42 protein-coding genes and 1 tRNA gene are annotated in these 41,693 nt (G+C 29.2%); 24 read left to right on the top strand and 19 right to left on the bottom strand.

Annotated elements, in window-relative coordinates; genetic code table 11:
• Nucleotides 1-132 precede the first annotated feature (132 nt).
• From ACTF56_RS10870 to nadC, 3 genes are read right to left on the bottom strand one after another with little or no spacing between them, the layout of a single operon-like run.
• Nucleotides 133-693 (bottom strand): chalcone isomerase family protein, encoded by a 561-nt coding sequence (locus ACTF56_RS10870; protein ID WP_438966934.1) that lies wholly within the window; start codon nt 691-693, stop codon nt 133-135.
• 21 nt (nt 694-714) lie between these two features.
• Nucleotides 715-1,644, bottom strand: a complete 930-nt coding sequence (locus ACTF56_RS10865) for a YihY/virulence factor BrkB family protein (protein WP_438966933.1) — start codon at nt 1,642-1,644, stop codon at nt 715-717.
• Nucleotides 1,645-1,648: 4 nt separating this feature from the next.
• Nucleotides 1,649-2,506 (bottom strand): carboxylating nicotinate-nucleotide diphosphorylase, encoded by an 858-nt coding sequence (gene nadC, locus ACTF56_RS10860; protein ID WP_438966932.1) that lies wholly within the window; start codon nt 2,504-2,506, stop codon nt 1,649-1,651.
• A 170-nt stretch (nt 2,507-2,676) separates the two neighbouring features.
• Between nadC and ACTF56_RS10855 the strand changes: the two genes are divergently transcribed.
• The 7 genes from ACTF56_RS10855 to ACTF56_RS10825 all read left to right on the top strand — a co-directional run bounded on the left by ACTF56_RS10855 (nt 2,677) and on the right by ACTF56_RS10825 (nt 9,566).
• Nucleotides 2,677-3,246, top strand: coding sequence for a pentapeptide repeat-containing protein (locus ACTF56_RS10855; protein ID WP_438966931.1), 570 nt, complete (start codon nt 2,677-2,679; stop codon nt 3,244-3,246).
• A gap of 36 nt (nt 3,247-3,282) precedes the next feature.
• Complete coding sequence (locus ACTF56_RS10850) at nt 3,283-3,861, top strand: anthranilate synthase component II (protein ID WP_438966930.1); 579 nt, start codon at nt 3,283-3,285, stop codon at nt 3,859-3,861.
• Nucleotides 3,862-3,956: 95 nt separating this feature from the next.
• Nucleotides 3,957-4,517: an NfeD family protein gene (locus ACTF56_RS10845; protein ID WP_438966929.1), complete on the top strand. Its 561-nt coding sequence runs from the start codon at nt 3,957-3,959 to the stop codon at nt 4,515-4,517.
• Nucleotides 4,518-4,530: 13 nt separating this feature from the next.
• Complete coding sequence (locus ACTF56_RS10840) at nt 4,531-6,060, top strand: flotillin family protein (protein WP_438966928.1); 1,530 nt, start codon at nt 4,531-4,533, stop codon at nt 6,058-6,060.
• Between the two features lie 136 nt (nt 6,061-6,196).
• Nucleotides 6,197-7,960, top strand: coding sequence for an APC family permease (locus ACTF56_RS10835; protein WP_438966927.1), 1,764 nt, complete (start codon nt 6,197-6,199; stop codon nt 7,958-7,960).
• Nucleotides 7,961-8,086: 126 nt separating this feature from the next.
• Nucleotides 8,087-8,578: a CIA30 family protein gene (locus tag ACTF56_RS10830; RefSeq protein WP_438966926.1), complete on the top strand. Its 492-nt coding sequence runs from the start codon at nt 8,087-8,089 to the stop codon at nt 8,576-8,578.
• A gap of 40 nt (nt 8,579-8,618) precedes the next feature.
• The gene (locus tag ACTF56_RS10825; RefSeq protein WP_438966925.1) at nt 8,619-9,566 is read left to right on the top strand and encodes a tRNA dihydrouridine synthase; all 948 of its coding nucleotides are present in this window, start codon (nt 8,619-8,621) and stop codon (nt 9,564-9,566) included.
• A gap of 54 nt (nt 9,567-9,620) precedes the next feature.
• Here ACTF56_RS10825 and yaaA read toward each other — a convergent pair whose 3' ends face one another.
• Nucleotides 9,621-10,379 carry a peroxide stress protein YaaA gene (yaaA, locus tag ACTF56_RS10820; protein ID WP_438966924.1) on the bottom strand — a complete coding sequence of 253 codons (759 nt, stop codon included), beginning with the start codon at nt 10,377-10,379 and terminating at the stop codon, nt 9,621-9,623.
• Between the two features lie 358 nt (nt 10,380-10,737).
• Between yaaA and ACTF56_RS10815 the strand changes: the two genes are divergently transcribed.
• Complete coding sequence (locus ACTF56_RS10815) at nt 10,738-11,916, top strand: LETM1-related biofilm-associated protein (RefSeq protein ID WP_438966923.1); 1,179 nt, start codon at nt 10,738-10,740, stop codon at nt 11,914-11,916.
• Between the two features lie 200 nt (nt 11,917-12,116).
• Here ACTF56_RS10815 and can read toward each other — a convergent pair whose 3' ends face one another.
• The 4 genes from can to ACTF56_RS10795 all read right to left on the bottom strand — a co-directional run bounded on the left by can (nt 12,117) and on the right by ACTF56_RS10795 (nt 15,259).
• Complete coding sequence (can, locus tag ACTF56_RS10810) at nt 12,117-12,752, bottom strand: carbonate dehydratase (protein WP_438966922.1); 636 nt, start codon at nt 12,750-12,752, stop codon at nt 12,117-12,119.
• 14 nt (nt 12,753-12,766) lie between these two features.
• Nucleotides 12,767-14,344, bottom strand: a complete 1,578-nt coding sequence (locus ACTF56_RS10805; protein ID WP_438966921.1) for a SulP family inorganic anion transporter — start codon at nt 14,342-14,344, stop codon at nt 12,767-12,769.
• A gap of 59 nt (nt 14,345-14,403) precedes the next feature.
• Nucleotides 14,404-14,652, bottom strand: a complete 249-nt coding sequence (locus tag ACTF56_RS10800) for a hypothetical protein (RefSeq protein WP_438966920.1) — start codon at nt 14,650-14,652, stop codon at nt 14,404-14,406.
• 127 nt (nt 14,653-14,779) lie between these two features.
• Nucleotides 14,780-15,259 carry a Dps family protein gene (locus ACTF56_RS10795; protein WP_438966919.1) on the bottom strand — a complete coding sequence of 160 codons (480 nt, stop codon included), beginning with the start codon at nt 15,257-15,259 and terminating at the stop codon, nt 14,780-14,782.
• Nucleotides 15,260-15,362: 103 nt separating this feature from the next.
• On the opposite strand from ACTF56_RS10795, the gene ACTF56_RS10790 reads away from it, so the two are divergent.
• The gene (locus tag ACTF56_RS10790; RefSeq protein ID WP_438966918.1) at nt 15,363-16,304 is read left to right on the top strand and encodes a LysR substrate-binding domain-containing protein; all 942 of its coding nucleotides are present in this window, start codon (nt 15,363-15,365) and stop codon (nt 16,302-16,304) included.
• Nucleotides 16,305-16,337: 33 nt separating this feature from the next.
• On the opposite strand, the gene ACTF56_RS10785 is transcribed toward ACTF56_RS10790, so the two are convergent.
• The 4 genes from ACTF56_RS10785 to ACTF56_RS10770 form a co-directional block, all read right to left on the bottom strand.
• The gene (locus tag ACTF56_RS10785; RefSeq protein WP_438966917.1) at nt 16,338-16,532 is read right to left on the bottom strand and encodes a hypothetical protein; all 195 of its coding nucleotides are present in this window, start codon (nt 16,530-16,532) and stop codon (nt 16,338-16,340) included.
• A gap of 123 nt (nt 16,533-16,655) precedes the next feature.
• Nucleotides 16,656-17,327 (bottom strand): tRNA (5-methylaminomethyl-2-thiouridine)(34)-methyltransferase MnmD, encoded by a 672-nt coding sequence (gene mnmD / locus ACTF56_RS10780; RefSeq protein ID WP_438966916.1) that lies wholly within the window; start codon nt 17,325-17,327, stop codon nt 16,656-16,658.
• Nucleotides 17,328-17,332: 5 nt separating this feature from the next.
• Complete coding sequence (locus ACTF56_RS10775; protein ID WP_438966915.1) at nt 17,333-17,770, bottom strand: hypothetical protein; 438 nt, start codon at nt 17,768-17,770, stop codon at nt 17,333-17,335.
• Nucleotides 17,771-17,782: 12 nt separating this feature from the next.
• Entirely contained in the window at nt 17,783-18,241 is a 459-nt protein-coding gene (locus ACTF56_RS10770; protein ID WP_438966914.1) for a DUF4920 domain-containing protein, read from the bottom strand.
• Nucleotides 18,242-18,412: 171 nt separating this feature from the next.
• Here ACTF56_RS10770 and ACTF56_RS10765 point away from each other — a divergent pair, with 171 nt between their 5' ends.
• On the top strand, nt 18,413-19,480 hold the full coding sequence (locus ACTF56_RS10765) for a branched-chain amino acid aminotransferase (RefSeq protein ID WP_438966913.1): 1,068 nt from the start codon (nt 18,413-18,415) through the stop codon (nt 19,478-19,480).
• A 109-nt stretch (nt 19,481-19,589) separates the two neighbouring features.
• Here the strand turns inward: ACTF56_RS10765 and ACTF56_RS10760 are convergent, their stop codons facing one another.
• Nucleotides 19,590-19,973, bottom strand: a complete 384-nt coding sequence (locus tag ACTF56_RS10760) for a hypothetical protein (protein ID WP_438966912.1) — start codon at nt 19,971-19,973, stop codon at nt 19,590-19,592.
• 324 nt (nt 19,974-20,297) lie between these two features.
• Here ACTF56_RS10760 and ACTF56_RS10755 point away from each other — a divergent pair, with 324 nt between their 5' ends.
• Complete coding sequence (locus tag ACTF56_RS10755) at nt 20,298-21,389, top strand: GyrI-like domain-containing protein (protein WP_438966911.1); 1,092 nt, start codon at nt 20,298-20,300, stop codon at nt 21,387-21,389.
• A 1-nt stretch (nt 21,390) separates the two neighbouring features.
• Here the strand turns inward: ACTF56_RS10755 and ACTF56_RS10750 are convergent, their stop codons facing one another.
• Genes ACTF56_RS10750 through ACTF56_RS10740 form a run of 3 tightly spaced genes read right to left on the bottom strand, consistent with a single transcriptional unit; the run spans nt 21,391 to nt 23,386 of the window.
• A complete protein-coding gene (locus ACTF56_RS10750; RefSeq protein WP_438966910.1) occupies nt 21,391-22,107 on the bottom strand; it encodes a tRNA threonylcarbamoyladenosine dehydratase in 717 nt (238 codons plus the stop codon).
• A 30-nt stretch (nt 22,108-22,137) separates the two neighbouring features.
• Complete coding sequence (locus tag ACTF56_RS10745) at nt 22,138-22,800, bottom strand: TatD family hydrolase (protein ID WP_438966909.1); 663 nt, start codon at nt 22,798-22,800, stop codon at nt 22,138-22,140.
• Entirely contained in the window at nt 22,793-23,386 is a 594-nt protein-coding gene (locus ACTF56_RS10740) for a DUF1684 domain-containing protein (RefSeq protein ID WP_438966908.1), read from the bottom strand. Before ACTF56_RS10740 ends, ACTF56_RS10745 begins: the two co-directional genes overlap by 8 nt.
• A 78-nt stretch (nt 23,387-23,464) precedes the next feature.
• Between ACTF56_RS10740 and ACTF56_RS10735 the strand changes: the two genes are divergently transcribed.
• From ACTF56_RS10735 to ACTF56_RS10720, 4 genes are all read left to right on the top strand, one after another.
• On the top strand, nt 23,465-24,685 hold the full coding sequence (locus ACTF56_RS10735; protein ID WP_438966935.1) for an MFS transporter: 1,221 nt from the start codon (nt 23,465-23,467) through the stop codon (nt 24,683-24,685).
• A 133-nt stretch (nt 24,686-24,818) separates the two neighbouring features.
• Nucleotides 24,819-25,568, top strand: coding sequence for a hypothetical protein (locus ACTF56_RS10730; RefSeq protein WP_438966907.1), 750 nt, complete (start codon nt 24,819-24,821; stop codon nt 25,566-25,568).
• 183 nt (nt 25,569-25,751) lie between these two features.
• Entirely contained in the window at nt 25,752-26,108 is a 357-nt protein-coding gene (locus ACTF56_RS10725) for a BlaI/MecI/CopY family transcriptional regulator (RefSeq protein WP_438966906.1), read from the top strand.
• Between the two features lie 4 nt (nt 26,109-26,112).
• Entirely contained in the window at nt 26,113-28,176 is a 2,064-nt protein-coding gene (locus ACTF56_RS10720) for a M56 family metallopeptidase (RefSeq protein WP_438966905.1), read from the top strand.
• A 315-nt stretch (nt 28,177-28,491) separates the two neighbouring features.
• Here the strand turns inward: ACTF56_RS10720 and ACTF56_RS10715 are convergent, their stop codons facing one another.
• Nucleotides 28,492-29,004, bottom strand: coding sequence for an adenine phosphoribosyltransferase (locus ACTF56_RS10715; RefSeq protein WP_438966904.1), 513 nt, complete (start codon nt 29,002-29,004; stop codon nt 28,492-28,494).
• Between the two features lie 67 nt (nt 29,005-29,071).
• On the opposite strand from ACTF56_RS10715, the gene ACTF56_RS10710 reads away from it, so the two are divergent.
• Nucleotides 29,072-29,145: transfer RNA gene (locus ACTF56_RS10710), tRNA-Arg, on the top strand.
• Nucleotides 29,146-29,429: 284 nt separating this feature from the next.
• Entirely contained in the window at nt 29,430-30,419 is a 990-nt protein-coding gene (gene lpxD / locus ACTF56_RS10705; protein WP_438966903.1) for a UDP-3-O-(3-hydroxymyristoyl)glucosamine N-acyltransferase, read from the top strand.
• A gap of 29 nt (nt 30,420-30,448) precedes the next feature.
• On the opposite strand, the gene ACTF56_RS10700 is transcribed toward lpxD, so the two are convergent.
• Nucleotides 30,449-30,967 carry an NUDIX hydrolase gene (locus ACTF56_RS10700; RefSeq protein ID WP_438966902.1) on the bottom strand — a complete coding sequence of 173 codons (519 nt, stop codon included), beginning with the start codon at nt 30,965-30,967 and terminating at the stop codon, nt 30,449-30,451.
• Between the two features lie 106 nt (nt 30,968-31,073).
• The gene (locus ACTF56_RS10695) at nt 31,074-33,644 is read right to left on the bottom strand and encodes a DUF7619 domain-containing protein (protein ID WP_438966901.1); all 2,571 of its coding nucleotides are present in this window, start codon (nt 33,642-33,644) and stop codon (nt 31,074-31,076) included.
• Between the two features lie 121 nt (nt 33,645-33,765).
• Here ACTF56_RS10695 and ACTF56_RS10690 point away from each other — a divergent pair, with 121 nt between their 5' ends.
• From ACTF56_RS10690 to ACTF56_RS10660, 7 genes are all read left to right on the top strand, one after another.
• Entirely contained in the window at nt 33,766-34,524 is a 759-nt protein-coding gene (locus ACTF56_RS10690) for a Rossmann-like and DUF2520 domain-containing protein (protein WP_438966900.1), read from the top strand.
• Complete coding sequence (locus tag ACTF56_RS10685) at nt 34,508-35,035, top strand: KdsC family phosphatase (RefSeq protein WP_438966899.1); 528 nt, start codon at nt 34,508-34,510, stop codon at nt 35,033-35,035. The genes ACTF56_RS10690 and ACTF56_RS10685 overlap by 17 nt, the downstream gene beginning before the upstream one ends.
• 103 nt (nt 35,036-35,138) lie before the next feature.
• A complete protein-coding gene (locus ACTF56_RS10680; protein WP_438966898.1) occupies nt 35,139-36,071 on the top strand; it encodes a geranylgeranylglycerol-phosphate geranylgeranyltransferase in 933 nt (310 codons plus the stop codon).
• Nucleotides 36,064-36,645: a Maf family nucleotide pyrophosphatase gene (locus ACTF56_RS10675; protein ID WP_438966897.1), complete on the top strand. Its 582-nt coding sequence runs from the start codon at nt 36,064-36,066 to the stop codon at nt 36,643-36,645. The genes ACTF56_RS10680 and ACTF56_RS10675 overlap by 8 nt, the downstream gene beginning before the upstream one ends.
• Nucleotides 36,638-37,174: a mechanosensitive ion channel domain-containing protein gene (locus ACTF56_RS10670; RefSeq protein ID WP_438966896.1), complete on the top strand. Its 537-nt coding sequence runs from the start codon at nt 36,638-36,640 to the stop codon at nt 37,172-37,174. The genes ACTF56_RS10675 and ACTF56_RS10670 overlap by 8 nt, the downstream gene beginning before the upstream one ends.
• Nucleotides 37,175-37,197: 23 nt before the next feature.
• On the top strand, nt 37,198-39,645 hold the full coding sequence (locus ACTF56_RS10665) for a PIG-L family deacetylase (protein WP_438966895.1): 2,448 nt from the start codon (nt 37,198-37,200) through the stop codon (nt 39,643-39,645).
• Nucleotides 39,646-39,841: 196 nt separating this feature from the next.
• Nucleotides 39,842-41,566 carry a sodium:solute symporter gene (locus ACTF56_RS10660; RefSeq protein ID WP_438966894.1) on the top strand — a complete coding sequence of 575 codons (1,725 nt, stop codon included), beginning with the start codon at nt 39,842-39,844 and terminating at the stop codon, nt 41,564-41,566.
• Nucleotides 41,567-41,693 lie beyond the last annotated feature (127 nt).

Below are 41,693 nucleotides of genomic sequence, written 5' to 3'. Positions count from 1 at the left end.
CTCGGAATTTTTGAAATTTTCTTTTTTGTTGACATATTATTTAATATTTAGTCAACTTTTTTCAGGACAAGACAAAACAAAAAAAACACCTCCAAATTGGAAGTGCTTTTCTTAATTTATTTGTTTAGAAAATTATTTTCCTAACATTCCGTCTTTTAAATCGTCATCCGCTGGTTTTTTACCTAACCAGATTCCGAATAAAGCTTTTTTGAAATCGTGACCGTCAACAGAACCTTTTTTAACTCCGTTTTTGTAAACAGTTACTTCAGAGCCGTTGTACATGATGATAAATTTGTCGCCTTTCACAATTTTATCTGTAAAAAAACCTTTGAATTTATCAATTTTTGCTTTTAATGGTGCTGTGTTTTTGTTGGTAGAGTTTTCAAAACCTTCGTTAACAGCGCTGATCATTTTTTCTGAAGAAATCATGCCTGAAACAATGTTTAACTGAATTGCTGCTGCATCTTTACTATCAATAATGCTTTGAGCATCAGTTGATTTTTTGGTTACATAAAGTGAACCTACATATAAATCAATCCACATTTTTTCTCTAATTCCTGCACCGTTCAAAGTTAAATCTTTTCCTTCTAAAGATAGTTTTTCATCTACTTTAACTCCTGAAACTGTTTTTTGAGCATTCAATGAAAATGTTGCGAATACTACTAAAAATAATGCTAAAATCTGCTTTTTCATATTTATTGGTTTTAAAATTTGTTAAATATATAAATTTTTTCTTTTCAATTTATTAATTGCTGCATTTAATTCGAATCCTAATAACAGCACCATGCAATTAATCCATATGTAGAACATTAGAACAAGAAGTGTGCCAATTGAACCGTATAACTCATTATAACGAGCAAACTTTTCTACATAAACTCCAAATACATAAGAAGATAAAATGATTAAAATTGTTGTAAAAACGGCTCCATAACTTATGAACGATATTTTTCTTGTTTCTTTGGTTCCATACTTATACAGGAAAGAAGTTGTAATTAAAATCATTAAAATAACAAAAATATATCTTCCCCAAACAATAAGTGAAATGCTGTCGGAAAAATAATCTTGAATTTTAATTTTCTGGATAAATACTTCAAAAACAATTATGGCCGCAACCGTTATCAGTAAAATCATTGAAAGAATTAGTGATAATGCAACTGCAATTAGATATTGCCTGAAATAACCTCGAGTCAAGGTAATGTGCTCACTCATTTCAAAACCACCTAAAATCGCATTGACTCCATTAGCCATTAAAAAAATAGAAAGAAAAAAACCTGTAGAAAGCAATCCTTGATAACTGGTATTTAAAATATCTCTTATAATGACTTCTATTGCTTCAAAAGTATTTGGAGGCACATTATGACTTATAAAAAGAATAAAATCTTCTTGAAAATTATCAATTGGAATGTAAGGAATTAAATTCAAAATAAATAAAGCAAATGGAAATAATGCCATAAAAAAACTAAAAGCAATGGCACTTGCTCTGTAAGAAAAAGCTCCTTTAAAAATGCCTAAAATATAAATTTCTAAAATATCGTAAAGCGACAATCCTTCTACTAAAGACTTTATTTGAATCTTTTTAGTAAAACGAACCAATTGCTTTACAATAGGAATTTTTTCGAGCTTTTTTTCAATTATTTCTGACATAAAATTATAAAGCTTTTAAACTTAAATCCATATTATAAACCGAATGTGTTAATGCTCCTGAAGATATATAATTTACACCACACAAAGCATAATCGCGTATGGTTTTTTCATTGATATTTCCCGAAGATTCTGTTAAACATTTATCTCCAATAAACGCAACGGCTTTTTTTGTGGTTTCAAAATCAAAGTTATCTAATAAAATACGATAAACACCACCAGCATTGACAATTTGTTCAACTTCGTTCATATTTCTGGCTTCCACAATTATCTTTAAATCTTTATTGTTATCTTTTAAATAGTGCTTTGTTTTTTCAATCGCTTGTGCAATTCCACCTGCAAAATCTATATGATTGTCCTTCAACATAATCATGTCATATAATGCAAACCTGTGATTTTCGCCACCACCAATTTTTACAGCCCATTTTTCTATAGCACGAATTCCTGGTGTAGTTTTTCTTGTATCTAAAATTTTAGTTTTTGCATCACCAATTAAATCTACAAATAATCTGGTTTTTGTTGCAATGGCACTCATTCTTTGCATTGAATTTAACACCAAACGTTCTGCTTTTAAAATAGATTGTGATCTTCCTGAAACATGAAAAACAATATCGCCATACTTTACTTGTTCTCCATCATTGATAAAAATTTCCACTTTCATATCTGAATCTACATAATTAAAAATCATTTTTGCAAATGCTACACCTGCAATAATACCTTCGTCTTTAACCAAGAGTTTGGCTTTTCCATGCGCATCTTTTGGAATACAAGCTAAGGAACTATGATCACCATCACCCACATCTTCTCTAATGGCATTTGAAATAATTATATCTAATTCGGTATTAAATTGCGTTTCTGAAATCATAACATGTATTTGTTTTGCTAAAGTAAGTATTAGTTGATTTATAAAAAAATATCTTTTTGGATTTTTAGATTTTAGATATTCGTACATTTGATGCTCAGACTATATATTGATTTTTTATATTGTCATTGCATTTGAATTTGAAATTAGTAATTTTATCAAAAAATAAATAAATGAGTGATTACATAGTTTCAGAAAAATTTGAAGGTAAAATCTTTGAAGAAACAGATATAAAATATAAAGAATTTGAAGAATGTACTTTTATCAATTGTGATTTTAGAACTTGTACTTTTCAAAATGAAACTTTTGTAGATTGTAATTTCATAGAATGTAATTTTCAAAGTACCAAAATCAATTATGTATCATTACGTGATGTTATGTTTACAAAATGTAATTTTACCAGTGTAAATTTTGCCATGACGGATCAAGTCTTATATCATTTTAATTTTCAAGATTGTACTTTAGATTACGCCCAATTTTATAAATTAAAACTCAAAAAAATGCGTTTTGACAATTGTAGTATGGTTGCGGTTGATTTTATGGAAAGTGATTTAACCGAAAGTGTATTTAATAATTGTGATTTACGAAGAACAGTCTTTATTAATACCATTGCCAATAAAGCTGATTTTTCTACAAGTTATAATTACACCATAAATCCAGAAATTAATAAACTAAAAAAAGCACAATTTTCGATGGATGGATTAAAAGGTTTATTAGAAAAATATGATTTAGTAATTCGATAAGTGAAAATAGAATAAAGAGAAAAGAAAAAAGACTAAATGCTTAACCTAAAACCTAAAATAGTAGTAATTGACAACTACGATAGTTTTACCTATAATCTTGTGCATTATTTAGAAGATTTAAATTGCGATGTTACAGTTTACAGAAATGATGAATTTGACTTAGAAGAAATAGAACCTTTTGATAAAATAGTGCTGTCTCCTGGACCAGGTATTCCTGAAAAAGCTGGATTGCTAAAAGAAGTCATAAAAAAATACGCTTCAACCAAACCTATTTTAGGAATTTGCTTGGGACAACAAGCCATTGGTGAAGTTTTTGGTGCTGAATTAATAAATTTAGAAAAAGTATATCACGGAGTTGCTACAAAGATTATTATTACCGAAAACGATACTTTGTTTAATGATTTGCCGTTAGAAATTGAAGTCGGTCGTTACCATTCGTGGGTAATTGATAAAAGTACGATTCCTAAAGAACTAAAAGTAACTTCCGTTGATGAAAACGGTGAAATAATGTCCATTAAACATATTTCATTGGATATAAAGGCGGTACAATTTCATCCTGAAAGTATTTTAACTCCTTTTGGAAAAAAAATGTTAGAAAATTGGTTGACTTATTAATTTTTTTTTATTGAAGTTGCTAATGCTATTGTTTTTTCCTCTTTTGTAACTTTTTGTAAAACTTATCGTATAATCACCACAACCAAACTTTAACTATGAACTTTTTAGAAAACTATGAACCCTTGCTAAAAGCTTTCTGGTACATTGCGTTGCCAGTAAGCTTATTTTTTGGACTACAAACCATTATGACTTTTGTTGGTTTAAGTAGCGGAGAAACCGATATGGATTCTGATGGTGGAGATGGTGGCGATATGCCTTTTGAAATCTTTACATTGAGAAATTTAATTAATTTCCTTTTAGGATTTAGTTGGACTGGGATTTCTTTTTATGATTCTATAGCCAACAAAAATGTGTTAATTGTCATTGCTGTTTTGGTCGGATTGTTTTTTGTAGCATTATTCTTTTTCATCATTAAGCAAGTTTTAAAATTATCAGAAGATAATAGCTTTAAAATTGAAAATACAATAAACAAAACTGCAGAAGTATATCTAACCATACCAGAAGCTAAATCAGGAAAAGGAAAAGTACAAATTAGTGTCAATGGAGCTTTTCATGAACTGGATGCTATAACACTTTCTGATGAAAAAATTCCATCCAATGCTCCTGTAAAAGTTGTTGGAATTGAAAATAATCTATTAATTGTTGAAAAAATCTAAACCAAAATAAACTATGACTCAAATTATTATTATTGTTGTTGCCGTATTTGTTGTATTTGTTACCTTTTTAACCCTTATTTCGCGTTACAAAAGATGTCCTTCGGATAAAATTTTAGTAATTTATGGACGTACTGGTGGAACTTCAGCCAAATGTGTTCATGGTGGTGGTGCTTTTATTTGGCCTGTTATTCAAGATTATCAATATTTAGATTTAAAACCAATTTCCATTGAAGCCAACTTAACAAATGCACTTTCTCGTCAGAATATTCGTGTCGATGTGCCTTGTCGTTTTACCATTGCAATTTCAACCGAAAGCGATAGCATGAATACAGCTGCTGAACGTTTATTAGGACTTTCACCAGATCAAATTCAAGAATTGGCTAAAGATATTTTATTTGGTCAATTGCGTTTGGTTATTGCAACCATGACCATCGAAGAAATCAATTCTGACAGAGATAAGTTTTTAGATAATATTTCGAAAAACGTTGATTCTGAATTAAAGAAAATTGGTTTAAAATTAATCAACGTTAACGTTACCGATATTAAAGATGAATCGGGTTATATAGAAGCTTTAGGAAAAGAAGCTGCTGCAAAAGCCATCAACGAAGCTAAAATTTCGGTTGCTGAACAAGAAAAAATTGGAGAAACTGGTAAAGCAATGGCTGATCGTGAAAAAGATGTTCAAATTGCCGAAACACATAGAGATAGAGATGTTAAAATTGCGATTACTAATAAAGATAGAGAAGTAAGTATTGCTGCTGCTTTTAAAGATGAAAGTATTGGTAAGGCGGAAGCTCAAAGAGATACTCGTGTAAAAACATCTGAAGCCAATGCTATAGCAATTCAAGGAGAAAATGAAGCAAAAATTGCCATTGCAAAATCGGAAGCTACTCGTCGTGAACGTGAAGCAGAAGCTTTAAGAATAGCATTAGCTTCTGAAAAAGTGCAAAGTGCCAAAGCTTTAGAAGAATCTTATGTGGCGGAACAAAAAGCAGAAGAAGCTCGTGCCGAAAGAGAACGCTCTACTCAAAATGCCAACGTAGTTATTCCTGCTGAAATTGCCAAACAAAAAGCAATTATTGATGCACAAGCTGAGGCTGAAAAAACTAGAGTTCAAGCAAAAGGGGAAGCGGATGCAATCTTTGCAAAAATGGAAGCTGAAGCAAAAGGTTTGTATGAAATCTTAACCAAACAAGCTGAAGGATATCGTGATGTAGTAAGTGCTGCTGGTGGCGATCCAACAAAAGCATTCCAATTATTGTTGATTGAAAAATTACCTGAATTAGTTAAAACGCAAGTGGAAGCTGTTAAAAACATAAAAATTGACAAAATCACCGTTTGGGATTCAGGAAATAATGCTGACGGAAATGGTTCAACAGCTAACTTTGTTTCAGGAATGATGAAAACAGTTCCACCATTAAATGATTTATTTAATATGGCTGGTTTAAATTTACCAACTTATCTAAAAGGTGATGATAAAGCTGCCGAAAATAAAATAACCAGTAGTCCTGATGATGGTATTTCTTCAGAAGAAGTAAAATAATTTCAAATAAAGTACAATTTTATAAAATCCCAAATTCCTTAATTATTGGTTTTTGGGATTTTTTTCGGACTAAAAATGTATCTCAATTGGTGAATTTGCTTATAAATCAGTAAATTTGAGAATAAATAAACTTTAAATGACCAAAATACACAAAAAATTAAACCAATTAGCCTCAACAGCTATTTGTGGTAATGATATCAGTTCTTCCGTATTATATGTTTCTGCTTTAGCTATTGGTTTTGCTGGACAATACGCTTGGATTACGCTATTAATTGTATCACTTGTATTGTTCTTATTTAGAAAAATTTATGGCGAAGTTGTAGGCGCTCTTCCTTTGAATGGTGGTGCTTACAATGCGCTTTTAAATACAACAAGTAAAGGAACAGCTTCTTTAGCTGCAACTTTAACTTTGTTATCCTACATGGCAACTGCCGTAATTTCTGCCAATGAAGGAATCCATTATTTGCATCATTTAATACCAATTTTACCAATCATTCCAATCACTATTGTTTTACTATGTATTTTTGCTTTATTAGCTATAATTGGAATTACTGAATCTGCCAAAGTTGCTATCGGAATTTTTATTTTTCATCTAACATCATTAGCTATTTTAAGTGGATTTGTAATCTATTATTTAATTCAAAATGGTGTAGGTACTTTTTTTGAAAATTGGCATTTTCCCACTACTGGTGGAAGTATTACTAATGCAATTTTTCTAGGTTTTGCAGCTTCTATGTTGGGTGTTTCAGGATTTGAAAGTTCTGCCAACTTTGTAGAAGAACAAGAAAAAGGCGTTTTTCCTAAAACACTAAGAAATATGTGGTCTATAGTAAGCATTATTAACCCTTTAATGGCTGTTTTTGCTTTGGCTATTTTTAGTATTCCTTTATTGCAAAGTAAAGAGTATCAAAATACATTATTAATTCAAATGGGCGATCAGGTTGGCGGACATTGGATTGCTTCTTTAATTGCAATTGACGCCTTTTTAGTTCTTAGTGGTGCCGTTTTAACAAGTTTTGTTGGAGTTACTGGTTTATTAGAACGTATGACTTTAGATAGAATTCTACCTCCTTTTTTCTTGAAGAAAAACAATCGGGGAAGTTCTTACCGAATCGTCATCTTATTTTTACTACTTTCTATATCTGTTTTATTGATCACAAATGGTGATGTTCGTTTGTTAGCAGGAGTTTATACCATTTCTTTCTTGTCGGTAATGGCTTTATTTGCGATTGGAAACATTCTTTTAAAAATCAAACGAAACTCATTACCAAGACCCGAAAAAGCCAGTTGGTTTTCAGTAATTTTTGCTATTATAGCAGTATTAATAGCACTTTGGGGAAACATTGTAATGCCACCAAAAGATAATTTACCAAGTAATTTATTAGTCTTTTCAATCTATTTTGTTCCTACTATTTTGTTCATTGCGATAATGTTAAATAGAACAGTTTTATTGAAAGTTGTATTAAAAATTTTAGATGCCTTTTTTGATCCTATTCGTAAATTTTCGGTAACCACAGATAGAGCAATTAACCGAGTTTTACATAAAATAAACCAACAAGAATTTGTGTTTTTTACCAAAGGAGATAATATTGCAACACTAAATAAAGTGATGCTGTACATCGAAAGAAATGAACATACCCGAAAAATTAAAATTGTAACTGTCTTAGAGCAAGGAAAAACTGGACCACCAAACTTAGCACAAGAAATAGATTTTCTTGACAGAGAATACCCCGAAATTGATATTGAACTAATTGTTTTAGAAGGAAAATTTACACCTGCATTAATTCAAGAATTATCAGCAAAATGGAATATTCCAATCAATTTTATGTTTATTGGTTCGCCTACTGATAAATTTCCTTATAAAATAGAAGAATTAGGTGGTGTTCGATTGATAATTTAGCAATTAAATTCCTTAAACGCAATATAAAAGCCTGTTAAAGTATCTATTTAACAGGTTTTATTGTCATATCTTTAAATCAAATTATAGATGAACATGAAAATAATTACACTATTACTTATCACAATTATGAACACAACAATGATTTACGATTTCAACAAAGAATCTTCAAAAACAGACTGGATTATTGTGGATGATGGTGTAATGGGTGGCTTATCGCAAGGGAAATTTACTTTTGATACAGAAGGAAATGGTGTTTTTAGTGGAAACGTTTCTTTAGAAAACAATGGTGGATTTTCTTCTGTTAGACATGAAACTGAAAAAATTAAAACTACAAAAGACAGCAAAGTATTTATTCGATTAAAAGGAGATGGAAAAGACTACCAATTCAGGATTAAAGATAAAAGCAATTCTTATTATTCATACATCACAACTTTTAAAACCAGTGGAAATTGGGAAACAATAGAAATCAAGTTAAGCGATTTATATCCTTCATTTAGAGGTCGAAAACTTAATTTACCTAATTTCAACAGCGATTCTTTTGAAGAAATTGTATTTTTAGTTGGCAACAAAAAAAATGAATCTTTTCAATTGGTTTTAGATAAAATTGAGTTGGAATAAAACTAACTCTTTTCTTTATCTTTGCGATACAATTTTAAACATGAGTCCTACCCTACTTTCATCACCTTTGCAAGGTTTTACCGATTTCCGATTTAGAAATGCGTTTCACAAATACTTTGGTGGTATTGATACTTTTTATGCTCCTTACATTCGTTTGGATGGAAAACTGGTGATTAAAAATTCATACCAACGCGATTTACAATTGGAAAACAACAATACTTTAGAGTTGATTCCACAAGTGATGACGAATAATGCAGATGAATTTTTGTTTGTGGTGAAATACATTCAAGAATTGGGTTACAAAGAACTGAATTGGAATTTAGGTTGTCCATATCCTATGGTGACCAAAAAAGGAATGGGTTCTGGTTTAATTTGTGAACCGACAAAGATTGACCATATTTTAAATCGTGTACACAATGAAACGGATGTAATTGTTTCCATGAAAATGCGAATGGGTTACGAACATCCAGAAGAAATTTTAGATGTTTTTCCGATTTTAGATCAATATCCTTTGAAGAATATTGCTATTCATGCTCGAATTGGCAAGCAATTGTATAAAGGTGGTGTCAATTTAGAAGCTTTTCAACGGTGTACCGAAAACACCAAACACAAATTGTATTATAACGGAGACATTACTTCTGTGGCTAAGTATAAAGAAATGCAAGAGCGTTTTCCAAGTATTGATCACTTTATGATTGGTCGAGGTTTAATTGCTGATCCTTTTTTACCAAGCATGATTAAAAACAACACGACAGAATACCCAAAAGACAGATGGAAAATTTTCAACGAATTCCACGATACGATTTACCAAGAATACGATGCAGCGCTTTCTGGACCAACTCCTATAAAAATGAAAATGTTAGGTTTTTGGGAGTACTTTTCTACTTCGTTTTCCAACCCACAAAAGACTTTTAAAAAAATTAAAAAAGCCCAAAGTCCAAAAGCTTACCAAGAAGCTGTGAAAGAGATTTTTAATGGTGAGAAGTAGTTTGAAAAACTATTAAATTTTATTAATATAACTATTGATACTATTAAAAAATAATTATCTAGTAAAAACCAAAGTATTTCCTTTACTCAAATTCGCATCAAAAGCGTAGCCTTCATAATTGAACCCTTTTAAATCTTCAATGGTTTCTGCATTGTTGTCAATGATGTAACGAACCATTAAACCTCTTGCTTTTTTGGCAAAGAAACTAATCATTTTTAGTTTTCCGTCTTTATAATCTTTGAATTCTGGAGTGATTACAGGCACTTTCAAGGTTTTGGTATCAACTGCACTGAAATATTCGTTACTCGCTAAATTCAAGAATAATTCGTCTTTCTTTAGTTCGTCGTTTAAGGTTTTAGTTATGGTTTTTTTCCAAAATTCATATAAGTTCTTTTTGGTCCCAATTGCTATAGAAGTTCCCATTTCCAATCGATAAGCTTGCATCAAATCCAAAGGTTTCAACAAACCATATAAACCTGAAAGAATTCGCAATTTATCTTGTAAATCATCCAATTTTTCTGTTGGAATTGTATAAGCATCCAAACCTGTGTACACATCACCATCAAAAGCAAAAATAGCTGGTCGCGCATTTTCTGGTGTAAAAGGAGTTTCCCAAATTTGATTGCGTTCCCAATTCAAATCGGCCAATTTTTCAGAAATTGACATTAAATCCATTAATTGTTTTGGCTTTTGTTTTTTTAGTGTTTTTTGAATGGTATTGGCTTGTTTTAGAAACTGTGCTTCAGTATACTTTTTAGTTGGCAATTCACTTTCAAAATTTAAAGACTTGGCTGGAGATATAACAATTTTCATAGATTAATTTTATTGAATTCAAATTTACAAATTCATTTCATAAAATCATATACGATAAAATGGATTGTTGCGATTTTGGTATAAGGGAAATTTATTGTTTTTGTAGCACAAAGTTGCACTGTGTTACTCGAAGTTTTTTTAAACCACATAGAAAAAAATAGTTTGATTAGCGTTAAAAGTCGCTTTGCTCAACAAAGGCAAGATAGAGCTTTATGAACTTTGTAAAAAACTTTAAGTAATTTGCGTTTAAAAATCTTTATGGCTATGTGGTTTAAAAAAGAAAAAACATTTATTTCTTAACAAACTAAATGCCTTAATGGTTAGGTAATTTTCATACCTTTGCATTTTATAAAATACCATGGTTAACCCATCAGCAAACGGTTGGATAAATAAATTTTTCTCTGAAAATAAATCGAATTATAAAGAGTATAATAACGATTTATTGGCTTTTTACCATGATGTTAGAAGTTCAGGTTTTATTTATGGTCATGTGATTCACATTAATTTAGTAAATCCTACCGATACATCGCAACTTTCGAGTGATGAGATTTCTAAAATTGCTTTACTAAATTCGCTGTTTTCTATTTACAAAATTGTTTCTAATTCAGAAAATGAAGTTGTATTTATTGAAAAAGCCATTTCTTTTTATACGTTTTTGCATCAAAAAGGAACAGGTTTATTTTCTAAATCAAAACCTAATTTAGAAGAATGTATTGCCAATCGAATTCAGACCAATGAAAATATTTTTGCTAAGAATTTTTCTCACATAATTACCAATGCGTTATTGTTTATGGATATTTTGGCTTTTAAGAAGTATCTTGAAATTGAAGAAAATCCAGTAAATTATTTAAAAAGAATTGAAGAATCTACAATTGTTTTAGTTTCCAATGCATTGTCAATAAAAGAAAATCCTTCAAAATATGATGATTTACTGATTAAATTATTTGAAAATTCACTTCGTTACACAAAATTTTACAGAAAAGAATTGGCACATTCCGATTTTGAACAGTTTGAAAAATTTGATTCTATTTTAGAGAAATTGTATTTATTGGATTTGGCTACAATGGCCATGTGGAGCGATGATGAATTATCTTCTATTGAAAAAGATTATCTTCAAACACTTTGTATTGAATTAGATATTGAAAATACAGAATATGAAATTAGTTTAATAAATATTGATTCTTACATCAAAAAATACAAAAACGAAATTCCGTATTTTAATTATTCAAATCCAATGAAACATTTTTATGAGCAATCCAACAAAAATGTTACTAAACTCATCACCAGAAATGGCAAACGATTAACCAAAGAACTTAGAGAAAGTAAAGAACTAGTGCAACTTTTAGCTAAATCTACCATTTCAGATTTAGATAAAGACGAAAAAAAGAAAGTAAAAAAACAGCTTTTAGATATTTGCAAAACAATACCTTCATTGACTATTTTTTTACTTCCTGGTGGTGGACTATTGTTACCTATTTTGATAAAATACATTCCACAGTTATTGCCTTCTGCTTTTAATGAGAATTTAGAAGATTAGTTGATGGTTAATGGTTAATGGTTAATGGTTGATGGTTGATGGTTGATGGTTAATGGTTAATGGTTAATGGTTGATGGTTGATGGTTGATGGTTGATGGTTAATGGTTGATGGTTAATGGTTAATGGTTAATGGTTGATAGTTAAATATACAAAACTTCATAACCTCATAACCTTTTAATCTTACAAACTTTTACAAAAAATTAGAATTTCAATTGATACACGTTATCTAAATCTTTGTCTGAACTGAAGTTTACATCTAAATCGGTTACGTAACCCGAATTTAGACCATAAACCCAACCGTGAATACTTAATTTTTGTCCGTTTTTCCATGCAGATTGAACAATTGAAGTCTTTGCTAAATCATATACTTGTTCTTTTACATTTAATTCAACAAATTTATTAAAACGTTCTTTTTCATCAGTAATGGCATCTAATTCTTTATGATGAAAACGATAGACATCTTTAATATGTCTAATCCAATTATCAATTACTCCAATGGAATCATTACCCATTGCTGCTTTAACTCCACCACAACCATAATGACCGCAAACAATAACATGTTTTACTTTTAAAGCATTCACTGCATAATCTAAAACACTCAACATGTTCATGTCTGAATGTACGACCATATTAGCAATATTTCTGTGGACAAAAACTTCACCTGGTTCAGCTCCAATGATTTCATTAGCTGGTACTCGACTATCAGAACATCCAATCCACAACAATGGTGGTTGTTGACCTTCTGCTAAATTGTTGAAAAATTCTGGGCTATCTTTAAGTTTATCTTCTACCCACTTTTTATTGTTTTCTAATATTTTTTTATAAAATTCGCTCATTATTTCTGTATAAATTAATTAATTTGTTTTTTTAGTTTAAAAAACTCTATGTAACTAGTAGGATTATCCACTATGCCACGTTCTGATTTTAAATGTACAAATATGTTTTTGTTTTTAGATTGAATTACAAAGTCTTCTAGTATTTCAACAATATCATAATCTAAATAGGTTGTTTTTGTTATGTCTAATTCTAATCGAGAATTTTCAGGTAAATTGAATAATTCTTTTTGAATGGCCGCTTTATTTAAAAATGAAATTTCTTCTGCAAAAGTCATTTGTATAACGTTAGAATCATCAAATTCCTTTTTATTTAAAAATACTGAATTTTGATAATTTTTAATCAATATAACAGCAAAACCAATAACTAAACCTATAAATATTCCATATAATAAATTAGTAACTACTATAACAATAACTGTAACTATAAAAGGTAAAAATTGTGTCCAACCCAATGAAAACATTTTTTTAAATAATGAGGGTTTTGCTAATTTAAATCCAACAATAATTAATATTGAAGCTAAAACTGATTTTGGAATGTGATTTAAAATTGTAGGAATCGTTAAAACGGAAACTAACAATAAAATTCCGTGTAAAATAGCTGACATTTTTGTTTTACCATTTGACTGAACATTAGCTGAACTTCGAACAATAACTTGAGTAATAGGCAAACCACCAATAAATCCTGAAGCTATGTTTCCAAAACCTTGGGCAAATAATTCTCTATTGGTTGGTGTAATATTTTTCTCTGGATCTAATTTATCAGTAGCTTCTACACTTAATAATGTTTCTAAACTAGCAACTAAAGCCAATGTAAAAGCTATTGTTAAAATTTCGATTGAAAAAATTTTACTAAAATCTGGAAAGCTTAAAAAACTTCCGTAATCACTAATATTTTTGGGAACAGGTACTTGAACCAAATGCTTACCATCTATAAGTAAATCAGGAATATTACTAAAAATAATTTGCAAAATAGTACCCACAAAAACAGCAATTAATGATCCTTGAATAATTTTGAAAAATGAATGTTTTTTGGTTAAAACAATATCCCAAAAAAGAATAATAAACAAACCTATGACACCGATAATTAATGCTCCAAGTGTGATGTTTTCAAAAATATGACCTATAGCAGAAAAAGTATTTTCACCAGATGGCTCTAGGAAACTATCAGCTCCTTCTGCTTCATTATCATAACCAAAAAAGTGTGGAATTTGCTTTAAAATAATTATTATTCCAATTCCAGTTAACATTCCTTTTATAACACTGTTTGGAAAATAATAACCAATTACACCCATTTTTAACACTCCAAAAAGTATTTGAATAATTCCTGCTAAAACGACAGCTGACAAAAATAACTCAAAACTACCTAAAGATGAAATAGCACTTGCTACAATTGCAGCTAAACCGGCAGCAGGCCCACTAACACCAATTTTTGATTTACTTATAAAACCTACAATTATACCACCAATAATGCCCGAAATAAGTCCAGATAATGGAGGTGCATCACTAGCTAAAGCAATTCCTAAACAAAGTGGAAGTGCTACGAAAAACACAACAATACTCGCTGGAATATCATTCTTTAAATATTTATACATATATGATTTTTAGAATTTAATATAATTTTCTACCCTAATAAAAAGGAGTATCACTAAAATTAAATTAACTCTGGTGGTTGAAGAAAAACATTGGGTTTAATGGAATTTACTTTTCTTTCATTTAAAGTAGAAAAGTGTATTTTTTGCAAACCCTCAACATCAATAGAAATGGGAATTGAGTATATAAATGTAATTGATTTTATTTCATCAAAAGCGATATCATTTTCTTCCTCACTCAAATTGAAAAAGCAAGAAACATCATTATCATTATCTGCAGCAAACACAATAGCTGGTGTTGCTAAAAACAAAACAAAAATTATTAATACTAATCTGCATAAGAATATCATATAACAAATATAAAATATTTTTATGGTTTTTAAAAATGTATGCTCTTAAATAAAACAAAAAAAGCCACTTAATGTGGCTCGTTTATTTTTAAATTTTTTCTTCCATCCATGCCTTTAACATCCAGATGGTTTTTTCTTGCTCTACAATAAAATCACCCATCATAGAACTTGTTCCTTCATCATTTATATTTCCAGATTTTTTTAGAATAATTCTTTCAATTTTTAATAATTCAACTAATGAACTTAAAGCCAATTGAACTGCTTCAGTATCTTTTGAAATATTTTTTCCAACTTTCAATTTACTGTTTTCTATATAATCTGAAAAAGTATGTAAAGGTGTTCCTCCTAATGTTAAAACTCTTTCGGCAACTAAATCAATTTTTAGTTGAGAATCATTGTATAACTCTTCAAACTTAACATGTAAATCAAAAAAACGTTTTCCACGAATATTCCAATGTAAACCTCGTAAATTTTGATAATACAACTGAAAATTAGATAATAATATATTTAATTCTTTTGATAATTCTTCTGTTTCTTTAACTGGTAATCCTAAACTATTTACTTTCATAATTTCTTATTTTTATTTATAATTCAAATTTATTGAAATTTTAACACTATAAGATATAGTTATAATTGATAGTTTTTATATTTTTATCGAAAATAACTATACAATGACAATTACTCAACTATATTATGTTTTAGCAGTGGCAGAACATAAAAACTTTACGCTTGCCGCAGAAAAATGTTTTGTTACACAACCAACCTTAAGTATGCAAATTCAAAAATTAGAAGAAGAATTAAAAATTCAAATTTTTGATAGAAGTAAAAAACCTATTCAATTGACGGAAATAGGAGAAAAAATAGTCAACCAAGCTAAAAATATTGTTAATGAAGCAGGAAGAATTACAGATATTGTAGAACAACAAAAAGGATATATTGGCGGTGAATTTAGAGTTGGAATTATTCCTACTGTAATGCCAACTTTATTGCCTATGTTTTTAGGTAATTTTATTAAAAAATATCCAAAAGTTAATTTAATTATTGAAGAACAAACTACCGAGGAAATTATTAAAAAACTAAAAAACGGCCATTTAGATTGTGCCATTGCTTCAACACCTTTAGAAGAAGAAAACATAAAAGAAATAGTTTTATACTACGAACCTTTTGTTGCTTATATCCCTGATAATTACGATGTTGCCGATAAAAAAGAAATTGAAATTGGAGATTTAGATATAGAGAACATCTTATTGTTACAAGATGGACATTGTTTTAGAGACGGGATTTTAAATTTGTGTAAAAACAATCAGTATCTTAATGAAAATCATTTTCAAATTGAAAGTGGAAGTTTTGAAACCTTAATTAAACTAGCTGATGAAGGTTTAGGTACAACACTATTACCCTATCTTCATACTTTAGATTTAAATGAAAAAAACAAATCTAAATTAAGACATTTTAAAGATCCTAAACCAGCACGTGAAGTGAGTCTGATTTATCCAAAAAATGAATTAAAAATACACATCATTGATGCTCTGAGAACCACAATATTAGGAGTGATTAGAGGTGCAATAGCCTTTAGTGATGTAGAAATCATTAGTCCGAAAAAGAAAATATAAAAAAAAGGTACACTAAAAATGTACCTTTTTATTTTATTCAAGTAACAATAAACATTGTCTTAATTCTGGTTTTTCTTCTGTAAATTTTAAAACCCAATTGGTTAGCTGTTCTATTTCATAGGGTAAAAGAATTTTTAAGGCTTTTTCAAACTCTTTGCAAAATAATAAAGGATCAAAACTTACTCGTTCAAGTATTGATTTTGTATAGGAAAACATTCTTGAAGGCATACTACATAAATTTAGGTTAATAATGCATTTTGAACGCTTTTGTAAATTTATAGAAATTCATTTTAACTATAACGTTGTAACTTGTGAAATTATTGTTATATTTTTCTTAAAAAAGGTAATGTTTTAAAAATCAGCACCTTTTACAGCTCTCAACATTTCTCTTTTACCAGGTGCTCCAGGTAATTTTTCGACCTGAAAACCAGCTTTTAACATGGCTTTTTTTATGGAAGTTCTGCAAGCATAAGTGACCAAAATACCATTTGATTTTAAAGCTTTATACATTTTTTCAAATATTCCGTCATTCCACAATTCGGGTTGCACAGTAAAACCAAAAGCATCAAAATAAATAAGATTATATTGATTTGAATCAGAAATTTCTTCAATTTTTTGGTTTCTTTTAGTCAGTTTAAAATGAGTTGTAATTTCGTTTTCAATTTCCCAATTTGAAAGATGCATTTCTTTAAAAACAGATTCAAATGCTTCCGCTTCTAGTTCTGAAACATAATTAAGTTGATTTATAATTTCTGTTTCCACTGGAAAAGCTTCTACTCCAACATAATCAATAGTTTGAAAACTTTTTTGAGCTTCCAAAAAAGTGATAAAAGCATTTAAACCTGTTCCAAATCCAATTTCTAAAATGGAAACGGACTTATCATTTAGTAATGAAAGTCCGTTTTTTATAAACACATGTCTTGCTTCTTGAATAGCACCAAATTTAGAATGATAAGTTTCATTCAGCTCGGGCAAAAATATAGAAGTTGAACCGTCTTGTGTAAGTATGATTTCTCTTTTCAAGATAATTATTTAATGTATAATTTTTTAATTTTTGGAATTGGTCCACCACATTTTACTTCATGACATTGAATGCATGCATCGATTCCTTTATTAAAATGCTCTTTTGCGTTTTTTGGATCTTTGTAAATCTGTTCTTGAGCTTCAATAAATAACTTGGATTGTTCTTTAAAAAAAGCATCATTTTCAGATTCATCGGTCATGACTGATTCATGAATTTTTAAAAAATGCTGTGGAAATTGTCCAATAGTATCACCCTTTTTTATGCGTTCTTTTAAGCGTTGATTATCCACATACATTTGTTCCATTAAAGCAGCCATTTCTGACATTTCGTACATTTCAAATCCTTCTTCATTAGAAGATGTTTTCGAAGAAACAGCATCATTATCTTCTTTTTTACATGAAAATAAAAAAAGCGTACATAGTATATAAATATATTTTTTCATTTACTATAGAAATTATTTAGCCATTAAAACTCCATCAGCCATGAATGAATAAGTTACTTTTGGACTACTAATACTGTCTATGGCAGCTTGTGACTTCCCGGCGTCTTTGGCAAGATGCTTTAATTGAGCTACACTTTCAACACTTACATAAGCTTTACCTTTAACTATTGTTTCTTTGTCTTGACCATTTTTTGGAACAAAAAAAGCATAATCTTTAAATTTCACTACAGCTTCACTTTCGTCATCTAAATCCATTGTCATCCAACATCCTTTTGATTGACAAACTTCTTTAGTTTTGGACTTAAATGTAACATTTAAAGTATCACCATCTTTTAAATCTTTAAATTTAGCAATCATCTCTTCTTTTGAAATAGCTCCATCAGCTGAAATTGATTCTCCAAATGTTGCATATTCTTTTTTACAACTTACTAAAACTGTTAGAATTGCAGCAACCAAAATAATTTTTTTCATCTTAAATTGTTTTAAATATTTACACAAAAATAAACTCTTTTACCAAGAACACGAATTTTTGTTAATAATATTATGATGTTTTTTTAAAATAATGCTAAATAAAACCCTTACTTATTTTTAAATTTGCAGAAAATGAAGCGATTTTCTTTTTTTTATTAAAAATTTTTCAAAATGACATCAAATACTATGAATGAGATTGAAATTATAAAAGCACCTACTTCAAAAATTGAATCTGTTGACTTTCAAAATTTAACTTTTGGAAACGTATTTACAGATCATATGTTAGTTTGTGATTATAAAAATGGACAATGGGAAAAACCTATTATAAAACCTTATGCCCCTTTTATGATGGAACCATCAGCCAAAGTTTTTCATTACGGTCAAGCCATTTTTGAAGGAATGAAAGCTTACAAAGATGTCAATGATGCTATTTGGTTGTTTAGACCAGATCAAAATTTTGAACGTTTTAATAAAAGTGCTAAAAGAATGGCTATGCCTGAAGTTCCTGAAGATGTTTTTATGAATGGGTTGAAAGAATTAATCCATTTAGATAAAGATTGGGTTCAAAAAGGATTAGGAAACTCGTTATACTTAAGACCCTTTATGATTGCAACTGGTGCTGGAGTAATTGCTGCTCCATCGCAAGAATATCGTTTTATGATTATTCTTTCTCCTGCAAAGTCTTATTATTCTGGTGAAGTTAAAGTTATAATTGCCGAACATTACAGTAGAGCTGCAAACGGAGGAATTGGCGCTGCAAAGGCTGCAGGAAATTATTCTGCTCAATTTTATCCGACTAAATTAGCTAATGAAAAAGGATATCAACAAATCATTTGGACCGATGATGCCACGCATACCAAATTAGAAGAAGCTGGTACGATGAATGTTTTCTTCAGAATTAACGACACCTTGTTTACAGCTCCAACTAGTGAGAGAATTTTGGATGGAGTTACACGTAAAAGTGTGATTGATATTGCTAAAAGAGACGATTTAAATATCGAAGTTCGTTCCGTATTGGTAGAAGAATTAGTAGAGGCTGCAAAAAATGGTTCTTTAAAAGAAATTTTTGGTGCTGGAACTGCCGCTGTTATTAGTCCAATTTCGGGATTTTCATATAAAGAAGAATACTTTGAATTGCCTAAATTAGAAAATTCATACGCTTTAAAAATAAAACAAACTCTAACCAACATTCAAAACAAATTGGAAGAAGATACTTTCGGTTGGACAGTTCAAGTATAGTGTTCCTATTCACAATAAAAAAAGCGATTTTGAGATGAAAATCGCTTTTTTTAATTACAAGTTAATACTATTTAATGAAATATGTGATTTTCAAACTTTAATCTGAATACTATTTCAAAATGGCTTCAAAGTTGGGTTTAAAATAATTTGGTCCTTTCATAACTTTACCATCTTCTCTGTAAATTGGTTTTCCATCGTGATCTAATTTACTCATATTGCTTCTTTGAATTTCTTCAAAAACTTCTTCAATTTTATGTTGTAAACCATGTTCTAAAATAGTTCCGCACAAGATATATAACATATCGCCTAATGCATCTGCTGTTTCAGTTAAATCATTGTTTTGAACTGCTTCAAGGTATTCTTCATTTTCTTCTTTCATTAAGTTAAAACGAAGTAAATTTTTATTTTCACCTAAATCACTTTTCATTTCATTGGCAACTCCTAATCCAAATGCGTTATGAAATTCTGCTACAGCTTCTAATTGTCTTTTCATTTAGTTTTTTTTATAATTTTATTAGTTTTAACGCTGCAAAATATGTTTTTTCAGGAGTTAAAGTACTATTTTTGTATAAAAATTATCAGTATGTTTTCAACAGGTCAAATTTACTTTGCAGTTTTATTTGTTATCGCTTTTGTAATTGCTTCTATCTATGTTTATCGAAAAGATTTAGCACTTCACAAGATACACTATAAAGGTTCGAGTAAATGGATATTTTTAACTTTCATATTATTTATAGGATTATTATTCGTTATAAAGATATTTTTAAAAAAAAATTAATACATTTGAAATATAATTAACTATTTAATCGTTTTTTTAATGAAAATACTGAAGTATATCATTTTATTACTTCTTCTTGTCGCTATTGCTGGATTTGTGTTTATCGCAACTCAACCAAGTGATTATTCCATTAAAAAAACAAAAGAAATAGCCATTTCTAAAGATGTTGTTTTCAATTTTGTATCCGATTTCACCAATTGGAATCTTTGGAATCCTTTTTATACCCAAACCTCTGTTGAAACGATTTCAGATAATTCAAAAATTTACATGCTTTCCAACAGCAATCAATCAGTTGTTTATGAAACTTTAAACAGTTTTTCGACGGATTCTATTCAACAAAAATTCAAACTCAATAATGAAACACAAAATTTGGTTTGGAAATTTCAATCTACTACAAAAGGAACTTTAATTACCTACGAGGCCAAAGGACACTTGACTTTAAAAGAAAAAATATTTTCATTTTTATATGGTGGTGCGCAAAATTACTTAGGAGAAGAATTTGAAAAATCTTTAGTGAATATAGAACGTTATTTGGTGAAAGAATTAAATACATACAAAATCACAATAAACGGTATTGTAACACAACCCGAAAGTTTGTTTATCGCAAAAACAGATAGTTCTTCAATTAAAGACTTTACTTTAAATTATAAAAACCATTTTCCAAGTATTTTAAGTTTTGCCAAAGAAAACAATTTAACTTATCAAGAATATCCATTTATTTTATTTGACAAATGGGATTCCATCAACAATACAACAAAATATAAAGCTGGATTGTTTGTTCAAGAAGAAATAATTACTAGTGAAGGTAGCGATATTTCAGGTGGCATTTTACCAGAATATAAAGCCGTAAAAGTGACCTTAATTGGAAATCATTTGCACAACAAAAAGGCTTGGGATGAAGCATTCAGATATATGTCAAAAAACAAATTAACAGAAGATTTAACTGGGAATTATTTAGAAATATATAAAGTATATGACGCTACTGAAAAGCAACCATCAAAATGGGTTACAGAAATATATATTCCTATAAAACTAGCAGCTAAACGGAGAGTTACCAACCCTAGTGCTAGCGCTACAGAAACTATAAATCAACCTTCAGAATCAAATACTACTACAACTAATGGAGATTAATTTATTTTTTCAATAAATATCTTATTACTGTTTCGGCAGCTTGCAATCCAAACTGAGCTGGCATCCAACTATTTGTACCGTAAAAAGACTTTTTAAAGTTAGTTCCGTCTGTTGTTTTTATACTCGTATGGTCAGGAGTTTCTGTTGAGAATACTGCTTTTACACCTTTATTTATATTAGCAATTTTTAATCTTTTTCGTACATTTTTAGCAAGTGGACACACTTTTGTTTTGCTAATATCACTAACCTTTACTTTGCTTGAATCGTACTTTCCACCAGCACCTAAGCAGCTAATCACCTTTACTTTTTTACGTTTAGCAGCAATAATTAAGTTTAATTTTGGAGTTATACTATCAATACAATCCAAAACATAATCGTACTCACTAGTAACAATTTCTAAAGCCCTTTCAGGAGCCAAAAACTCTTGAACCTTTGTTAATTTTAATTCAGGATTAATATCCAACAACCTAGCAGCTACAATTTCAACTTTTGGCTGACCTACTGTAGAGTGCAAAGCAGGTAATTGTCGGTTAATATTTGTAATATCTATGGTATCACCGTCAACTATAGTCATTTTACCAATTCCTGCTCTTACTAAAAATTCAGCCGCAAAACTTCCAACACCTCCAAGTCCAACTACTAATATATTTGCATTTTTTAATCGGTTAATTCCCTCTTCTTTAAAAAGTAATGCTGCTCTTTCTTGCCACTGTGCCATTTTTATTTCTTAATTTAAAAGTTTATAAATTTAAAAGAGTTTGTGTTGAAAAAAAGCTTTATTAAAATTTACTTTAACAACTTCTTCTAAAACTTCAATTTTTATATTTTTAATGTTAGATGCTTTTTGATATACATCAACAATAGTTTCTTCAATCGTATCAGTTTCTAAAAAAAAGCTATCGTTGGGTACATATTCAAAAACAGATGTCAATTCTGGATTTCTTAGTAAATATTTTCCAAAAGACAAATAAAAACCTTTGTCCAATAGCGATTTTGCCACGTATATATTTTTCGAAAATCCGTGGATAATCATTGGGTTTTCAATGTTCATTTCTTTTTTGATCGCTATTACTTCATCAAAAGAAGCAACACAGTGCAAAATTATAGGTTTTTTTGAAACTTGAACTAATTCTATTTGCTGTTGAAATACTTTTAATTGATTTTGGAAAGGAATTTCAATTCGTTTATCTAGTCCACACTCGCCCAAGGCTAAACATTCATTCAAATTTAATTGCTCTTTAATGAAATTTAAATCAGATTGCAACCGTTCATGATCAATATACCATGGGTGGATCCCAATGGAATAATTAGGAACTGCATCATCAAATTCCCAAGGATATTGATTCACAACTTCCAAAAAATATTCATTATTAGAAAAATTATGGGTATGTAAATTGATAAATTTAGTCATGAAATTTTTTTACACCTGCTTTAATTTCAATATCCAAATGATTTTCTGAAGGAACAATTGGACACGAATAGTTATCATTATAAACACAATAAGGATTGTATGCCTTATTAAAATCAATAGTAATCAATTTTGATTTTGGCATTTTCATATCAATATATCTTCCACCTAAATAGCTTTCATCACCACAAGTCAAATCCGTAAAAGGCAAAAATAAATAATCTTTAAATCCTGGTTTTTTAATTAAATCTAAATTCTGATACACACTCAAAACCAAATCTTTACCTTCTATAACAAAAGTTAATTCTCCATATTTTTTGTAAATAGGTTCCCTATCTGTTGTTGTTTTCATTTTAAAAGATTGCTCCTTTTTTGATTTTTTAAATTTAGCTTTTACAATATATTTTTCGTCAATATCAAAAAAATCTAAACCTTCAAAAACCTTTCTATCTTCTTCTTTCAATGGACTTGACAAAGAATCTGCAAACTGTTTATTTAATTTGTTTTGAAAGTCTTTACTGCTCTCAACATCATTATCTTGTGCAAAAGATGAAATACTTAAAAAGACCAAAAACAGTAATTTTTTCATTTTATTTTTTTACAAAAATAAGATATTTAATTCTCTTTATAAAAAATGACTTTGTACTTTTGTACCATAAACTACAACATGCTTAAAAAAGCTTTCGAAAAATATATTGACAATTTTAGAGGTTTTTCCAGAGAGATTTGGATACTGACATTGGTAACCTTCATCAATCGTGCAGGCACAATGGTTTTGCCTTTTTTATCTAAATATTTAAAGGAAGATTTACACTTTTCTTACCAACAAGTAGGTTGGATTATGGTTAGTTTTGGTTGTGGATCAATGCTTGGTTCTTGGCTTGGTGGAAAATTATCTGACAAAATTGGATTCTATAAGGTGATGATTTTTAGTTTATTTACGAGTGGATTGTTGTTTTTTGCCATTCAGTACGTTAAAACTTATGAAGGTTTATTGTTGGCAATGTTTGTCATCATGACGGTTTCAGATATGTTTAGACCAGCCATGTTTGTTTCTTTAGGTGCCTATGCAAAGCCCGAAAACAGAACCAGATCTTTAACATTAGTAAGACTAGCTATTAATTTAGGATTTGCTGCTGGACCAGCCCTTGGTGGTTATATCATCATGAAATTAGGCTATCAAGTGCTTTTTTGGATTGACGGTGCCACTTGTATTATTGCCATTTTAATTTTTTGGCTAAAGGTTAAAGAAAAAAAGAAATCGGTTTATGACAATCAAAACACCATTGAAACTTACAACCAATCGGTTTTTAAAGATGCTCCTTTTTGGATATTTTTAATCACTTGTCTTATCTCAGGAATTTTATTTTTTCAGTTGTTTACAACATTGCCCTTATACCATGCCGTTCAATTTAATTTAACCGAATTTCAATCGGGAATGCTTTTATTTCTAAACGGAATTGTCATATTTTTTATTGAAATGCCCTTGGTAACTTACATAGAAAAACACAAACTCAATAAATTAAGAATCATAAATTATGGCGTTTTAATTATGGGATTATGTTTTTATATGCTTTTAATCAACTCTTGGGCGGGAATTTTAGTTGTGATGATGCTATGCATGACTTTTGGTGAAATGTTTGTATTTCCGTTTGCCAATTCATTTGCTATGAGTCGTGCTCCAAAAGGCCATGAAGGACGATATATGGCAATTTTTACCATGAGTTACAGTTTAGCTCATATTTTAAGTGCCAAAACCGGTATGGATATTATAGCCGTTTTTGGCTATCAATACAATTGGTTTTTTATGGGAACTTTAGGAATGATAGCTGTTTTACTAGGATATTGGGTCTACAAATTGGTAGAAAAAGAAAAGAAATTAATTTAAATTTTTGTTAATCTGTTACAGCATTTATGTACATTTTTATAATTTCGAAGTCTAACTTAAAAGTACTTGTATTATGTCAAACAATAAGAAATTTTATTTATTAGCCGCATTTTTTATTAGTTTTTCCTTAATAATGAAGGCACAAGATAAAAAACGAAACGGTTTAGAAGAATTAGAAGTTAATTCCAAAATAGAAAAAACTTTTAATAAAAATTCTACAGATTACGAATTAAAACAAATAAGTGACTACTTTTTAGCTGAATTTAATGCCAAAGTTGAGTTTACAGACATCAAACGCAACGAAAACGACGAAATCATTGCTATTACTACCAAAACTGCTTCCAATAATTTTTCGAGCAGTTCTACTCTAATGACTCCTCAAGGAATTGGTGATATGAAAGTAATTTATGATGTTAACTCTAAAAACATTTCTACTTCAAGTGCCAATATGTCAACAAGCTTGAGTTTTAATGGCTTTGGAGAAAGTTTTCAAAATAAATTTCCTTTGAATGAATTTAAAAATTTAGAAGATATAAATCCTGAAGATTTTTTACAGCGCTTTCAATTGGATTCATTAGATGGAAACAGTTTTAGTTTTAATTTCAACGATGAAATATTTAAAGATTTAAGAGAAAAATTTAATAATGGTGAAGGATTAGATTTTATGCAACTGGACGGAAAAAGTTTTGATTTCGATCAACTTTTAAATCAAAATGAAATTAAAAACGGTATTTTATCTTTAGAAGATTTCATGAAACAAAAAATGAATCCAGAAGCAAAAAATGAAGATTTAGCCACCAAAAAAGAAGTTGAAGCCTTAAAAAAAGAATTAGAAGCAACCAAAGCAGAACTTGAAAAACTAAAAGAAAAGAAGAAAAAATAACTCTTCTTCTCTACTGCCAAAATAAAGTCTAGATTAATTTCTAGACTTTTTTTATTTAAAAAATTGATTTTCAATGATTTAAAAAAATTAACTATAAAAAATAGTTAAATAACTATAAAAATAGTTTGTAAACTATAAAAATAGTTGTAAGTTTGTTTTGTCATTAATTAAAATCAAAAAATCATGCAAAAGTTAACCAATAAAGAAGAGGAAATAATGAACATTTTATGGAGACTTAAAAAAGCTTTCGTAAAAGATGTTATGGCAGAAATTATAGAAGACAAACCGCATTACAATACCTTATCAACGATTATTAGAAATTTAGAAGAAAAAGGTTATGTGTCTTATAATGCTTATGGAAACACGCATCAATACTATCCAATTGTGAGTTTGGAAGAGTATAGAAAAAAATTCATGAAAGTAGCCATTGAAAATTATTTTGACAATTCTTATAAAAATTTAGTTTCCTTTTTTGCTGAAGAACAAAAAATTTCAGCAGATGAATTACGTGAGATATTAGCATTAATCGAAAAAAAATAGGCTTATGGAGGCATTTTTTATTTACTTTTTAAAAGCAAATGGATTATTAATTACTTTCTATTTGGCTTATTATTTTTTATTAAGAAAAGAAACTTTTTTTAATAAAAACAGATGGTTTTTACTTTCAGGATTGCTAATTTCTATCCTATTACCTTTAATTACTTACACTAAAATAGTTTGGATAACACCAAATCCTATACAAATTTTGGAACCGAATTTTACAGAAACACTTCCCAATATAATTTTAGCACCTGTTGAAGAACCTTTAAATTGGAATTTAATTTTAATGTATGTTTATTTTGCCGTATCAGGTGTTTTACTATTAAAAATTGGAGTTGAAATTGCATCCTTTTTCAAAATAATTCGATTGGGTTTTAAAGAAAAAGGTAAAAAATCAATTATAGTGAATCATCCAAAAGCTGAAAATCCATTTTCTTTTTTCAATTATATTGTAGTAAATCGCAACTACTTTAATGATGAAGAACTAGATCATATCATTACTCATGAAAACATTCACGTGACCGAAAATCATTCTGTTGATGTATTAATTTCCAAACTATTTTGTGCACTATTTTGGATCAATCCGATGGTTTGGTTTTACAGAAAACAAATGCTTCAAAACCTAGAATTTATTGCTGATAATAAAGCTGTTACATTAGCTGAGAACAAAATAAACTATCAAAAAACCTTATTAAAAGTGGTGTCTAATCAACATCAATTAACAATTACTAATCAATTTTATCAATCCTTAATCAAAAAACGAATCGTTATGTTAAACACCAATCCATCCCATCAAAAAAAATCGTGGAAGTATGCATTAATTCTTCCTATTTTAAGTGCATTTATGTTGCTTTTTCAAGTGGAAACTGTGGCACAAGTTAAAGAGAAAAAAGTAAATAACAGTGAAATTAAAATTGACACCATTAAATGGAGTAAAAATTTTAAAAATGAATATTATTCTCCAATGAATAATAATTCTGTTTATGCTGTTTCTTCAAATTTCTCTTCTAGAGTAACAAAAAACACAACAGATGAAGAGTTAAAAGAATTAGAAAAAACGTTTTCAAATGAAAAAAGAAAATTAATTATTTCTGATGTGAAAAGAAATAAGAATAAAGAAATTATTGAAATAAAATTAGTTTTTGATTCTGGAAAAACATACGATCAAATTCTAGAAAGAAAATCATTAGAACCTATAAATGATATCAAAATCTATGTCAATTCAGACAAAAATGATTCTATCTCATTCGGATTAATTGAAGTTGACAATGAAGCTGTTTATCCAGTTGAAGTATTGGATGAAAATGTGTTTCAAATTGATAAAATTAATAAGGAAGAAAACAATACTACTTGGACCATTGATAACATGACCAAAAACGGTAAAGAAGTTATTTTAATTATTAATGGAAAAATAAATAGAAAGAATAAAAAAGTAAAAATTCCTATGGATGAAGAATTAGGTGACATGAGAAAAATTTCACATGAAGAATTTGAAATTAAATACAAAGAAAAAGCTGATTCTAATAAATATTATTATGAAGTTGAAACTGTAAAAGAAAAAATAGTAATGGTAAGCTGGGATGAGGCAAAAAAAATATCTGAAAGTGAAAAAAAAGAGAAAAATTGTCTTTATATCATTAACGGTAAAGAATACATGCAAAACGAAATTCCAAAAGGAACAACTGTTGAAGTTGATGGTTCAATAACTGAATTATCTAAAGAAGAAGGTATTAAAAAATACGGTCAAAAAGCAAAAGATGGTGTTCTAATTTTTGAAGGAAAATCTACAATCATAAATAAGGGCGAAGGAAAATCAGAAAAAAAAATAATAAAAATTTCTGGAGGATCTTGGAAAGACGTTGAAAATGAATTAAATAAAAACGAACAAAATAAAAAAGAACAACTCATTGAAGAACGAAGAAAAATAATTGAAGAAAAGACAAAAGCAAATGAAATAAGAAAAAATGAAAGAGAACAACTTATTGAAGAACGAAGAAAATTAATTGAGGAAAAGAAAAAAGCAATTGAGATAAAAAGAAAGGAACTTGAAGAAAAAAGGAATAATTAGTTCTAAAGCATAAAATTAAAAACCACAAATCTTAACAAATTAGTAAAGATTTGTGGTTTGGTTTTTACCTATATTTGCCAAAAAAATAAAATGTACAAATTACTAGCTAAGCTTAATAAATTGGTGTTACCAAGTCTCACAAAAAGTGGTTTAGATATTACTAAGGCCAAAAAATGGCATAAAATCCTGCTAGCCTATCGCTATTTTGTAACAATTAAAAGTTTGAAATAAGATTTTCGGATAATGGATTTTTTAAAATAAAGTATAATCAAAATATCTGAATATCTGAATATCTGAATATCTGAATATCTAAAACTAATACTTCAAAGCAGCAAAAATTTCATATTCAGAAATCTTTTCTCTTCCATTTAGGAAAGCTAGTTCCATTAAAAAATTACATTGTACAATTTCACCTTCTAGTTGTTCTACCAATTCACAAACCGCTTTAATAGTTCCACCGGTTGCCAAAACATCATTGTGAATTAAAATTTGTTCCCCTTTTTTGATTACATCTTTATGCATTTCTAATACATCAGAGCCGTATTCTAACTCGTAAGAAGCCGAAATAGTATCAAAAGGCAACTTATTAGGTTTACGAACAGGAATAAATCCTACGCCTAATTTTTGAGCCAAAAGTATTCCGAAGAAAAAACCTCTACTTTCAACTCCAACCACTTTGTCTATCTTTTTTCCTTGTAAGGAATTGATTAACAAATTCAAACATTCTTCAGTAGCTTCGGCATTTTGCAATAAAGGAGTAATATCTTTAAAAGAAATTCCCTTTTTTGGAAAATCATTAATGGTTCTTATATAATTTTCTAAAATCATTTTATATATTTTTAATAAATGTGTTTGCAAGTTACACAATAATCTTTATATTTGCACCCACAAAAAAGGCCTCGTGGCGCAACTGAATAGCGCATCTCATTACGGCTGAGAAGGTTACTGGTTTGAATCCAGTCGAGGTCACGAATAAATAGTATAAAAAAGAAATATCGCCAAGTTCACTTGAGCGATATTTCTTTTTTATACTATTTTCAAAGCGGAGCTTTGTTGGATATTGCGAAGCAAAATCCATTCATACTCAACAAAACAAATGCACATTACTGATTTTTTTTTATACTATTTTCAAAGCAGAGCTTTGTTGGATGTTGCACAGAAAATCCATTCGTAATATTTTAAACGATAAAATATCATTTACAAATTAATTTTTATTTCATTACATTTGGGCAACTAACTAACCAAAAAACTTAATGAAAAATATCTCAATTGTTAAAATCAACGAGGTTTTAAATGGCATAATTGTAGGGAATTCAGAACTAAATTTGAATGCTCCTGAACAAATTGAAATGGCCAAAAAAGGAGAAATCACTTTTATTGGACACAAAAAATACGAAAAACTTTGGTCAACTTCAAATGCATGTGTAGCTGTTGTAAATGAAGATATTTCTATTGAACCTGGTGCAAACAAAGCGTTTATTAAAGTTAAAAATGCTGATTTAGCCATGTCACAAGTTTTGGAACTTTTTGCACCTGCTCCACCATTATTTCACCAAGAAATTCATCCAACTGCCACAATTGATATTTCGGCAAAAATTGGAAAAGGAACAAAAATTGGTGCCAATTGTTATGTTGGACCAAATGCTAAAATTGGAGAAAATGTAATTTTGTATCCAAATGTTACGGTTTTAGATGAATGTACTATTGGAAATAATACCACAATTTGGTCAGGTTCAGTTGTTAGAGAACGTTGTCATATTGGAACAAATTGTATTTTGCATCCAAATGCAACTATCGGTGCTGATGGTTTTGGGTTTAGACCATGTCCAGAAAGAGGTTTAGCTAAAATTCCTCAAATTGGAAATGTAATCATTGGAAATCATGTAGAAATTGGGGCTAATTCATGTGTTGATAGAGGAAAATTCAGTTCTACAATTATTGGAGATGGTTGCAAAATTGATAATTTGGTTCAAATTGGACATAATTCTAAAATGGGTAAATTTTGTATTATGGCTGGAAATAGTGGATTAGCTGGTTCTGTGACTTTAGGAAATGGTGTAATCATTGGAGGAAGTGCTTCTTTAAAAGATCATATTACAGTTGGTGACGGTGCAATTATTGGAGCTGGTTCTGGCGTAACTGCTGATGTTCCTGCAAAAGTAACCATGTTAGGTTATCCTGCTGTGGAAGCTAGAACTGCTTTGAAACAATGGGCAATATTAAAACGAATGGCAACGAGTTAATTATGAATTTTAAGTTATGAATTCGTAATTCATAATTTATTATTCTCTTCAATAACTTTTCGAATAGAAACAAATCCAATTTTATCCAATTGGATTTTTTCTTTTGTAACCCAAATCAATTCGTTGATTTCATCTTCAGCAGTGATGCTAATTTGATTGGAATTGACTTCATATTCATAAAAAATATCCATAGTTCTATAAGGAACATTTTTATAAAAGTAATTGTTTGGTGCAGTTGTGATGTATTTTAAATTTTTAGGTAATAAATCAATTCCTAATTCTTCTTTTAATTCTCTGCAAGCGGCTTCTTCTGCATTTTCATAAGGGTCGATAAATCCACCTGGTAAATCCCATTTTCCTTCATCAGGCTCTACGTTTCTTACTGTAAAAAGTATTTTATCATCATATTTAATAATTATGGCGACAGCAGCTGCAATGTTATGATACAAGACAAAATCACACGAATTACAGTGAAATTTAAAATCATTTTTAAAAGAAAAATCTTCTGATTTGCAATTGGGGCAGAAATTGAAAAAGGATTTACTCATTATTAGATTATTAGATTATTAGATTGTTAGATTGTTAGATTGTAAAATATAAAAATCTTTTTCTTTTCTCTTGCAGCGAAGCGGTCTTTCATCTATTATCTATTTTCTATTCCTTAATAAACTTAGTATTTGAAACTCCTAAATTCGTATTTACTTTTACAAAATAATTTCCTGATTGTAAACTAGAAACATCAACAGTTGAAATTGTATTTGGAACAGCTAAAACAACTTGCCCTAATGTATTATATATTTCAATGGAGTTGATTGTTGTATTATCTTTTGATTGAAAATTTAAAACCTCTTTTACAGGATTTGGATATAAATTAAAATGCGTTCCAAAGTCAAAATCTGTTACTTTTAAAGCTGCAATAGTTGTTGTGAAAGTATTTGTCGTAATTGGAAAATTATAATCAAAATAGATATTAGCATCATTGCTGAAAGTTTCTCCAACAACTAAATTAGATTTTGTTTTAATTTTAAAAGCCACATAACCATCATTGTTGGCATCATCAAAAGGTAAATTGATGCCTTCAAAGATAAATTCTACTTTATTTCCAGCAATTCTTGTCACAAAATCGTGACTTGAATGTAGAGGAATTAAAGTATTGACATCAAATTTAGCTAAATCAATCATGTCTTTTACAACAACATTTTCTGCAGCATAAGTTCCTGTGTTTTCAAAACGAATGACATAATGCACATATTGACCAATCATATCTGGACCAACCGTTGTACCTTCAATACACGTTTTGTCGTTTGGATCATAAGAACCAACAACTATTTGTTTAATTGCTGAAGTATTATCATATTGAAATTCATCTGTTGTTAAAGGAGTAATTGTTGCTGTATATTCTAATTGGTCACCAATATTTACAGCAGGAGTTTCTGTTGGACTATTCACATTGAAATCTAAATCAATAGTTCTTGTTTCTAAAGGCATTAAATTAGTATAGTTCCAAGTCATAGAATTTGTAGCTTGACTTGAAAATATAGGATTAGCTGAAACCAAATCTAAAACGGCATCATTAAAATCTAAGGTTACTGCTCCATTTTCAACTTGATTTCCTTTGTTTTTATAAATAATAGTATAATGTGCATCAAAACCAGGAAGAGCAGGACTTGTTGGAACAAAAGCAACCTCAACATCATGATGAACTCCATTGGCTGTAACACAAAAATCTTGAACTAATGGACTTGCTTGTGTTGGAAAATTAGCTACAAAACTTGTTGGACTTATATTAAAATAAGTTGGATTTTCTAAAACTGGTGTAATGGTGTGACTTCCTGCTTGAACTGGGATTGAATAATTTCCTGATATGTCAGGTATGATGTTACCAGTATTTGTTCCATTAGTGATTGAAAAATTTAAATATGGATAATTAATATCAGAAATATCACAACCGTTAGAATTGTAATCATATTTAGTATTTCCTTCTATCTCATAAAAAATTCCACCAGGAACAAATGAGCAATATGTATTGACATGACAATTTATATAGCCATATTGATTTATTTTTTGCTGAATTGCTAAAATCTCAAAATCGTCAGCACATATATACTTCAAATTATTATTCATACTAAATGAAAGTGTTAAACCACCAACTGGACCATAAATAATATCAAAATAATAATCATTTTTAAGAAATAAGCTATTTAAATTATTATTATCACAATAAAGATTACTAACACGTGTATTATTTAAGTCTAAAATTGATATTTGATTATTACTGCATCTTAATTGCCTCAATAGTGTATTTTGATTAAGGTCTAAACTCGATAATTGATTATTACTACAAGTTAAATATTCCAACAGTATATTTTGGTTAGTATTTAAACTTGTTAGAAAATTATTACTACAGGATAAACTTTTTAATTCTACATTCTGTAATAAGTTAAGATTATTTATTAAATTTTCATCACAAAATAAAGTTTTTAATACAGTATTTTGACTTAAATTTAAATTAGTCAATTGATTATTACTAACATTAAGATAAGCTAAATTTGTATTAGCATTCACATTTAAATTTGTAAGTTGGTTAATACCAACGTTAAGTGATGCTAAATTTGTATTCGCTGTTACATTTAGATTCGTAAGCTGGTTATTAGTAACGTTAAGTGTTGTTAAATATATATTAGAGGCCACGTTTAAGTTTATAAGTTGATTATTACTACAATCTATATTTTCTATTGCTGTATTTTGACTAAGATTCAAACTAGTTAAGTTATTATTATAACAACTTAAAAATATTAATGATAAATTTTGATTTAAGTTTAAATTCGTTAACTGATTGTTATTACATAAAAAGTACTTTAAAGATGTGTTTTGACTTAAATCAAAATTAACCATAGGACTGCATGTAAAATTTAAATATTCCAAATTAATAAAAGCCTCTATACCAGTTAAATTTGTGATACTTGTATTAAATATTCTTAAAAATTTTATAGCTTGTGCTTCATTAACTTGAATTTCTCCATCATTATTTGTATCAATTGAATAATAATTATCGACATAATAACCACCACTAGCTGCTTGATTTGCATTTTCAGTTGAAGCAATATAATTGTATGGACTAGCACTTAACAGCATTGCCTTAAAATTCGCATCAGGAATATTCACAATCTGTGCTTGTGTAGCAAAACTTATGGCTAAAACCGCTAAAAAATATAATTTCTTCATATTAAATCTTTTACTAAAGGCTAATATAAACTTTTCTTCTGAAAAAAACTTCTTTTTCATTGTGAAATATAAGTTATTTCAAATAACAAAAAATTATTCAAAAAAATAGTAATTTAGCCAAATGATTAAAATCGTACTTTTAGGTTCAGGAAATGTAGCTTCACATCTTATAAAAGCAATGGAAGCTAATGATGCTATTGATTTAGTTCAAGTATTTGCTCGTTCCAAAAAATCGCTTGTAAACTTAATTGAATCCTCAAAAATCACAACTTCATTTGCTGATTTAAAAGAAGCTGATGTCTATGTAATTTCGGTTAGTGATAAAGCTATTGAAGAAGTTTCTAATCAAATTCCATTTACGGATAAATTAGTGGTGCATACTTCTGGTACAATGGATTTTAGAGTAATGCATCCCAAAAACAAACGTGGTGTTTTTTATCCTTTGCAAACCTTTTCAAAAAGCAAAAAAATTGACATAAAATCGGTTCCTTTTTGTCTAGAAACTGAAAATGTAGAAGATTACAAAACAGTAGAAAATTTAGCCAAAAACTTATCTAATTCAGTCTATAAAATCAATGGTAAACAACGAAAAAGTTTGCATATTTCAGCTGTTTTTGTTTCTAATTTTGTGAATCATATGTACCAAATTGGCAATGCTCTTTGTGAGGAAAATAAAGTTCCTTTTGCTATCTTGCAGCCTTTAATTGAAGAAACAGCTAACAAGATAAAAATGCTAAGTCCAACTGAAGCACAAACTGGTCCAGCCATTAGAAATGATGAGCCAACGATTCAAAAACATTTGGAAGCATTAAAAAATCCAACTCATAAAGAATTATACAGACAACTAACATTATCCATACAAAATGTCAAAAAGCTATAAAGAATTAATGAACGATATCACTACATTTATTTTAGATGTAGATGGTGTTTTAACTGATGGAACTATTCATGTTACACAGACTGGAGAAATGCTTCGTCACATGAATATTCGCGATGGTTATGCCATGAAAGCTGCTGTAGAAAATGGTTATACGGTTTGCATCATTTCTGGTGGAAGTAATGAAGGTGTTCGTGTACGTTTACGCAATTTAGGAATCACAGATATTCATTTAGGTGTTCCAAATAAAGTAGAAACGTTCAAAGAATTTATCGAATTATACAACATCAAACCCGAACAAGTTTTATACATGGGTGATGATATTCCAGATTTTCATGTGATGCAATTGGTTGGATTACCAACTTGTCCACAAAATGCTGTTCCTGAAATCAAAAACATAAGCAAATACATTTCGCATATCAATGGTGGAAAAGGTTGTGTTAGAGACGTAATCGAACAAGTCATGAAAGTCCAAGGCAAATGGATGGCTCATTTTGATGCAAAGTTTGATTGAGTTTTCAAGTAAAAAGTAATAAGGGAAAAGGCATAAGTTAAATATGTTCTAATCCGAATTACTGATCCCTTTTAACTATTCCCTAATCCCTATAAAACAAAAAATGAATTTTCTAAAACTAATACGTTACCAAAACTTACTTATCATAGCGCTTGTTCAAGCAGTTTTCCATTTTGGCTTTTTAAAACAACAAGAAGGCTTATTAGTTGCTTTAAATGATGTAGAATTTATTCTTCTTATACTTGCAACGGTTTGTATTGCAGCAGCTGGTTACATTATTAATAACATTGTTGATCAAGAAACAGACAACATTTCAAAACCCAATAAAGTCATTGTTGGAAAATACATTTCTGAGACTCGTGCGTACAACTATTATATTGCTTTAAACATTGTTGGAGTTTTAATAGGCTTTTTCATTGCAAATATTATCTTCAAAGAGAGTTTTGCCGCCATTTTTATAGTTGTTGCTTTTGTGCTTTATCTTTATGCAACGCAATTTAAACAAAGTCTTTTAGCTGGAAACTTCTTGGTTTCATTTTTAGTTGCGTTTAGCATTTTATTGGTGGGTGTTTTTGATTTATATCCAATTATTACTAACGAATCAAGAAAATTTTTAGGAATATTATTTCAAATTATAATTGACTATGCCATTTTTGCTTTCTTACTCACTTTTATTAGAGAAGTTGTCAAAGACATAGAAGACTATGAAGGTGATTTAAAAACAGGAATGAATACCTTACCCATATATTTAGGAAAAGAAAAAACACAAAAAGTTGTTTTTGGTTTGAGTTTTATTCCTTTAATAGCGTTACTTTATTATTTAAATTCAAATTTTAAGAATTTAGAATATGTTGTTTATTACACTTTAGCGTTAGTAGTTGCACCAATGTTATATTTTATTTTGAAACTTTGGCAAGCAAAAACTCAAAAAGAGTTCAATCATCTAAGTACAGTTTTGAAATTGATAATGATAACCGGAATTTTATCGATAATAGTAATTACTTATAACTTAAATAACCTTCCAACAGTTGAATAATTTTCTTCCAAATAAAAAAATAATTCTAGCTTCTGGTTCACCAAGAAGACAACAATATTGTAGAGAATTAGGATTAGATTTCTCCATTCAATTAAAAGAGGTTGAAGAAATTTATCCAGAAAATTTGAAGCATCATCAAATCACTGATTTTCTTGCAGAATTGAAAGCAAATGCTTTTGAAAATGAATTAGCTGAAAATGAAATCTTAATCACAAGCGATACTATTGTTTGGCACGAAAATAAAGCTTTGGGTAAGCCTAAAGATTTTGATGAAGCTTTTGAAATGATTCGTTCCATGTGTGGAAAAACACATGAAGTAATTACATCGGTTTGTATTAAAACTTCCTCAAAAACGGAAATTTTTCATAGCATTACCAAAGTAACTTTTATAAATTTGACAAAAACTGAAATTGATTATTATATTACCAATTACAAACCTTTTGATAAAGCTGGTGCTTATGGAATTCAGGAATGGATTGGATTGGTAGGAATTGCTAAAATTGAAGGATCGTATCCAAATGTAGTAGGATTACCAGTTGATAAACTTTACGCTAAACTAAAAGAATATGCTTGATTTATTTCAGAATAAATATTTACACGAAGAAATTTCGACTTTAATTGCTGTTATTGTTTTCATTTTTTTTCGCTACTTTTTTGCAAAAGGCATTAGAAAATATGCTAAGATTAATCAATCTTTAGAGCACAGAACCAATCTAGTGATCAAATACATCAATCTTTTGTTGAGTTTACTTGCTGTAATAACTATAATCATAATTTGGGGTGTAAAAAAAGATCAATTATTCTTATTTATTTCATCCATTTTTACAGTTGTTGGTGTTGCCGCTTTTGCTCAATGGTCGTTATTAAGTAATATTACTGCTGGAATCATTTTATTCTTTTCTTTTCCATTTAGAATTGGCGATCATATTAAAATTCTAGATAAAGATTATCCTATCACTGGAGAAATCATTGATATCAAAGCTTTTTATATCTTAATCAAAACGGAAGAAAATGAGATTGTAACTTATCCTAACAATCTTTTAATGCAAAAAGGCATCTCAGTTTTAACATTTCCTTCAGAAGAAAAAGAGTTTTTTGATTAACTTTACGTTTTCAAAAAAAATCCATGCTATTTAAAAGAATTTTCACCTTCGTTTTTTTATTATTATTCGCTACATCATGGGCACAACAACCCAAAAAACCTTCTACAGGTGAATTATATGAACAAGTAAAAAAACTCAATTTCTTAGGTTCTGTATTATATCTTGCAGCTCATCCTGATGATGAAAATACACGATTAATTTCTTATTTTTCAAATCATTATCATGCACAAACTGCCTATTTATCACTAACTCGTGGTGATGGCGGACAAAACTTAATTGGTTCTGAATTAAGAGAACAATTAGGAGCCATTCGAACTCAAGAACTTTTAGCAGCTCGAAATATTGATGGTGGACAACAGTTTTTTAGTCGTGCTAATGATTTTGGATATTCGAAAGTGCCTTCTGAAACTTTTAGCATCTGGAACAAACAAGAAGTTTTAGACGATGTAATTCAAACCATCGAAACTTTTCAACCAGACATTATTATAAATCGTTTTGATCATCGTTCACCAGGAACTACACACGGGCATCATACTGCAAGTGCTATGTTAAGTTTAGAAGCTTATGACCTCATCAAAAACAAACCAAAACGTGTCTTTTTTAATACTTCATGGTGGTTTTATGGAAGTCAAGAAGCTTTTGATAAAGCCGACAAAACCAATTTACTAGCCATCAATGCCAACGTTTTCTTCCCTATTTTAGGAAAAAGTAATTTTGAAATAGCAGCTTTAAGTCGAAGTCAACATCGCTGCCAAGGATTTGGAACAACTGGTTCTCGTGGTGATGAAATAGAATATTTAGAATTACTGAAAGGAACTATGCCTTCAACCGATAATATTTTTGATGGAATAGATACTTCATGGAATCGTTTAAAAGGTGGAGATGCTATTGGTAAAATATTAAATCCTATTGAAGAAAATTTTAATTTCAAAAATCCTGAAAAACATATTCCTCAATTAGTGGAAGCCTATAAATTATTACAAAAATTAGAAGATTCACATTGGAAAAAAATTAAAATAAAACAACTTTCTAATCTTATCGAAGCTTGTAGTGGTTTGTATTTAGAAGACGTTACTTCAGTTGAAAAAGTTACCAAATCGGATACTTATTCTTTAAATATAGAAGCTATTAATCGCAGTAATGCCAACATGACTTTGAATTCCGTTGCTTTTGGAAATAAAGTGACAACTGAGAAAAATTTGGCTTTAAAAAACAATTCTAAAATCAATTTAAAACTGGATAACCTGACAATTCCTGAGGATTTTGAGTATTCTAATTTGTTTTGGCTGAAAGAAACACCAAGTGTTGGAATGTATAAAGTTTCGAATAAAACTATTCGTATTTTACCAGAAGAAACGTTACAATTTCCTGTTGTTTTTTCAGTAAATATTGAAGGTACAACTATTGAGTTTGTAAAAAATGCCATTTATAAAAAGAATAATCCTGAATTTGGAGAAACTTACATTCCTTTCACTGTTTTGCCAGAAATTACAACAAAAATTATTAATAAAGTTTTAATTTTTAACGATAACAATGCCAAAGAAGTTGAAGTAAAAATCATTTCGCAAACTGAAAACACAAAAGGAACTTTAACTTTAAATGCAGATAATAATTGGAAGATTGAACCGAATTCAATTCCGTTTGAAATTCTTCAAAAAAATGACGAACGAACTGTAACTTTTAAAGTTTTTCCTCCAAAAAATGAAACAACTTCAACCTTAGAAGCAATTGTTTCTATGAATGGAAAAAAATTCAATCAAGAACTAATTGAAATCAACTATCCTCATATTCCTAAACAAACTATCTTACAACCTTCCACTGCCAAATTAGTGAAATTAGATATTCAAACCAAAGGAAAAAATATTGGTTACATCAAAGGTGCTGGTGATGAAGTTGGAACAAATTTAGAGAATTTAGGATTTAAAGTCACAACTATAAATCCTTCAGAAATCGCATTAGATAAACTTCAAAACTTCGATGCTATCGTGCTTGGAATTCGTGCTTTTAATGTTGTGGAAGAATTGGCTTTTAAAAACAAAGTGCTATTTGACTATGTTAACAATGGTGGTAATCTAATTGTTCAATACAATACCAATGGAAGATTAGTAACTAAAGATATCGCACCTTTTGATTTAAAAATTTCTAGGGATCGAGTTACTAATGAAAATGCGAAAGTGACTTTTTTAGCACCAAATCATCCTGTTTTAAATACTCCAAATAAAATTACATCGAAAGATTTTGAAGGTTGGGTACAAGAGCAAGGCTTATATTATCCTGATGAATTTGGAACCGAATTTACACCGATTTTAGAAGCTAACGATGAGGGTGAAACTCCAAAAAAAGGGGCTTTATTAATTGCAAAATACGGAAAAGGAAACTACATATACACTGGATTAAGTTTCTTTAGAGAATTGCCTGAAGGTGTTAGTGGCGCTTATCGATTGTTAGCAAATATAATTGCATTGGATTAATGAACTTCACAACGTTATCAGAAGTGAATTGCTGATATGGATTTTAATAATTTAAAGAGTCGAAAGATTCTGAAACAAGTTCAGAATAAAATGGAAAAAGAAAAAAACAAATGGAAAATGAGCTACAGTATAGTCTTACTGTTAAATGCCTTGTACATATTATTATTCTATTTACTAATTCAAATCTATTCGTAACATGCAGTATTTAGATTGGATGGTTTTATCGGTTACTTTGCTTTTTATAGTAATTTATGGTGCTATAAAAACCAAAGGAAGTGCCAATGTAAAGGATTATATTTTAGGAAATAATGAAACGCCTTGGTTTACGGTCGGAATTTCAGTGATGGCAACACAAGCAAGTGCTATTACTTTTCTTTCTACACCAGGACAAGCCTATCATGACGGAATGGGATTTGTACAATTTTACTTTGGTTTGCCTATTGCCATGGTGGTAATTGCTTATACATTTATTCCCATTTATCATAAATTAAAAGTTTACACGGCTTATGAATATTTAGAGCAACGTTTTGATGTAAAAACGAGAACTTTAGCTGCTCTTTTATTCTTAATTCAAAGAGGTTTAGGAACAGGAATTACCATTTATGCTCCAGCGATTATTCTTTCAGCTTTATTAGGTTGGAATTTATTTTTCTTAAATATTATGATAGGAATTTTGGTCATAATTTACACTGTAACTGGAGGAACAAAAGCAGTAAACGTTACTCAAAAACAACAAATGTTTGTCATTTTTCTAGGAATGATCATCACTTTTGTAATCATCATGAATCAATTACCAGAAAAATTAGATTTTGATAATGTACTAAAAATTGCTGGTGCTAACGGAAAAATGAATATTCTAGATTTTTCATACAATCCTAATACAAAATATACTTTTTGGAGTGGTATAACGGGTGGATTTTTCTTAATGCTTTCCTATTTTGGAACAGACCAATCTCAAGTGGGTCGATATTTGTCTGGAAAATCGGTCAAAGAAAGTCAAATGGGATTAATCATGAACGGAATTTTAAAAGTTCCGATGCAGTTTTTTATTCTTTTGACAGGAGTTTTAGTTTTTGTTTTTTTTCAGTTCAATAGTGCTCCTTTACATTTTAATCCTACCAATGTAAAAAATATTGAAGCCTCGCAATACAAGGATGATTATAAAAATTTAGAAGATAAATTAGCTGTAATTAACGAGGAAAAGAATGTAATCAATCAAATCTATATTGAACAATTAAACTTTGAATACGACAACAAAGCCTTAAAAAAGGAAATGATTAGTTTATCAGCAAAAGAAAAAGAGTTAAGAGAAGAAGCTAAAACTTTAATAAAAAAGTCTGATAATGGTGCTGAAACTAATGACAAAGATTATGTTTTTTTATATTTCATATTAAATCATCTTCCAAAAGGAATTTTAGGATTGCTTTTAGCGGTTATTTTTAGCGCTGCAATGTCTTCTAGTGCTTCCGGATTAAATTCTTTAGCTGCAACAACAACCATTGATATTTACAAAAGAAGAGATGCTACAAAATCTGACAAACATTATGTTTATGCTACCCAATTATTTACACTATTTTGGGGATTAGTTGCTATTGGATTTGCATGTGTAAGTTCCTTATTTGAAAATTTAATTCAATTGGTCAATATTATTGGTTCTATTTTTTATGGAACTGTTTTAGGCATCTTTTTAGTTGGTTTTTATGTGCAATTTGTTAAAGGAAGAGCCATTTTTATTGCAGCTTGTATAAGTCAAAGTATTATTTTCTTAATTTACTATTTTGCCATTCACATGCAGGTAAACGAAAGTGATAAGTTAAGTTATTTGTGGCTGAATTTTATTGGAGCATTTATTACGTTTTTTCTTTCTATCATTATTCAAAGGGTTGGAAAACAAAAACAAGATGAAGTACTAGTCAACTAAAAAAAGTTATAAAAAAAATGCCTTTCATTTCTGAAAGGCATTTTTTATTATTTGTCTTGTCCTGAAATAGCGATACACAAAAAGTATCCAAATGGAAAGAAATGAAGAAATTCGGTATGTAAAGCGT

It is taken from the genome of Flavobacterium sp. (assembly GCF_965657075.1).
GTDB lineage: Bacteria > Bacteroidota > Bacteroidia > Flavobacteriales > Flavobacteriaceae > Flavobacterium.
Note: the sequence above shows the minus strand (reverse complement) of the source record. Positions and strands in the feature narration are given on the sequence as shown.

Excerpts from the sequence above, each read along its gene's own strand:
- ACTF56_RS10870 (WP_438966934.1), bottom strand. The coding sequence starts at position 693 with ATGAAAAAGCAGATTTTAGCATTATTTTTAGTAGTATTCGCAACATTT.
- ACTF56_RS10865 (WP_438966933.1), bottom strand. The coding sequence starts at position 1,644 with ATGTCAGAAATAATTGAAAAAAAGCTCGAAAAAATTCCTATTGTAAAG.
- nadC (WP_438966932.1), bottom strand. The coding sequence starts at position 2,506 with ATGATTTCAGAAACGCAATTTAATACCGAATTAGATATAATTATTTCA.
- ACTF56_RS10855 (WP_438966931.1), top strand. The coding sequence starts at position 2,677 with ATGAGTGATTACATAGTTTCAGAAAAATTTGAAGGTAAAATCTTTGAA.
- ACTF56_RS10850 (WP_438966930.1), top strand. The coding sequence starts at position 3,283 with ATGCTTAACCTAAAACCTAAAATAGTAGTAATTGACAACTACGATAGT.
- ACTF56_RS10845 (WP_438966929.1), top strand. The coding sequence starts at position 3,957 with ATGAACTTTTTAGAAAACTATGAACCCTTGCTAAAAGCTTTCTGGTAC.
- ACTF56_RS10840 (WP_438966928.1), top strand. The coding sequence starts at position 4,531 with ATGACTCAAATTATTATTATTGTTGTTGCCGTATTTGTTGTATTTGTT.
- ACTF56_RS10835 (WP_438966927.1), top strand. The coding sequence starts at position 6,197 with ATGACCAAAATACACAAAAAATTAAACCAATTAGCCTCAACAGCTATT.
- ACTF56_RS10830 (WP_438966926.1), top strand. The coding sequence starts at position 8,087 with ATGAACACAACAATGATTTACGATTTCAACAAAGAATCTTCAAAAACA.
- ACTF56_RS10825 (WP_438966925.1), top strand. The coding sequence starts at position 8,619 with ATGAGTCCTACCCTACTTTCATCACCTTTGCAAGGTTTTACCGATTTC.
- yaaA (WP_438966924.1), bottom strand. The coding sequence starts at position 10,379 with ATGAAAATTGTTATATCTCCAGCCAAGTCTTTAAATTTTGAAAGTGAA.
- ACTF56_RS10815 (WP_438966923.1), top strand. The coding sequence starts at position 10,738 with ATGGTTAACCCATCAGCAAACGGTTGGATAAATAAATTTTTCTCTGAA.
- can (WP_438966922.1), bottom strand. The coding sequence starts at position 12,752 with ATGAGCGAATTTTATAAAAAAATATTAGAAAACAATAAAAAGTGGGTA.
- ACTF56_RS10805 (WP_438966921.1), bottom strand. The coding sequence starts at position 14,344 with ATGTATAAATATTTAAAGAATGATATTCCAGCGAGTATTGTTGTGTTT.
- ACTF56_RS10795 (WP_438966919.1), bottom strand. The coding sequence starts at position 15,259 with ATGAAAGTAAATAGTTTAGGATTACCAGTTAAAGAAACAGAAGAATTA.
- ACTF56_RS10790 (WP_438966918.1), top strand. The coding sequence starts at position 15,363 with ATGACAATTACTCAACTATATTATGTTTTAGCAGTGGCAGAACATAAA.
- ACTF56_RS10785 (WP_438966917.1), bottom strand. The coding sequence starts at position 16,532 with ATGCCTTCAAGAATGTTTTCCTATACAAAATCAATACTTGAACGAGTA.
- ACTF56_RS10775 (WP_438966915.1), bottom strand. The coding sequence starts at position 17,770 with ATGAAAAAATATATTTATATACTATGTACGCTTTTTTTATTTTCATGT.
- ACTF56_RS10770 (WP_438966914.1), bottom strand. The coding sequence starts at position 18,241 with ATGAAAAAAATTATTTTGGTTGCTGCAATTCTAACAGTTTTAGTAAGT.
- ACTF56_RS10765 (WP_438966913.1), top strand. The coding sequence starts at position 18,413 with ATGACATCAAATACTATGAATGAGATTGAAATTATAAAAGCACCTACT.
- ACTF56_RS10760 (WP_438966912.1), bottom strand. The coding sequence starts at position 19,973 with ATGAAAAGACAATTAGAAGCTGTAGCAGAATTTCATAACGCATTTGGA.
- ACTF56_RS10755 (WP_438966911.1), top strand. The coding sequence starts at position 20,298 with ATGAAAATACTGAAGTATATCATTTTATTACTTCTTCTTGTCGCTATT.
- ACTF56_RS10750 (WP_438966910.1), bottom strand. The coding sequence starts at position 22,107 with ATGGCACAGTGGCAAGAAAGAGCAGCATTACTTTTTAAAGAAGAGGGA.
- ACTF56_RS10745 (WP_438966909.1), bottom strand. The coding sequence starts at position 22,800 with ATGACTAAATTTATCAATTTACATACCCATAATTTTTCTAATAATGAA.
- ACTF56_RS10740 (WP_438966908.1), bottom strand. The coding sequence starts at position 23,386 with ATGAAAAAATTACTGTTTTTGGTCTTTTTAAGTATTTCATCTTTTGCA.
- ACTF56_RS10735 (WP_438966935.1), top strand. The coding sequence starts at position 23,465 with ATGCTTAAAAAAGCTTTCGAAAAATATATTGACAATTTTAGAGGTTTT.
- ACTF56_RS10730 (WP_438966907.1), top strand. The coding sequence starts at position 24,819 with ATGAAGGCACAAGATAAAAAACGAAACGGTTTAGAAGAATTAGAAGTT.
- ACTF56_RS10725 (WP_438966906.1), top strand. The coding sequence starts at position 25,752 with ATGCAAAAGTTAACCAATAAAGAAGAGGAAATAATGAACATTTTATGG.
- ACTF56_RS10720 (WP_438966905.1), top strand. The coding sequence starts at position 26,113 with ATGGAGGCATTTTTTATTTACTTTTTAAAAGCAAATGGATTATTAATT.
- ACTF56_RS10715 (WP_438966904.1), bottom strand. The coding sequence starts at position 29,004 with ATGATTTTAGAAAATTATATAAGAACCATTAATGATTTTCCAAAAAAG.
- lpxD (WP_438966903.1), top strand. The coding sequence starts at position 29,430 with ATGAAAAATATCTCAATTGTTAAAATCAACGAGGTTTTAAATGGCATA.
- ACTF56_RS10700 (WP_438966902.1), bottom strand. The coding sequence starts at position 30,967 with ATGAGTAAATCCTTTTTCAATTTCTGCCCCAATTGCAAATCAGAAGAT.
- ACTF56_RS10695 (WP_438966901.1), bottom strand. The coding sequence starts at position 33,644 with ATGAAGAAATTATATTTTTTAGCGGTTTTAGCCATAAGTTTTGCTACA.
- ACTF56_RS10690 (WP_438966900.1), top strand. The coding sequence starts at position 33,766 with ATGATTAAAATCGTACTTTTAGGTTCAGGAAATGTAGCTTCACATCTT.
- ACTF56_RS10685 (WP_438966899.1), top strand. The coding sequence starts at position 34,508 with ATGTCAAAAAGCTATAAAGAATTAATGAACGATATCACTACATTTATT.
- ACTF56_RS10680 (WP_438966898.1), top strand. The coding sequence starts at position 35,139 with ATGAATTTTCTAAAACTAATACGTTACCAAAACTTACTTATCATAGCG.
- ACTF56_RS10670 (WP_438966896.1), top strand. The coding sequence starts at position 36,638 with ATGCTTGATTTATTTCAGAATAAATATTTACACGAAGAAATTTCGACT.
- ACTF56_RS10665 (WP_438966895.1), top strand. The coding sequence starts at position 37,198 with ATGCTATTTAAAAGAATTTTCACCTTCGTTTTTTTATTATTATTCGCT.
- ACTF56_RS10660 (WP_438966894.1), top strand. The coding sequence starts at position 39,842 with ATGCAGTATTTAGATTGGATGGTTTTATCGGTTACTTTGCTTTTTATA.